56 protein-coding genes (1 of these 56 only partly in view) are annotated in these 56,279 nt (G+C 69.8%); 25 read left to right on the top strand and 31 right to left on the bottom strand.

Going from position 1 to position 56,279, the window contains the following annotated elements:
- Positions 1 to 118: 118 nt before the first annotated feature.
- Positions 119 to 1,849 carry an L-aspartate oxidase gene (locus ABFX45_RS18795; RefSeq protein ID WP_346131434.1) on the bottom strand — a complete coding sequence of 577 codons (1,731 nt, stop codon included), beginning with the start codon at positions 1,847 to 1,849 and terminating at the stop codon, positions 119 to 121.
- 136 nt (positions 1,850 to 1,985) lie between these two features.
- On the opposite strand from ABFX45_RS18795, the gene ABFX45_RS18790 reads away from it, so the two are divergent.
- On the top strand, positions 1,986 to 2,576 hold the full coding sequence (locus ABFX45_RS18790; protein ID WP_346131432.1) for a phosphoribosylanthranilate isomerase: 591 nt from the start codon (positions 1,986 to 1,988) through the stop codon (positions 2,574 to 2,576).
- A 158-nt stretch (positions 2,577 to 2,734) separates the two neighbouring features.
- Here the strand turns inward: ABFX45_RS18790 and ABFX45_RS18785 are convergent, their stop codons facing one another.
- Positions 2,735 to 3,097, bottom strand: coding sequence for a DUF4406 domain-containing protein (locus ABFX45_RS18785; protein WP_346131430.1), 363 nt, complete (start codon positions 3,095 to 3,097; stop codon positions 2,735 to 2,737).
- A 49-nt stretch (positions 3,098 to 3,146) separates the two neighbouring features.
- Here ABFX45_RS18785 and ABFX45_RS18780 point away from each other — a divergent pair, with 49 nt between their 5' ends.
- Positions 3,147 to 3,887 (top strand): DeoR/GlpR family DNA-binding transcription regulator, encoded by a 741-nt coding sequence (locus tag ABFX45_RS18780; protein WP_346131428.1) that lies wholly within the window; start codon positions 3,147 to 3,149, stop codon positions 3,885 to 3,887.
- Here ABFX45_RS18780 and ABFX45_RS18775 read toward each other — a convergent pair.
- Positions 3,874 to 5,019: a HEAT repeat domain-containing protein gene (locus tag ABFX45_RS18775; protein WP_346131426.1), complete on the bottom strand. Its 1,146-nt coding sequence runs from the start codon at positions 5,017 to 5,019 to the stop codon at positions 3,874 to 3,876. The two genes, ABFX45_RS18780 and ABFX45_RS18775, sit on opposite strands and share 14 nt — an antisense overlap.
- A gap of 98 nt (positions 5,020 to 5,117) precedes the next feature.
- Here ABFX45_RS18775 and ABFX45_RS18770 point away from each other — a divergent pair, with 98 nt between their 5' ends.
- Complete coding sequence (locus ABFX45_RS18770) at positions 5,118 to 6,425, top strand: cytochrome P450 (protein ID WP_346131424.1); 1,308 nt, start codon at positions 5,118 to 5,120, stop codon at positions 6,423 to 6,425.
- Here ABFX45_RS18770 and ABFX45_RS18765 read toward each other — a convergent pair.
- From ABFX45_RS18765 to ABFX45_RS18745, 5 genes are all read right to left on the bottom strand, one after another.
- Positions 6,422 to 6,952 (bottom strand): MauE/DoxX family redox-associated membrane protein, encoded by a 531-nt coding sequence (locus ABFX45_RS18765; RefSeq protein ID WP_346131422.1) that lies wholly within the window; start codon positions 6,950 to 6,952, stop codon positions 6,422 to 6,424. The two genes, ABFX45_RS18770 and ABFX45_RS18765, sit on opposite strands and share 4 nt — an antisense overlap.
- Before the next feature lie 93 nt (positions 6,953 to 7,045).
- Positions 7,046 to 7,465 (bottom strand): S26 family signal peptidase, encoded by a 420-nt coding sequence (locus ABFX45_RS18760; protein WP_109638519.1) that lies wholly within the window; start codon positions 7,463 to 7,465, stop codon positions 7,046 to 7,048.
- 82 nt (positions 7,466 to 7,547) lie between these two features.
- The gene (locus ABFX45_RS18755; protein WP_346131419.1) at positions 7,548 to 9,380 is read right to left on the bottom strand and encodes an ABC transporter ATP-binding protein; all 1,833 of its coding nucleotides are present in this window, start codon (positions 9,378 to 9,380) and stop codon (positions 7,548 to 7,550) included.
- Complete coding sequence (locus tag ABFX45_RS18750) at positions 9,377 to 9,883, bottom strand: thioredoxin domain-containing protein (RefSeq protein ID WP_109638517.1); 507 nt, start codon at positions 9,881 to 9,883, stop codon at positions 9,377 to 9,379. Before ABFX45_RS18750 ends, ABFX45_RS18755 begins: the two co-directional genes overlap by 4 nt.
- A gap of 72 nt (positions 9,884 to 9,955) precedes the next feature.
- Positions 9,956 to 10,162, bottom strand: a complete 207-nt coding sequence (locus tag ABFX45_RS18745; protein WP_109638516.1) for a hypothetical protein — start codon at positions 10,160 to 10,162, stop codon at positions 9,956 to 9,958.
- A gap of 149 nt (positions 10,163 to 10,311) precedes the next feature.
- Here ABFX45_RS18745 and ABFX45_RS18740 point away from each other — a divergent pair, with 149 nt between their 5' ends.
- Positions 10,312 to 12,066 carry an AfsR/SARP family transcriptional regulator gene (locus ABFX45_RS18740; protein WP_346131416.1) on the top strand — a complete coding sequence of 585 codons (1,755 nt, stop codon included), beginning with the start codon at positions 10,312 to 10,314 and terminating at the stop codon, positions 12,064 to 12,066.
- Here the strand turns inward: ABFX45_RS18740 and ABFX45_RS18735 are convergent.
- On the bottom strand, positions 12,035 to 13,234 hold the full coding sequence (locus ABFX45_RS18735; protein WP_346131414.1) for an amidohydrolase family protein: 1,200 nt from the start codon (positions 13,232 to 13,234) through the stop codon (positions 12,035 to 12,037). The two genes, ABFX45_RS18740 and ABFX45_RS18735, sit on opposite strands and share 32 nt — an antisense overlap.
- A 61-nt stretch (positions 13,235 to 13,295) precedes the next feature.
- Here ABFX45_RS18735 and ABFX45_RS18730 point away from each other — a divergent pair, with 61 nt between their 5' ends.
- The 7 genes from ABFX45_RS18730 (at position 13,296) to ABFX45_RS18700 (ending at position 19,270) form a co-directional block, all read left to right on the top strand.
- On the top strand, positions 13,296 to 13,784 hold the full coding sequence (locus ABFX45_RS18730) for a MarR family winged helix-turn-helix transcriptional regulator (RefSeq protein ID WP_211337465.1): 489 nt from the start codon (positions 13,296 to 13,298) through the stop codon (positions 13,782 to 13,784).
- 64 nt (positions 13,785 to 13,848) lie between these two features.
- A complete protein-coding gene (locus ABFX45_RS18725) occupies positions 13,849 to 14,043 on the top strand; it encodes a hypothetical protein (RefSeq protein WP_346131412.1) in 195 nt (64 codons plus the stop codon).
- Between the two features lie 156 nt (positions 14,044 to 14,199).
- Positions 14,200 to 15,915, top strand: coding sequence for a S8 family peptidase (locus ABFX45_RS18720; RefSeq protein WP_346131410.1), 1,716 nt, complete (start codon positions 14,200 to 14,202; stop codon positions 15,913 to 15,915).
- Positions 15,916 to 16,029: 114 nt separating this feature from the next.
- Positions 16,030 to 16,932 (top strand): LysR family transcriptional regulator, encoded by a 903-nt coding sequence (locus ABFX45_RS18715; RefSeq protein WP_211337463.1) that lies wholly within the window; start codon positions 16,030 to 16,032, stop codon positions 16,930 to 16,932.
- 74 nt (positions 16,933 to 17,006) lie between these two features.
- Complete coding sequence (locus ABFX45_RS18710) at positions 17,007 to 18,002, top strand: YeiH family protein (protein WP_211337462.1); 996 nt, start codon at positions 17,007 to 17,009, stop codon at positions 18,000 to 18,002.
- A gap of 21 nt (positions 18,003 to 18,023) precedes the next feature.
- On the top strand, positions 18,024 to 18,572 hold the full coding sequence (locus ABFX45_RS18705; protein ID WP_112228108.1) for a cysteine dioxygenase family protein: 549 nt from the start codon (positions 18,024 to 18,026) through the stop codon (positions 18,570 to 18,572).
- A gap of 56 nt (positions 18,573 to 18,628) precedes the next feature.
- Complete coding sequence (locus ABFX45_RS18700) at positions 18,629 to 19,270, top strand: hypothetical protein (protein ID WP_346131406.1); 642 nt, start codon at positions 18,629 to 18,631, stop codon at positions 19,268 to 19,270.
- Here ABFX45_RS18700 and ABFX45_RS18695 read toward each other — a convergent pair.
- Both ABFX45_RS18695 and ABFX45_RS18690 read right to left on the bottom strand, forming a co-directional pair.
- Positions 19,257 to 19,388: a hypothetical protein gene (locus tag ABFX45_RS18695; protein ID WP_346131404.1), complete on the bottom strand. Its 132-nt coding sequence runs from the start codon at positions 19,386 to 19,388 to the stop codon at positions 19,257 to 19,259. The genes ABFX45_RS18700 and ABFX45_RS18695 overlap by 14 nt on opposite strands.
- A 57-nt stretch (positions 19,389 to 19,445) precedes the next feature.
- Positions 19,446 to 20,060: a TetR/AcrR family transcriptional regulator gene (locus ABFX45_RS18690; RefSeq protein ID WP_346131402.1), complete on the bottom strand. Its 615-nt coding sequence runs from the start codon at positions 20,058 to 20,060 to the stop codon at positions 19,446 to 19,448.
- Between the two features lie 72 nt (positions 20,061 to 20,132).
- Between ABFX45_RS18690 and cysD the strand changes: the two genes are divergently transcribed.
- Genes cysD through ABFX45_RS18660 form a run of 6 tightly spaced genes read left to right on the top strand, consistent with a single transcriptional unit; the run spans position 20,133 to position 26,315 of the window.
- Positions 20,133 to 21,020 carry a sulfate adenylyltransferase subunit CysD gene (cysD, locus tag ABFX45_RS18685; RefSeq protein ID WP_346131400.1) on the top strand — a complete coding sequence of 296 codons (888 nt, stop codon included), beginning with the start codon at positions 20,133 to 20,135 and terminating at the stop codon, positions 21,018 to 21,020.
- Positions 21,020 to 22,801 (top strand): adenylyl-sulfate kinase, encoded by a 1,782-nt coding sequence (gene cysC, locus ABFX45_RS18680; protein ID WP_346131398.1) that lies wholly within the window; start codon positions 21,020 to 21,022, stop codon positions 22,799 to 22,801. Before cysD ends, cysC begins: the two co-directional genes overlap by 1 nt.
- Before the next feature lie 58 nt (positions 22,802 to 22,859).
- Entirely contained in the window at positions 22,860 to 23,918 is a 1,059-nt protein-coding gene (locus tag ABFX45_RS18675; protein WP_346131397.1) for a DUF1214 domain-containing protein, read from the top strand.
- Positions 23,915 to 25,066, top strand: coding sequence for a sulfotransferase family protein (locus tag ABFX45_RS18670; protein WP_109638504.1), 1,152 nt, complete (start codon positions 23,915 to 23,917; stop codon positions 25,064 to 25,066). The genes ABFX45_RS18675 and ABFX45_RS18670 overlap by 4 nt, the downstream gene beginning before the upstream one ends.
- Positions 25,066 to 25,845 (top strand): SDR family oxidoreductase, encoded by a 780-nt coding sequence (locus ABFX45_RS18665; RefSeq protein ID WP_109638697.1) that lies wholly within the window; start codon positions 25,066 to 25,068, stop codon positions 25,843 to 25,845. The genes ABFX45_RS18670 and ABFX45_RS18665 overlap by 1 nt, the downstream gene beginning before the upstream one ends.
- Positions 25,842 to 26,315: an SRPBCC domain-containing protein gene (locus tag ABFX45_RS18660; protein WP_109638503.1), complete on the top strand. Its 474-nt coding sequence runs from the start codon at positions 25,842 to 25,844 to the stop codon at positions 26,313 to 26,315. Before ABFX45_RS18665 ends, ABFX45_RS18660 begins: the two co-directional genes overlap by 4 nt.
- On the opposite strand, the gene ABFX45_RS18655 is transcribed toward ABFX45_RS18660, so the two are convergent.
- Together ABFX45_RS18655 and ABFX45_RS18650 are read right to left on the bottom strand one after the other, a co-directional pair.
- Complete coding sequence (locus ABFX45_RS18655) at positions 26,282 to 26,812, bottom strand: hypothetical protein (RefSeq protein WP_146231650.1); 531 nt, start codon at positions 26,810 to 26,812, stop codon at positions 26,282 to 26,284. The two genes, ABFX45_RS18660 and ABFX45_RS18655, sit on opposite strands and share 34 nt — an antisense overlap.
- A 5-nt stretch (positions 26,813 to 26,817) precedes the next feature.
- Positions 26,818 to 27,786, bottom strand: a complete 969-nt coding sequence (locus ABFX45_RS18650; protein ID WP_346131393.1) for a patatin-like phospholipase family protein — start codon at positions 27,784 to 27,786, stop codon at positions 26,818 to 26,820.
- A gap of 244 nt (positions 27,787 to 28,030) precedes the next feature.
- Here ABFX45_RS18650 and ABFX45_RS18645 point away from each other — a divergent pair, with 244 nt between their 5' ends.
- Positions 28,031 to 31,003, top strand: coding sequence for an AfsR/SARP family transcriptional regulator (locus ABFX45_RS18645; RefSeq protein WP_346131391.1), 2,973 nt, complete (start codon positions 28,031 to 28,033; stop codon positions 31,001 to 31,003).
- On the opposite strand, the gene ABFX45_RS18640 is transcribed toward ABFX45_RS18645, so the two are convergent.
- Positions 30,985 to 31,884 carry an RNA polymerase sigma factor gene (locus ABFX45_RS18640; protein ID WP_109638695.1) on the bottom strand — a complete coding sequence of 300 codons (900 nt, stop codon included), beginning with the start codon at positions 31,882 to 31,884 and terminating at the stop codon, positions 30,985 to 30,987. The two genes, ABFX45_RS18645 and ABFX45_RS18640, sit on opposite strands and share 19 nt — an antisense overlap.
- 66 nt (positions 31,885 to 31,950) lie before the next feature.
- Between ABFX45_RS18640 and ABFX45_RS18635 the strand changes: the two genes are divergently transcribed.
- The 3 genes from ABFX45_RS18635 (at position 31,951) to ABFX45_RS18625 (ending at position 34,103) form a co-directional block, all read left to right on the top strand.
- Entirely contained in the window at positions 31,951 to 33,027 is a 1,077-nt protein-coding gene (locus tag ABFX45_RS18635; protein WP_170155065.1) for a S8 family peptidase, read from the top strand.
- Between the two features lie 208 nt (positions 33,028 to 33,235).
- Entirely contained in the window at positions 33,236 to 33,730 is a 495-nt protein-coding gene (locus tag ABFX45_RS18630) for an RICIN domain-containing protein (RefSeq protein ID WP_109638499.1), read from the top strand.
- A 28-nt stretch (positions 33,731 to 33,758) separates the two neighbouring features.
- Positions 33,759 to 34,103, top strand: a complete 345-nt coding sequence (locus ABFX45_RS18625; protein ID WP_346131387.1) for a hypothetical protein — start codon at positions 33,759 to 33,761, stop codon at positions 34,101 to 34,103.
- A 1-nt stretch (position 34,104) separates the two neighbouring features.
- On the opposite strand, the gene ABFX45_RS18620 is transcribed toward ABFX45_RS18625, so the two are convergent.
- Positions 34,105 to 34,776, bottom strand: a complete 672-nt coding sequence (locus ABFX45_RS18620) for a hypothetical protein (RefSeq protein WP_346131385.1) — start codon at positions 34,774 to 34,776, stop codon at positions 34,105 to 34,107.
- A gap of 110 nt (positions 34,777 to 34,886) precedes the next feature.
- Between ABFX45_RS18620 and ABFX45_RS18615 the strand changes: the two genes are divergently transcribed.
- The gene (locus ABFX45_RS18615) at positions 34,887 to 35,204 is read left to right on the top strand and encodes a hypothetical protein (protein ID WP_346131383.1); all 318 of its coding nucleotides are present in this window, start codon (positions 34,887 to 34,889) and stop codon (positions 35,202 to 35,204) included.
- On the opposite strand, the gene ABFX45_RS18610 is transcribed toward ABFX45_RS18615, so the two are convergent.
- Positions 35,205 to 35,816, bottom strand: coding sequence for a TetR family transcriptional regulator (locus tag ABFX45_RS18610; protein ID WP_109638495.1), 612 nt, complete (start codon positions 35,814 to 35,816; stop codon positions 35,205 to 35,207).
- A 116-nt stretch (positions 35,817 to 35,932) separates the two neighbouring features.
- On the opposite strand from ABFX45_RS18610, the gene ABFX45_RS18605 reads away from it, so the two are divergent.
- Entirely contained in the window at positions 35,933 to 37,141 is a 1,209-nt protein-coding gene (locus tag ABFX45_RS18605) for a cytochrome P450 (RefSeq protein ID WP_109638494.1), read from the top strand.
- A gap of 2 nt (positions 37,142 to 37,143) precedes the next feature.
- Positions 37,144 to 37,338 (top strand): ferredoxin, encoded by a 195-nt coding sequence (locus tag ABFX45_RS18600; RefSeq protein ID WP_109638493.1) that lies wholly within the window; start codon positions 37,144 to 37,146, stop codon positions 37,336 to 37,338.
- A gap of 22 nt (positions 37,339 to 37,360) precedes the next feature.
- Here ABFX45_RS18600 and ABFX45_RS18595 read toward each other — a convergent pair whose 3' ends face one another.
- The 4 genes from ABFX45_RS18595 to ABFX45_RS18580 form a co-directional block, all read right to left on the bottom strand.
- Positions 37,361 to 37,831: a cupin domain-containing protein gene (locus ABFX45_RS18595; protein ID WP_109638492.1), complete on the bottom strand. Its 471-nt coding sequence runs from the start codon at positions 37,829 to 37,831 to the stop codon at positions 37,361 to 37,363.
- A gap of 66 nt (positions 37,832 to 37,897) precedes the next feature.
- On the bottom strand, positions 37,898 to 38,326 hold the full coding sequence (locus ABFX45_RS18590) for a hypothetical protein (RefSeq protein WP_346131379.1): 429 nt from the start codon (positions 38,324 to 38,326) through the stop codon (positions 37,898 to 37,900).
- Positions 38,327 to 38,417: 91 nt separating this feature from the next.
- Positions 38,418 to 38,705: an antibiotic biosynthesis monooxygenase gene (locus ABFX45_RS18585; protein WP_109638489.1), complete on the bottom strand. Its 288-nt coding sequence runs from the start codon at positions 38,703 to 38,705 to the stop codon at positions 38,418 to 38,420.
- Positions 38,706 to 38,742: 37 nt separating this feature from the next.
- On the bottom strand, positions 38,743 to 39,348 hold the full coding sequence (locus tag ABFX45_RS18580) for an EF-hand domain-containing protein (RefSeq protein WP_346131377.1): 606 nt from the start codon (positions 39,346 to 39,348) through the stop codon (positions 38,743 to 38,745).
- A gap of 97 nt (positions 39,349 to 39,445) precedes the next feature.
- Between ABFX45_RS18580 and map the strand changes: the two genes are divergently transcribed.
- Positions 39,446 to 40,267 (top strand): type I methionyl aminopeptidase, encoded by an 822-nt coding sequence (gene map, locus ABFX45_RS18575; RefSeq protein WP_109638487.1) that lies wholly within the window; start codon positions 39,446 to 39,448, stop codon positions 40,265 to 40,267.
- On the opposite strand, the gene ABFX45_RS18570 is transcribed toward map, so the two are convergent.
- The 11 genes from ABFX45_RS18570 to ABFX45_RS18520 form a co-directional block, all read right to left on the bottom strand.
- Positions 40,249 to 40,656: a VOC family protein gene (locus ABFX45_RS18570; protein ID WP_109638486.1), complete on the bottom strand. Its 408-nt coding sequence runs from the start codon at positions 40,654 to 40,656 to the stop codon at positions 40,249 to 40,251. The genes map and ABFX45_RS18570 overlap by 19 nt on opposite strands.
- Positions 40,653 to 40,895, bottom strand: coding sequence for an acyl carrier protein (locus ABFX45_RS18565; protein WP_170155064.1), 243 nt, complete (start codon positions 40,893 to 40,895; stop codon positions 40,653 to 40,655). Before ABFX45_RS18565 ends, ABFX45_RS18570 begins: the two co-directional genes overlap by 4 nt.
- Complete coding sequence (locus ABFX45_RS18560; protein WP_346131374.1) at positions 40,888 to 42,735, bottom strand: HAD-IIIC family phosphatase; 1,848 nt, start codon at positions 42,733 to 42,735, stop codon at positions 40,888 to 40,890. Before ABFX45_RS18560 ends, ABFX45_RS18565 begins: the two co-directional genes overlap by 8 nt.
- A gap of 9 nt (positions 42,736 to 42,744) precedes the next feature.
- Positions 42,745 to 43,755 (bottom strand): 3-oxoacyl-ACP synthase III family protein, encoded by a 1,011-nt coding sequence (locus ABFX45_RS18555; protein ID WP_109638484.1) that lies wholly within the window; start codon positions 43,753 to 43,755, stop codon positions 42,745 to 42,747.
- Positions 43,752 to 45,146: a hypothetical protein gene (locus ABFX45_RS18550; protein ID WP_109638483.1), complete on the bottom strand. Its 1,395-nt coding sequence runs from the start codon at positions 45,144 to 45,146 to the stop codon at positions 43,752 to 43,754. The genes ABFX45_RS18555 and ABFX45_RS18550 overlap by 4 nt, the downstream gene beginning before the upstream one ends.
- Positions 45,146 to 45,373 carry an acyl carrier protein gene (locus ABFX45_RS18545; RefSeq protein WP_109638482.1) on the bottom strand — a complete coding sequence of 76 codons (228 nt, stop codon included), beginning with the start codon at positions 45,371 to 45,373 and terminating at the stop codon, positions 45,146 to 45,148. Before ABFX45_RS18545 ends, ABFX45_RS18550 begins: the two co-directional genes overlap by 1 nt.
- Entirely contained in the window at positions 45,370 to 45,555 is a 186-nt protein-coding gene (locus ABFX45_RS18540) for an MbtH family protein (protein ID WP_112228090.1), read from the bottom strand. Before ABFX45_RS18540 ends, ABFX45_RS18545 begins: the two co-directional genes overlap by 4 nt.
- A 12-nt stretch (positions 45,556 to 45,567) precedes the next feature.
- Positions 45,568 to 46,920, bottom strand: a complete 1,353-nt coding sequence (locus ABFX45_RS18535) for an MFS transporter (RefSeq protein ID WP_109638480.1) — start codon at positions 46,918 to 46,920, stop codon at positions 45,568 to 45,570.
- Entirely contained in the window at positions 46,920 to 52,661 is a 5,742-nt protein-coding gene (locus tag ABFX45_RS18530) for a condensation domain-containing protein (RefSeq protein ID WP_346131370.1), read from the bottom strand. Before ABFX45_RS18530 ends, ABFX45_RS18535 begins: the two co-directional genes overlap by 1 nt.
- The gene (locus ABFX45_RS18525; RefSeq protein ID WP_233439806.1) at positions 52,658 to 55,630 is read right to left on the bottom strand and encodes a type I polyketide synthase; all 2,973 of its coding nucleotides are present in this window, start codon (positions 55,628 to 55,630) and stop codon (positions 52,658 to 52,660) included. The genes ABFX45_RS18530 and ABFX45_RS18525 overlap by 4 nt, the downstream gene beginning before the upstream one ends.
- Before the next feature lie 64 nt (positions 55,631 to 55,694).
- A protein-coding gene (locus tag ABFX45_RS18520) for a non-ribosomal peptide synthetase (protein WP_346131368.1) crosses the window boundary here: on the bottom strand, positions 55,695 to 56,279 show its end. 2,634 nt of this gene lie beyond the right edge of the window; 585 of the gene's 3,219 nt are visible here — the last part of the coding sequence; the start codon falls outside the window, past its right edge; its stop codon occupies positions 55,695 to 55,697.

The following is a 56,279-nucleotide window of genomic DNA, read 5'->3' as shown; positions in this document are numbered from 1 at the left end:
CCCACCAGCGACCCGACCAACCCGCGGCCACCTCCACGCACCTCACTCAACCAACTCGCCAACCGTGACGATGCCCCCCACCAGCGACCCGACCAACCCGCGGCCACCTCCACGCACCTCACTCAACCAGCTTGCCGACCGTGTCCACGTCCCTCATGAGCGCCGCGATCTCGGCAGGCACCGGAGGGATCTCCTCCCGGTCGACCCAGCCGGGACCCGACCAGACGAGGTTCACCTGCTGCGCGGGATCGAGGTCCGGGTGGTCGGACCGGTTGTGGCAGCCGCGGGTCTCGCGGCGTTCCAGCGCGCACTCCAGGGTCGCGCGCGCCGCCATCGCCGAGGCCTTCAGGTCGAAGGCGTGGGCGAGGTCCTGGTAGCCGGCGAGGTCCGGGTGCACGCCGATGTCGCGGATGCGGTCTTCGAGCTCGTCCAGCTCCGCGAGTCCCTTGCGCAGACCGGCTTCGTCGCGCACGACGCCCGCGTGCTCGGTCATCGTGTTGCGCAAGGACCGTTGCAGGGCACGGACGTTCTCGTGGCCGTCCGCGGACAGCAACGTGTCCACCTCGGCCCGCGCCTCGGCCAGCACGATGCGCGAACGGCGTTGTGCCCCGAGGGAAGCGGAGTACTCGGCGGCCGCCTCGCCCACGATCCGGCCGTACACCAGCAACTCGATGAGCGAGTTGCCGCCGAGCCGGTTCGCGCCGTGCAGGCCGCTGGACGCCTCGCCGATCGCGTACAGGCCCTCCACGCCCGTCGAGTGGTCGTCCGGCGACACCCACACGCCGCCCATCGAGTAGTGCGCGGTCGGGGCGATTTCCATCGGCTCGCGGGTGATGTCCTTCATCTGCAGTTCGAGCAGCGTCTGGTAGACCCGCGGCAGCCGGCGCATGATCTGCTCGCGCGGCAGGTGCGAGACGTCCAGCCACACGCCACCGTTCGGAGTGCCACGTCCCTCCTTGATCTCGGTGTACGCCGCGAGCGCCACTCTGTCGCGTGTGGACAGTTCCATGCGTTGCGGGTCGTAGCGGCTCATGAACCGCTCGCCCAGCGCGTTGGTCAGCACGCCACCTTCACCGCGGGCCGCCTCCGACACCAGGGTGCCGGCCGCGTTCTCCGGTTCGAGCAGGCCGGACGGGTGGAACTGCACCAGCTCGGGATCACGGATACGTCCGCCGGCCAGCACTGCCAGGCGGAACGAGTCGCCGGTGTTCTCGTCGCGGCGCGAGGAGGTGCGCCGCCAGATCCGCGTGTGGCCACCGGCGGCGAGGATCACCGCGTCGGCGTGGAACACGTGGCGCGTGCCGGTGTTCAGGTCGAACCCGTACGCGCCGAAGACCACGTTGTCCCGCACCAGGATCTGCGTGATGTAGCAGGAGTCGTGGATGGGGATGTTCAGCTGTGCGGCCCGGTTCACGAGGGTGCGCTGGATCTCCAGACCGGTGTAGTCGCCGGCGAACGAGGTGCGGCGGAAGGTGTGCGCGCCGAAGAACCGCTGGGAGATCCGGCCGTCGGCCTCGCGCGCGAACGGCATGCCCCAGCGTTCCAGGTCCTCGATGCCCCGCGGGGCCTGTTCCGCGACGATCCGCACGATGTCCGGGTTCGCGAGGAGATAGCTTTCCTTGATGGTGTCGGCGGCGTGCTGCTGCCACGTGTCGGTGGGGTCCATCGTCGCCAGCGCCGCGTTGATGCCACCCGCCGCGAGCGCGGTGTGCGCGTCGGCCTTGGGGCGCTTGCCGACGACGAGCACGTCGACACCGCGCTCGGCCAGCTCGATCGCGGCGCGCAGTCCCGCGCCGCCGGTGCCGATCACCAGCACTGACGTGGCTGTCTGATGTTCAGGGTGCGTCATCGCGGCCTCCATTGCCCGTGTCTCTACAAGTAGGACCAGGCGGCGCGACGATGTGTGACTGTTAGCTGCGCGACAGGTGAACACGGCCACACGGCATTCGCGCTCTGATGGAGTCATTAGGATTCATGGTGTGTTCGTGAAGCTCTGTGGTCTGCGCACCGAGTCCGACGTCGCCGTGGCCGTCGAGGCCGGGGCCGACGCCGTCGGTTTCGTCCTGACCACCAGCCCTCGTCAGATCGACGCCGGCCTGGCGCGCGGGCTCGTCGCGGCGGTGCCGGCGCACGTCCTCACCGTCGCCGTGGTGCGCGGGATCACGGCCGCGGAAGCCGGCGAGCTGGCGCTGCGTACCGGCGTTCAGGCGCTGCAGCTGCACGGCGACTACCCGAAGGAAGCGTTCGACGAGCTGGCCCCGCAGCCGTTCCAGCTGATCAGGGCGACCGCGCTCGGGCCGGGCACCGACGTGCGCACCGGCGCGTTCGGCGAGGAGCTGCTGCTGATCGACTCCCTCGTCGCGGGCTCCGGTGAGCAGTGGGACATCACGAAGCTCCGGGACAACCGGCCCACCGGCAGGTGGGTGCTGGCGGGCGGGCTGGCACCGGAGACGGTCGCCGGGGCGATCGGCGTGGCTGCGCCGTGGGGCGTCGACGTGTCCAGCGGCATCGAATCGAGCCGTGGCGTCAAGGACCACGGCCGGATGCGTGAGTTCGTCGCCGCAGCCCGCGGCTGAGAAACGTCAGCCGGCGACTCGTTCCCCGGCGCGGAAGACCGCGCACGTCCAGCAGCGCGGCGAGGTTCTCCGCGGGTTCCCCGCCACTGCGAGCAGATCGGCGTCGTGGGCGGCCTCGGAGTCCGCGTCCCAGAACCGGATCGTGCGCTCCCCGCGAGCTAGGCCGCGCGGTAGCCCGGGATGTCCTCCACCTTCTCGTAGACCGGCAGACCGCGCTCCCTGGCGATCCGCACGTCCTGGTCCGCGCCGGTCGACTCACCGGGCAGCCGCAGCACCGCGTCGCAGTGCTCCAGCAGCCGTTCCGCGGTCGGGTACATGATCTCCGCCGCGATCGGGTCCATCGGCGAGCTCCCGCCCGCACCGCGCAGCACCGGCAACGCCACCCATTCGCCGATCATCGGCACGTGCCCGCTGCGGAAGACCGGCCACGCGGCCTCCTCCAGCCGGGCGAGGTTGCGCGCCATCAGTTCGGGGTCGTCCCCGGTGCCCGAGCGGTAGGGCCCTGCGATCAGAATCAGCATGCGATCAACCATAGTGTGCAACACTCGGCAAAAACAAGGAGAAACGTGCATGCTCGCCGCCCAACGCCGTGACCTGCTGCTCGAACGCCTGCGCACCGAAGGCCGGATCGTCGCCAAGGACCTCGCCGCCGAGGTCGGCATCTCCGAGGACACGATCCGCCGCGACCTGCGCGATCTCGCGGCAGCGGGCCTCTGCCAACGCGTGTACGGCGGCGCGCTGCCCGTCTCCCCCGCGATCGCCGACTACGCGACGCGCCAAGAGGTGTCGGTCGACGGCAAGCAACGAGTCGCACGAGCAGCGGCGGCGTTGATCGAGCCCGGCGCCACCGTGATCCTCGACGGCGGCACGACCACCCTCGCCGTGGTGCGCGCGCTACCGCTCGACCTGCAGGCCACGGTCGTCACGCACAGCCCGACGATCGCGAGCGCGCTGGAAGAACACCGCGACGTGGACGTCTACGTGATCGGTGGCCGGTTGTTCAAACACTCGATGGTCGCCTGCGGTGCCGCCGCCGTGGAGGCCGCGCGGGGTGTGCACGCCGACCTGTTCCTGCTCGGCGTCACGGGCGTGCACCCGGAGGCGGGGCTGACCACCGGCGACGCGGACGAGGCCGCGATGAAGCGCGCGCTCGCCCACCAGGCGGCCGACACGTACGTGCTGGCCAGTTCGGAGAAGATCGGCACCGCGTCCCGGTTCGGCGTGCTGCCGTTCAGCGAGGTCGCCGGAGTGGTCACGGACGCGGTCAACGCGGTCGTGCGGGCGCTGGAAGTGCCGGTCATCCGCGCGTGATTTCCAGAAAACCCTTGGGAGAGCCATAGGTGCGGCCGCACTGGGTCAGGGCGAGGACACCGTGCCCCTCCACGTCGCCGTCGAAGTACGTGGGGTCGACCGACAACTCCTCGGCCACCTCGGTCGCCCAGATGTCGTCGAGGTCGTCGTTCTCGTCGCTCCAGTCGTGCGGCAGTCCCCTGCCCTCCTCGACATCGAGCTCGCCGATCTGCTCCTCCGGCTTGAACGCGTCGTAGTAGCGGACGACCTCGCCGCTTTCCGCGATGCACCACGCCGTCCAGCCGTCCCCACAGCTCATGCCGTAGTGGTGCGCCTCGCCGAACACCGCGCTCAGCACCGCGCAGATCTCGTGCACCGGCCTTTCCGCGTGCGCGAACGGTTCGCCGAACACCAGCGTCCAGCCGTCCCACGCGCCCGTGACGTAGACCCGCGCGCACTCCACGTGCTCGTCGGCCTTGGACCACGCGTGGTGGTCGTTGTTCCACGCCGCCCCGCCCAGCACCTTCGTCACCGGTGTCGGGTCCTGCAGTCCGCAGACCTCGAGCACGGCGGCCTGGTTGTCGGTTTTGATCGCGTACCAGCCACCGCAGAGATGCATCTCCTCGGAGCCGTACATCTCTTCTTCGATCTTGACGCGGATGTACCGCTCGATCATCCGGCGGTCCGCCGCCGACATCGCGTCCGGGCCGGCGACCTCGACGATTCCGGCGAGCGCTCCCCGGCGCGTCGCACCCTTGGCAGTGCGGCGCGTCTCGTGCAGCAGCGGCAACACGTCCGGGCCCATGGTTCCGAACGCCCACAACGCTTCCTGCCGCACGTAGTGGTCCTCGTCGGCCAGCAACGGCAGCAGTTCACGCGCGTACCGCAGTGCCTTCTCGCCGCGGAACATGCTCGCGGCCACCCGGCGCACCGCCGCGTGCGGGTGGCGGGCCGCGGCCAGGTAGACCTCGTCGGCGGCGTCGAGCAGGGAGAACACCCGGCACGCCGACTGCACGGCCTGGCCGTCACCGGACGTGGCGATCAGTTCCGCTATTTCGTCGAACGACGTGATGCCGTGCTCTGTCACGAAGTCCTCGGTCTCGCGCCGGTGGTCCTCGTGCGTCATGCGGTCGAGCAACGCCCGGATCTCCATGGCGCGACAGGGTACTCGTTGGTCCGAAGTGGACTTCCGATTCCGCCGGACGGACCACCCTTGACTCGTCGCCCCGCAGCAGGAACGCTGCGGAACTGATGAGTACCTCAACTCTCGCGGAGGAGCACGTCAAACCGGTGGTGCGCTGGGGCATCGGCCACGCGCTGCCACGGGCGGTACTGCGCCTGGCAGCCCGCCGCGGCGACCTGCAGGGCCGCATCACCGTCGAGGCGTCCACGGGCGCCGACCTCACCGGACTGTTCGACGAGATCCGCGCGCGCGGCCCGCTCGCCGCCACCAAGGTCGGCCACACCACGACCCGGCACGCGATCGTCAGGGACGTCCTCGCCGACGACGCCTTCGTGACGACCCGCCCCCGCTTCGGCGCGGGCATCCTCGGCAAGCTCGCCGCCTGGTCCGCCTCCGAGGTCACCCATCCCGTGCAGCCGCCGTCGCGGCTGGTCGTCGAACCACCGGCGCACACCCGCTACCGCAAGCTCGTGACCCGCGTCTTCACCGCCCGCGCCGTGGAACAGCTTCGCGAGCGCACCCAGGCGATCGCCGACGAGCTGCTGGACGGCCTAGATCCGGCGAACCCGGTCGACCTCATCGAAACGTACTGCGGCCTGCTGCCGGTCACCGTCATCAGCGAGATCCTCGGTGTGCCACCACAGGAGCGCGCGACGGTCCTCACCCTCGGCGCGGCGGCCGCCCCGAGCCTCGACCTGGGCCTGTCGTGGCGCGTCTTCCGCAACGTCGAGTCCACGCTGAACACGTTCGACGCCTGGCTCACGCGCCACCTCGACGCCCTGCGCGCCAACCCCGGCGACAACCTCCTCAGCCGCCTCATCGCCGCGCGCGAGGACGGCGCCGGTCTCACCGAGCGCGAGCTCAAAGCCACGGCGGGCCTCGTCCTGGCCGCAGGTTTCGAAACCACGGTCAACCTCCTGGGCAACGGCATCGCGTTGCTGACGCAGCACCCGGACCAGCTCGCCACCCTCCGCGCCCGGCCAGAGCTGTGGAGCAACGCCGTCGACGAGATCCTCCGCTTCGACCCGCCGGTCCTGCTGACCGGCCGCATGTGCTCGCGCGACACGACGATCGCCGGCAACCCCGTGCGGCGCGGCCAGCTCGTCACCACCGTGCTCGCCGGGGCCAACCGCGACCCGGAGGTCTTCGAGCAACCGTCGGCGTTCGACATCACCCGCCCGAACGCCCGCGACCGCGTGTCGTTCGGCGCCGGTCGCCACTACTGCCTCGGGGCCCAGCTCGCGCGGATGGAGGGCGAGATCGGGCTGCGCACCGTGTTCGAGCGGTTCCCCGGCCTGCGGCTGCTGACCGGTGCGCGCCGCCGTCCGACCCGCATCCTGCGCGGCTTCGAACGCCTGCCGGCGAGCCTCGGCTAGACCGGACCGGCGACGAGGTCGGCCAGGTCGTCGAACCGCACCACCAGCACCGCGCCCACCGCGCCGACGGCCGCGGCCAGCCACAGCGCGGCGGGGTCGACCGTCGAGTCCACAAAGGACAATGACACCAGGCCGGCCGCGGCCACCGCCAGGAGGAAGGCGTTGCGCACGATGTGCCGGTGCGCGAGCGTGGTGCGAGCGCGCCCGAAACACCGGCACACCGCGCCGGACCGCCGTGACACCGCGCGCCACACCACGGCGGTCAGCACACCGAACACGCCCACCGCCAGCGCCAGACCGGCGACGGCGGGCCAGTACCCGGTGAAGACGGACGCGAGCAGCAGCGCGGCGGTCGCGAACTCCGCCACGACCGTCAGCACCGCGAAGAGACGCGTCCACCGCGCGGGAATCCCGAACGCCGGCACCGACGCGACGAACTCGGCGTAGTCGGACCTGCTGCGCACCTTGCTCACCGCGGAGACCAGCAGGACGATTCCGCAGAGGACCACAGCACCCGTGCTCAGCAAGATTTCACCTCTGACATCACTTCGCCCCTGTCCGATCGGCCTCAACACGACACCGCGCAGAACGAGCCCACACAAGGTCCATCACACCCGCGCTCACCCCTGCCCGATCGGCCTGAGCACCACACCGATCAACGCGTCCGCCGGGAGATAGCCCAGTCGCCGGGAGTCGTTGCTGCGCGCGAGGTTGTCACCGAGCACCAGCAGGCGATCCGCCGGGACCCGCGGCCCCGGCACCGGGATCTCCGGCGGCACGGGATCACCCGGCACCGCCGCCGCGCGTTTCACCATGCGGCCTCCCGTCGGGTCGTCCGGTGTGGCGCTGTCGACCTGCACGACCACGACCTGGCCGGCGCGGACGCGGTCGAGCCCGGCCCGGCGGACCAGCAACCGATCGCCCGAGCGGTAGGTCGGTTCCATGCTCACGCCGCGCACCGTGACCACGAGCAAGCGGCTGCGCAACACGAGCAGCCAGGCCACAAGGGCGAGAACAGCGAAAGACGCCACCCAGATCATCCGGTCACCACCCAGTCACATTTTGGAGCCTGCAAGCGGAAGGACCGCCAACAGCCGCCGAACGACACGGAGCCCACCCAGATCATCCGGTCACCACCTCGTCGTATCCCGAAGCCTGCAAGCGGAAGAGCCGCGCGTAGTCGCCGCCCAGCGCCAGCAGTTCGTCGTGCGTGCCGAGCTCCGAGATCTGCCCGCCGGTGAGGACCGCGATCACGCCGGCGTCGCGGATCGTGCCGAGCCGGTGCGAGATCAGCACGCTCGTCGCACCCTCGCGGTGCCGGCGCAGGCTGCTGTGCACCTCGTGCTCGGCCTGCGCGTCCAGGCCGGAGCTGGGTTCGTCCAGGATCATCAGGTCCCTGCGGTCGCGCAGGAACGCCCGTGCGAGCGCGAGCCGTTGCCACTGGCCGCCGGAGAGCAGCACGCCGGTCTCCGGGTCCTCACGGTCGGCCTCGTCGAAGAACATGCGCGACAGCAACGTGTCGTAGCCGCGGGGCAATGCCGTCACCGCGTCGTGCGCGCCCGCCCGCCGTGCCGCCGCGACGATGCGTCCCCGGTCGTCCATTGAGCACACATCGCCCACGCCGATGTTCTCGGCGGCGCTGAGGTCGTAGCGCATGTAATCCTGGAAGACCGCGCCGATGTGCGCGCGCAGGTCCTCCGGTGAGAAGGAGCGCAGGTCGACGCCGTCCCACAGGATCGCACCGCGGCAGGGGTCGTAGAACCGGCACAGCAGCTTGACGATCGTCGACTTCCCCGCGCCGTTCAGGCCGACCAGCGCGAACGCGCTGCCGTGCGGGATCGTCAGGTTCACCCCGCACAGCACCCACGGCTGGTCGTCGGCGTAGCGGAACCACACGTTGCGCAGCTCGATGCCGTGCCGCAGCGGCGGAACCGGTTGCGGCACAGCGGCCACGGGCAGGTCCGCCGGCTCTGACTCGATCTCCCGGTAGTGGTGGAACAGCAGCACCGAGTGGTGTGCGGAGGCGAGGTTGTGCACCAGGCTCTGCGACGCGCTCTGCACCCCGGCGACGGCGGCCACGAACATCGCGACGTCACCGATCGACAGCGATCCCGCGGCGGCGAGCCACACCGACCAGACCAGCCCGGCGGCCGACACCAGCGCGGTCAGGCCGGCGAGCAGCCCGCGAACCCGCGCGTCACGCCGGTCCTGTCCTTCCACGACGGCGTGCGCCGCGGTCAGCTCCACGAGCATGCGGCGCCGGAAGAGGTCGCCGAGCCCGAGCAGCCGCAGTTCCTTCGCCGCGTCGAGGCTCGACAACAGCTCCGCGTAGAACACCTCACGCCGCTCGGCTGGGGTGATCGACCACAGCACCTCGGCCCTGGCCCGGCTGAGCCGCAGGTGGGCGATCAGCGCGGGCACGGCGGCGAGCAGCACGATCACGGCCATGCCGGCGTTCAGCACAACCAGCGTGCCGAGGAACCCGCCCGCCGTCACGGCAGCCTGCACCGCGCCCAGACCGTCGTCGACGAGCTGACCGGGACCGCTGCGGCCGGTCTGCTGCGCCAGCTGGAGCTTGTCGCGGAAACGGGGATCCTCCATGCGCGCCAGGCCGGTGAGCCTGCCCATCGCCTGGTACAGGCGGTCCATCGTCAGCACCGCGACGGCGCGGTCCAGCCGTTGCTTGAGGTACTCCGTCGCGACCGGCAGCAGGCCGCTGACCAGGCCGGTCACCGCCAGCGCGACGGCCCACGGCACCAGCGTCGCCCAGCCGCCGTCCGCGGCGAGGCCGTCCAGCAGGATCTTGGTGCACCACGCCGCCGCGAGCGGCACGACGCCGCCGAGCAGGCAGAGCACCACGTACACCGGTGTGCCCGCCGGCGATGCCGTCCTCGTCAGGCCGAAAGCGCTGACCAGGAGCGACAGCACCCGGCGGGCGCCGAGCTCGGTGTTCACCGGGTCGCGTGAACCGGCAGCGCTGACATCTCCCAGCCGCTCGCCACGACGGTCGCGTCGCTGTCGATCAGGCACACCGCCGGGTAGCCGGTCGTGCCGAACGCGTTGTGCAGCGGGCCGCCCATCTCCTCGACGACGACCTCGGCCACCTCGCCGAGGCGCACCACCATGTCGGCCACCTCCTCGGCACCTCCCGCGGCGACCGCGAGCACCTTGCCGCGGTGGCCGGTGGCGTACTCGATGAACTGGGGCATGCGTTCCTTGCACGGCTCGCAGTTCGGGGAGAAGAAGCCGACCAGCGCACCGGAGACGTCCACATCGGACAGTTCGATGCGGGAGCCGGCGGGCAGCATGATGTCCGGTTCGGCCGCCGCCTGCTTCTCCCGCAGGTCGCGCAGCGCCTCGTTCTGCTCGCGCAACCGCCGGATGATGCCGAAGCTCAGCAACAGGTCCAGCACGCACAGGATTCCGACGACCACGACCGCGGCGGTCAGCACTGACATGAGAAGTCTCCGAAGTTAGAGGGGAACGGGAAGCCGTGAGTGGCGAGACGCGTCACCACTCACGGCATCTGGTCACGCGCCGCAGATCCGGAAGACCGTGCACGGGCCACAGGTGACCCTGCACGCGCCGTTGTACGAGCAGCGCTGGCGGAAGTCACTGCGTTCACGGCAGTAGCAGTGCTTGTAGAACGGGTCGGGCGGGCAGGCCGCGCCCACGTCCACCTTTGCCACGAACATGCCGAGCAGCTTGTCGCTGAGCGACTCCAACGTCTTGCGCATGTGTCGCGCTCCCTCACTTCCTCCGCGCCGGGTGGCGTCGGTGGCGTCAACGTAGGAAAAGCGGGTACACGGCGGCGCCCAGCGCGGATACACGTCCGCGTGTATGTCGTGTCGGCGTTGTGTCAGCGGCCGCGGTCAGGATCACCGGCGTGTCAGTCGAGTTCAGGATTCTGGGGAGAATCGAGGTGCGCGCCCGCGGCACGAACGTCGCGCTCGGCTCGCTCAAGCAACGCCTCCTGCTCGCCACGCTGCTGCTCAACCCAGGTCGGCCGGTGCCGATCCGCAGGCTGGTCCGCGCGCTGTGGGCGGACGAGCCGCCGATGTCCGCGGTGGCCAACCTCCGCACGTACGCCAATCGGCTGCGCCAGGTGCTTCCCGATGGCGCACAGCGCATCGCCGGACGGCAGGCGGGGTACGAGCTCACGCTGCGGCCGGGCGAGCTGGACCTGCACCTGTTCACCGAACGGGCCGACGCGGGCAGGACCGCGTTGTCCCGCGGTGATCACGCGGCGGCCGCGCGTCATCTCGGTGAAGCGCTTTCCGCGTGCCGGGGGGCGGTGCTGGAGGACCTGGCGGACAACGAGGCGCTCGCCGCGTTGGTCGCACCGGTCGAGGAGCTGCGGCTGGCGGTGACCGAGGACCACTTCGACGCGCGGCTGGGCCTCGGCGAGCACCGCGAGCTGATCACGCCGCTGCGCGAGTTCGCGGCGGAGCACCCGTTGCGGGAACGGCCGCGGGCGCACCTGGTGACCGCGCTGTACCGGGCGGGCGACCTGGCGGGAGCTCTCGCCGTCTTCACCGACTACCGCAGGGTGATCGCCGACCGCCTCGGCCTGGAGCCCTCACCGGAGCTCGTCAAGCTGCACCAGGCGGTGCTCGACCGCGATCCGGGACTGACCGCGGTTAGCACCGTGCGTGCCTCTTCCTTCCGCGCGCCGAAAGAGCTTCCGGCGCCCTGCCGGTCGTTCAGCGGCCGCGAGCGGGAGGTGGCGCGGCTGCAGGCCTTGCTCTGTGGCACCACGCCCACCGCGGCCGTGGTGCACGGTCAGTGCGGCGTCGGCAAGAGCGCGCTGGCACTGGAGGTCGCGCACCGCATAGCGCCGATGTTCCCCGACGGCCAGCTCTACATCGACCTCGGGCAGGCGACGCGCGTCCCCCATCGGCTGCTGCGGCACCTCGGGGTCTCCGACGTACCGCACGCGGTGGACGAGGCCGCCGCCCTGCTGCGGTCCCGGCTGGCCGACCAGGCGGTGCTCGTGGTGCTCGACGGCGCGACCGGCCCCGCACCGCTGCGTGAGCTGATGCCCGCGACCGGCCCGTGCGCGGTGCTGATCACCAGCCGGTCGCCGCTCCTGCTGGACGGCGCGGAACACGTCCGGCTCACCCCTCTGTCCGATGTGGACGGACTGGAACTGCTCACGCGACTGGTGCCGAGGGCATCGGCAGAACCCGGTGCCGCCGCCCGGATCGTCCAGTGCTGTCACGGAATCCCGCTGGCGCTGCAGATCGCGGGCGCCATCCTCGCGCACCGCCCCGCCCGTCCGCTGGCCTGGCTGGCCCGCCGGCTGGCCCCCGACTGGCGGAGGCTCGCCGAGCTCAGCTTCGGCGGCGAGTCGGTCCGCGCCGCCTGCGCCGCGGCGTTCAGCGCCGTCGACGACCCGCTGGCGGCCAACGCGTTCCGGCTCCTCGGCCGGTACGAGCTGTGCGACGCCGCCACCGCCGCCGGCGAGCTGGGCGCGGACCCGCTGGAGACCGAGGCCGCGCTGGACCACCTGGTCGACCTCGGTCTCGCCGAGTGGAGCGACGGCGACACCTACCGGTTGCCCGGACTGATGCGCCTCTTCGCCGCGGAGCTGGGCCCGTCGAGACGCACTACCGCTTCAGGCGTGCCACGACATCCCTGACGGCACCGGCCACGTCCTGCGTCTCCGCCTCCACACCACCGACGAACACCTTCTCGAGGTTGCCGGGGTGTGCGGCGGTGACGAGGGCGGCGACCGGGTCGTGGGTACCGAGGAGGTTGAGGTCGTCAGCCCGCAGCACCACCAGATCCGCGTGCTTGCCCACGCCGAGCGACCCGACCCGATCGGCCATGCCGATCGCCGCCGCACCTTCGATGGTCGCCATCCGCAACACGTCCGCGGGCGTGACGTGCACTCCCTCGCTCAGATGCGCGGAGAGCAACGCGGCGCGCATGAGGGAGAACATGTCCCCCGCGACGGCCGTCACCGTGTCGACACCGAGGCCGGTCGGCACGCCGAACGCGCGAGTGCGGCGCACCATCGGCACGCCGTGCCCCATCACCGCTTCGACGGCGGGCGCGATCGACACGCCCGCACCGGCCTCGGCGACCAGCTTCAGCTCGTCGTCGCCGAGCTCGTTGCCGTGCACGAACGTGGTGTTCGCGTCGAGCAGGCCCCTGTCGCGCAGTGCCGAGATCGGGTTCTCCTTCCCGGCGACGTGCGTGACCACGCGCATTCCCAGCGACCGGGCGAGCAGCCAGTCCCGCTCCACGACGCCGATGTCCGAAAAGGACGGTCCGAGCGGCGCCAGTGCGATGTCGACCAGTCCTCCGCCCAGCGCGGCGCCACGCCGCACGTCCTCTTCCGCGCAGGCAGGGCCGAAGACGGGCTGACCGTAGCCGTACATCGCGCGGACGCCGGACTCCCGCAGCCCTCGCACGGCGGCCTCGGCGTGGCCGAAGGTCGGCGCGAACGAGAAGTCCTGCACCGTCGTGATCCCGGACGCCAGGCACTCGAGCGCACCCGCGAGCGTCCCGATCCTCAGCTCGTCCGGTGAGAGGACCGCCTGGACCGGCATCAGCATCCGCTCCAGGTACTCGCCGAGCGTCATGTCAGCGCAGAACGACCGCATCAGCACCTGCCACAGGTGCCGATGCGTGTCGACGAAACCGGGCAGCACGATCCGGTCCGTGCAGTCGATCACCGTCGCCGCTGGCAACCCCTTGCCGACCGCGGCGATCCGGCCGTCCGACACCAGCACGTCGGTGCCGGGCATGACCACGACCGGATCGGTGTCGATCACCAGCGCGTTGCGCAGCACGAATTCCATGAATCCCCCTCACTCGAAAGCTTTCCTAAAAGCTATCACGGTGTGCAATAGGCTTTGACCTGTGACGGATCGTGTGGATGAGCTGATGGACCGGTGGCGGGCGGAGCTCCCGGAGGCCCTCGTGGCGAGCTCGGAGCTCGGCAAGCGCGTGATGGTGCTGTCGGGACTGCTCGGAGAGGCCACCCGCGCCACCGTGACCGGGTTCGACCTGACCGGCGCCGACTTCGACGTGCTGGCAGCCCTGCGCCGCAGTGGGAAGCCCTACCGGCTCAAGGCGAACGAGCTCAGCCGCTCACTGCTGCTCTCGACCGGCGGCACGAGCAACGTGGTGAACCGCCTCGTGAGCCGCGGCCTGGTGGAGCGGGAGCCGGACCAGACCGACGGCCGCAGCACCTTCGTGCGCCTCACCCCGCGCGGCCGGTCGGTAGCCGAGGAGGTCGTGATCGCGAACAGCAAGGCGCACGACGAGGTGCTGTCCGCGGTCCCCGCCGAGCTGCTCGAGAACGCCACGGCCGCGTTGCGCGAGCTGTTCCGGCACCTGCCGCGCTGATCAGGCCACCAGTGGCCGGTCGGTGGCCTGTTCCATGAGCGGACCGAACGCCATGATCAAACCCATGATCCGTCTCTCAGCCGCGATGATCACCGTCGTAGCGTTGTCCAGCCCCGCCGCGAGCGCCGCCGAAGCCACGCCCCCTCAGTTCGCCGACGGCTTCGGCCTTGTGGTGACGAGCTGCACCGGCAAGCACGCCGAGGAGCCGTGCGTGCAGGCCGGCCTGAACCACTTCGTCGGGTTGATCACGGGGCGTTGATGGGCCCTGACGTGCGACGTTCGGCGTGAACCGAACGGAGCATTTCTGGAACCGCGCGTCCCGAATCCGTCCTGACCTCCTCTAACGCGTTTAACGGGCCCCTGCACCCGCGCGAACGTGCGCGGGCATCGCCCGCTAGGGAGTGTTGGAGGAACAGTGTTCTTGCGTTCACGATCACGCCTGCGCACCGCGGTCATCGCCGCGGCCGTGGGCGCCGGTGTCCTGGTGGCGGCCACCCCCGCCGCCGCGGCGCCGCTCGCGGGCACGCGCTCGTACCTGGTCATCACGGCGCCGGGCGCCACGAGCGGTGCCACGTCGGCGATCACGAGCAACAGCGGCACGGTCTGGGCCACGTACGACGCGATCGGCGTCATCGTCGCGCACTCGGGTGCGGCTGACTTCGCGAGCCGGATGCGTGCCGTCACCGGTGTGCAGAAGGTGGGCGCCACCCGCACGTCGGACATCCCGGCCGAGGCGGCCAGCCTGCCGTTCCCGGTCGAGCCGACGCGGGTCGGCCCGGCCACGTCCGAGCCCCTGCGCTCGGACATGACGCAGATCGGCGCCGACAAGGCGTGGGCGGTCAACCAGGGGTCGGCGACCGTGACGGTCGGCGTGCTCGACACCGGGGTCGACGACCTGCACGACGACCTCAAGGCGAACTTCGACGCGGCCAACTCCGCGTCCTGCGCCTACGGCAAGCTCGACACCCGCGCGGGTTCGTGGCGGGACACCGACACCCACGGCACGCACGTCGCGGGCACGATCGCGGCGGCCAAGAACGGGCGCGGCGTGGTCGGCGTGGCGCCGGGCGTGAAGATCGCCTCGGTGCGCATCGCGGAGAAGCCGTCCGGGTACTTCTTCCCCGAGAACACCATCTGCGCCATGGTCTTCTCCGGTGACCGCGGCTTCGAGGTGACCAACAACAGCTACTACACCGACCCGTGGCTGTTCAACTGCCCGGACAACGCCGACCAGGACGCCATCCTGGAGGGCGTGAAGCGCGCCGTGGCCTACGCCGAGGGCAAGGGCGTGCTGAACGTGGCCGCGGCGGGCAACGAGAACTACAACCTCGCGAACAAGACCCGCGACAGCAAGAGCCCCAACGACTCCACTGTGGTCACGCGCAACGTCACCAACGCGTGCCTGAGCGTGCCGACCGAGGTGTCCGGTGTCGTCAGCGTCTCGTCGATCGGCTCGACCAACAACAAGTCCTTGTTCTCCAACTACGGCACCGACAAGGTCCACGTCGCGGCGCCGGGTGAGAGGGTCTACTCGACCGTCCCCGGCGGCGGGTACGGCTCGAAGGACGGCACGTCGATGGCCGCCCCGCACGTCGCGGGTGTCGCCGCACTGCTGAAGTCGGTCAACCCCACGGCCACCCCGGCGCAGCTGCGTCAGCTGCTCGCCACCCAGGCCGACGACCTGAGCTGCACCGACACCCGGTGCTCCGGCACCACGGCGAAGAACAACTTCTTCGGCGAGGGCCGCGTCGACGCGTTCGCCGCGGTCGACACCGGCACGCCTCCCGGCAACTCGTTCGAGAACACCGCCGACGTCGCCATCCCGGACGCCGGCACGGCCGTGAGCAGCTCGATCACGGTCTCGGGTGTGGCGGGCAACGCCCCGGCCACGCTCAAGGTCGACGTCAACATCGTGCACACGTACCGCGGTGACCTGGTCATCGACCTGATCGCCCCGGACGGCACGGCGTACCGGCTGCAGAACTCGAGCAACGACAGCGCCGACAACGTCGTGCAGACGTTCACGGTCAACGCGTCGAGCGAGGTCGCGAACGGCACCTGGAAGTTGCAGGTGCAGGACGTCGCCCGCGTCGACACCGGCTACATCAACTCCTGGAAGCTGACCTTCTGATGGCGTCGCCCGAACCTGATCGGGCGAGTTCGCGGTCAGCTCGGCCGACCTTCTGAGAACACCCACCTGATCGGCCGTCCATCGCGGGCGGCCGATCAGGCATATGGTGCGGAAGTGCTCGATACCCGCCAGCTGGAGGTGTTCGCGACCGTCGCCAGGACGGGCTCGTTCAGCGCGGCCGCACGGGAGCTGCACTGCACCCAGCCGGCGATCAGCCAGCAGATGCGGGCACTGGAACGGCACGTGGGCGGGCCGCTGTTCGTCCGCACCGGACGCGGGCTGACTCTCACCGAGGCCGGCCGCATCCTCGCCGAGCGCGGCACCGCACTGCTGGACCAGCTGGCCGCGACGCACCAGCAGATCAGCGCGATCGCGATGCACGACATCGGCACCATCCGCATCTGCGCGTTCCCCAGCGCCAACGTCTCGCTCGTGCCGGTCGCGGCGGCCATTCTCGCGAAGGAACGTCCCCAGCTGCGGCTCGAACTGGTCGAGGAGGAGCCGCCGGAGTCGTTCGCCCTGCTCCGCAGCGGCACGGCCGACGTGGTGATCAGCTTCAGCTACCGCGGTGAGCCGCAGGACGAGGCCGCCGTCGCCGGGATGCTGCGCGTGCCGCTCATGCGGGAGCCGCTCGCGTTGCTGCTGCCGGCCGGGCATCGGCTCGCCGGTCGCGAACGGGTGTCGCTCGCCGAGACCGAGGGCGAACGCTGGATCGCCGGGTGCCCGCGCTGCCAGCGCGCCCTCCACGACGCCTGCGCCGAAGCCGGCTTCGCCCCCGACATCACCTGTTCCACCGACGACAACCTGGCCATCCAGAGTCTCGTCACCGCAGGGCTGGGCGTCGCGCTCGTGCCCCGGCTGCTGCTGTCGTTCCTGCAGCACCCCGGCCTGACCACGGTCGAGGTGGAGTCCAGCGCGGAACGGGAGACCGCCCTCTACACGTGGCCCGACCTGATCCGCCTGCCGCTGATGCGCGCCACGGTGGACGCCATGGTCACGGCGGCGGCCACCGCCTGACATAAGCGCGACTTATACCCACCCAAGGAATGGGCCTCTTCTCCCCATAGATCACCGGGGTCATGGTTGCTGTCATGGGCAGCATCCGGACAACGCCGCGCGCGACCGACTCACCGGTACCCGGCCTGGCCGTGGTCGCCGGTGGTGTCACCGTCGCGATGTTCGCCGCCTGGATGCTGCCCTCTGTCAGTGCGCTTACCGTGGCGGTGCTGCTCGGCGCTGTCGTGGCCAACGTCGTGCGTCTCCCCGCGTCGCTCAGCCCGGGGTTCAAGCTCGCCGGACGGCGGCTGCTGCGCCTCGGCATCGTGCTGCTCGGGCTGAAGCTCGTGGTCAGGGACGTGCTGGCACTCGGTTACGAGGTGCTGGCGCTGGCGGTCGTCGCCGTGGTGGTGACGTTCGCCGTGACGCGCTGGCTCGGCAGGGTGCTCGGCGTGGGCGAGGGGCTGTCGTTGCTGATCGCCACCGGGTTCTCGATCTGCGGCGCGTCGGCCGTCGCCGCCATGAACGGCGTGCGGGAGCAGGACGAGGAGGACGTCGCCAGGGCGCTCGGCCTCGTCACCCTCTTCGGCACCGTGGCGATGTTCAGCCTGCCCGCGCTGCACCCGCTCACCGGCCTGTCCCCCGCCGGCTACGGGGTGTGGGCCGGCGGAAGCGTCCACGAGGTCGCCCAGGTGGTCGCCGCCGCGGGACCGGTCACCGGCGCCCTCGCCATCGCGGTCGCGGTGAAGCTGACCAGGGTCGTGCTGCTGGCCCCGATGCTCGCCGCGGTGAGCATCAGCGAACGCCGCAGGTTCCCGGACGCCGGCAAGCGCCCGCCGATCGTGCCGTTGTTCGTCGTGGGATTCCTGGTCGCGGCCGCCGTGCGCGCCACTGACGTCCTGCCGGACGCGGTGCTGTCGCTCGCGACGTTCGTGGACAACCTGCTGCTGGCCGCCGGCATGTTCGCCCTGGGCACGGCCGTGCGCCTGCGCTCTCTCGTCCGCTCCGGCCTGCCCGCGCTGACGCTGGGCCTGCTGTCCACGGTCCTGATCGCCGCGGTGGCGCTGGCCGGCGCTCTGTTGATCACGTGACCCAGCGAAGGAGTCACCGCCATGCCTCGTCTGCTCTCCCCCACCGCCGCACTCCTGGTCGGCGACATCCGCGAAGCCGTGACCGCCGGAGGTGACGACGCCACCGTCGCCGCACGCGTCGCCAGGGCCCTGACCGGCCATCTCGCCGACCGCGGCCTGCTGGACCGCGACCACCGGGAACCCGACCCGAACCACTACCGCCAGCACGTCCTGCACGTCGAGCCGGACGGCAGCTTCTCGGTGGTCGCCCTGGTCTGGCTGCCGGGTCAGGAAACGTGCATCCACGACCACGTGTCGTGGTGTGTGGTCGGCACGTACGTCGGTGAAGAAGAAGAGACCACCTACCGGCTCGCGGGCAACGGGCTGATCCCGTTGCGGGTGAACCGGACCCCCGAAGGCGTGGCGTCGTACCTGGTGCCGCCGGGCGACATCCACAAGGTCCGCAACAACTCGTCGTCGGTGGCGATCTCGATCCACGTCTACGGAGCCGACATCGGCGTGCTCGGCACCAGCATCCGGCGCAGGTACGACCTTCCGGTCGTGCCCCGGCCACGTGACGAGAGCCATTAAGACGAACATCGGCCCGGCGGCTAACCAAGGTCCACGCTCAGAGCGATAGCACGGTCGTGGAACCCGATCTGTGGTCGACGGCCTCCGCGGCTCTCGGCGCGCACGAACACGACCAGGTGCTGGCGCGGCTGGCGGGCACGGTGGTGCAGCCAGGCCAGACCGAGCGACTCGCCCGCGGCGAGCGCGACGTCGTGTACCTGCTGCCCGACCGGCTCGTGCTCGTGCGGCCCGACCCCTTCTGGACGGGTTCCTACGAGCGGAAACAGGTCGTCCGCATCATGTTCGTCGCAGGTCACGTCCAGTTCGACCTGGCGGGCGGCGACAGCGTCGAGTTCTGGATCGACACCGCCCTCGCCGAGCCGGAACCGTTCGTCGAGCAGGCTCAGACCTGGCTCGCGCCGCGGAAGAGCTCGTCCGGTGGTGCCGTGATCGCGTTCGGCCTGGCGATCGTCGTCGCGCTGCTCTTCGTGACCGGACCGCTGGACCTGATGCCGCGGGACGACCGGCTCACCGTCCGTTCCACCTGCAGCGACTTCCTGCGCGTCGGCCTCGACGAACAGGTCGAGCTGCTGAGACGGCTCTTCGGTCAGGTCGGCAGACCCGACGAAGCGGACAAGCCGGCCACGCTCGACGCCTCCCGCCGGCACTGCGGCGAGCACAGCGGCGCCACGCTGGACTCACTCGTCACCGGGCGATGACGCCCCGTTCGATCGCACCGGTCGCGAACTCGACGAGGTGCGCCGGCTTCACCCGGTTGCTGCGTGCGCCCTGCAGCAGCAGGTCGACAGACCCGACCAAGCCGACCAAGCCGACCACACGACGGCTCCCGCCAGTACTACGGCGAGCACGGCGGCGCCACACTGGACTCACTCGTCACCGGGCGATGACGCCCCGTTCGATCGCACCGGTCGCGAACTCGACGAGGTGCGCCGGCTTCACCCGGTTGCTGCGTGCGCCCTGCAGCAGCAGGTCGTCCGCCAGCCCGATCAGCGAGTCCCACACCCAGTGCGGCAGCGCCGGGTCATCGATCAGCGTCTGGCCGCTCGCCGCCGCGGTCTCGCTCAGCGCCCTGGCGAGCGCCTTGATCGTCTTGCGGTAGTCCTGCGCGGACCCGGTGATCTCCTTGCCCCTGCGGCCGCCGGAGAGCACCTTCGCCTCCCACTGCGCCGCCGACCGCCCGAACCGGCGCCACAGCTCGGTGACCTGGGGCTCGATCTCGCGCAGCACACCCGCGATGCCGAGGCTCCTGTCGAGGTTCGCGAGCGTGTGCTGCAGCTCGTCCAGCCGCCGTTCCATCAGCGCCGCGAACACGTCCTCCTTGCCGGAGAAGTACTGGTACACGGTGCCGGAACTGACTCCCGCGCCCACCGCGATCGCTCGCATGGTCAGACCCGCGTAGCCGCTCTGTTCGAGGATCAGCTCGGCCGACGACAGGATGTCCCGCCGCCTGCCTTCCGCGTCACCCCAGGCCGTTTGCTCGGTGCTCACAGCGGGATCCTATGTTGAACAACGTTCAAAAGCATATTGAACGTTGTTCAGGTTCATTGCTACCGTCGGTGCGTGGACCACCTCGACCGGCTCGAAGCCGACAGCGTCGACATCTTCCGCGAGGCGGTCGCGGAGAGCGAGCGACCGGTGTTGCTGTACTCGATCGGCAAGGACAGCTCGGTGCTGCTCCACTTGGCACGCAAGGCGTTCTACCCGTCGAAGCCGCCGTTTCCGTTGCTGCACGTGGACACGACGTGGAAGTTCCGGGAGATGATCGAGTTCCGCGACCGGACGGCCGCTGAGCTCGGGCTGGAGCTGATCGTGCACCGCAACCCGGAGTGCGTGGCGCTCGGCATCAACCCGTTCGACCACGGTTCCGCCCGGCACACCGACCTCTGGAAGACCCAGGGACTGCGCCAGGCGCTCGACGAGCACCGGTTCGACGTCGCGTTCGGCGGCGCGCGGCGGGACGAGGAAGCCTCCCGTGCCAAGGAAAGGGTGTTCTCGTTCCGGACCGCGCAGCACCAGTGGGATCCGAAGAACCAGCGGCCGGAGCTGTGGCGGCTCTACAACACGCGGGTCGCACCCGGCGAGAGCATCAGGGTGTTCCCGCTGTCCAACTGGACCGAGCTGGACGTGTGGCGGTATGTCGAGCGCGAGCGGATTCCCGTGGTGCCGCTGTACTTCGCCGCCCAGCGGCCGGTCGTCGACCTTGACGGCATGCTGATCATGGCCGACGACGACCGGATGCCGCTGTCCGAACCGCCGCGCCAGGAACTCGTCCGTTTCCGCACGTTGGGTTGCTATCCGCTGACCGGTGCGGTGCGCAGCGAGGCGCGGACGGTCGCGGAGATCGTCGAGGAGATGCGGGCCGCGACCACGTCCGAACGGCAGGGGCGGCTGATCGACCACGACCAGAGCGGGTCGATGGAGCGCAAGAAGCGGGAAGGCTACTTCTGATGGAACTTCTGCGGTTCATCACCTGCGGCAGCGTCGACGACGGCAAGAGCACGCTGATCGGCAGGCTGCTGTACGAGTCGAAGCTGCTGTACGCGGACCACCTCGCCGCGCTCGAAGCCGATTCCCGGCGGGTCGGGACGCGTGGCGGTGAGCTGGACTTCGCGCTGCTCGTGGACGGGCTTGCCGCCGAACGCGAGCAGGGCATCACGATCGACGTCGCGTACCGGTTCTTCGCCACGGAGGCGCGGAGGTTCATCGTCGCGGACACACCAGGGCATGAGCAGTACACGCGCAACATGGTCACCGGCGCGTCCACCGCCGATGCCGCGGTGATCCTGCTCGACGCGAGCAAAGGTGTGCTCAGCCAGACGCGCCGGCACGCCCGCATCGCGTCGTTGCTGGGCATTCGGCATGTCGCACTGGCCGTGAACAAGCTCGATCTCCTGAGCTACTCGCGGGAGGCGTTCGAGAAGGTGCGCTTCGAGTTCACGGAGTTCGCCGCCGACCTGGGTTTCGCGGAGATCACCTGTGTGCCGATGTCCGCGACCGAGGGCGTCAACGTGGTCGGGCACAGCGAGCTGACGCCCTGGTACGACGGGAAAACCCTGCTGCAGTGGCTGGAGTCGGTGGTCGTCACCCCCGAGGAGAACGGGCCGTCCCGGTTCCTCGTGCAGTGGGTGAACCGGCCGGACGCGACGTTCCGCGGCTTCTCCGGGCGGGTGCTGCGAGGGACTTTGCGCCAAGGCGATGAAGTCCGGGTGTTGCCCGGTGACCGTGCATCCACTGTGGAGCGGATCGTCACGATGGACGGCGACTTGACTGAGGCCCTCGCGGGATCGTCGGTCACGGTCGTGCTCGCCGATGACGTGGACGCGAGCCGCGGTGACGTGCTGGCCTCGGCAGCGGATCCGCCGAGGGTGGCCGACACGTTCCAGGCGCATCTGGTGTGGCTGAACGAGGCCGGCCTGTTGCCCGGCAGGCACTACCTCGCCAAGATCGGCGCGCGCACCCTCGGATTCACCGCCACGAAAGCTTTGCAGCTCAACGAGATCGGCGTCGACAGCGTGCACTTCGACGCGCCGGTGCCGTTCGAGAGCTACCGCACCAACCGCGACCTGGGCTCGTTCGTGGTGCTCGACCGGCTGACGAACGCCACGGTCGGCGCGGGGATGATCGATTTCGCGCTGCGGTCGCCGAACCTGCGCTGGCAGACGCTGACCGTGGACAAGCAGGCGCGGATCGAACGCAACGGGCACCGGCCGTGCGTGGTGTGGCTGACCGGCTTGTCCGGCGCGGGCAAGTCCACGATCGCCGACCTGGTCGAGAAGGCCCTGCACGCCGACGGCAGGCACACGTTCCTGCTGGACGGCGACAACGTCCGGCACGGGCTGAACTCCGACCTCGGCTTCAGCGACGCCGACCGCGTCGAGAACATCCGGCGCATCGCCGAGGTCGCCGCGCTGATGGTCGACGCCGGGCTGATCGTGCTCGTCTCGTTCATCTCGCCGTTCCGGGCCGAGCGGGCGCTGGCACGGAGCCTGGTCGCCGAGAACGAGTTCTGCGAGGTCTTCGTGGACACGCCCTTGGAGGTCGCCGAGCAGCGTGACCCGAAAGGCCTCTACGCACGGGCCCGGAGGGGCGAGCTGACGAACTTCACCGGCATCGACTCGCCCTACGAACCACCGGAGAACCCCGAGGTGAGGCTCGACACCACGGAGCTGAGCCCCGAGCAGGCCGCCGAGGTCGTGGTGGCCAGACTGCGCGCGCTCGGCATCTGTTGAACGTTGTCCAGAATCGGGTATGTTCAGCTAGAACACGTTCTAAATTCGGGAGGGTTCCGTGCCGGATCAGGCGTGGTCGCAGTTCTGCCGGGCGCTGGAGAAGGCCGGTGAGGTGATCTGCGCGGACGGGGCACCGGACACCCCGCTCGACCGCGCGGAGGGCTACCGGTACCTCGCCAGGCTGACCCGCGAGATGCTGTACTCCTGCCTGGACAACGCCGATCCCGACTTCCCCCGGTTCCACCAGCTCGACCTGGTGAAGATCGGCGCGGACAACCCGGACAACGTCTACCTGTCCGCGAACATCCGCGGTGACCGCACCTACCGGATCACCGGGACGCGCGGCAGCATCGCGTACTTCAGCATCGGCTCCAAGGCCAACCGGTACGCCAAGGACGGCACGATGGCGTCCACCGGTGAGCTGTCCGACGCCGACCTGGTGATCGAGCCGGACGGCACGGTGGAGATCATCGCGAGCGCGGTCCGCCAGGGCACCAACTGGCTTCCGCTGGCCCCGGACTCGACCGGCCTGGTGGTGCGCCAGACCTATCTCGACCGCACGACCGAACAGCCGGGCGAATGGCACGTCGAACAGATCGGCGGACCGGCCGAACCCGCGGAGCTCACCCCCGAGTTCCTGGCGAAGGCGCTGCAACGGGCGGCGCTGTCCGTGCACGGCACCGCGGCGACGTTCGCGCACTGGACGCGGACGTTCATGGCGCGCCCCAACGAGCTCCCCGACTTCGGCCAGGAGATGTTCCAGCGCGCCGGCGGCGATCCGGAGATCTTCTACCTGCACGGGTACTGGACGCTGCGCCCCGGCGAGGCGTGGGTGATCGAGACCGGCGTACCCGAGTGCCCGTACTGGAACTTCCAGCTCGGCAACTGGTGGATGGAGTCGCTCGACCACCACCGCAGGATCACCGTGAACAAGCACACCGCCGTCCTGGACACGGACGGCCGGCTGACGATCGTGGTGGCGGAACGGGATCCGGGCGTCGCGAACTGGATCGACACGTGCGGGCACAGCTCCGGCACGGCGTTGCTGCGCTGGCTCGGCGCCTCCGAACACCCGATCCCCAAGTGCCGCGTGGTTTCCCTGGAGGAGATCCGATGACGGTCACGACCGCGCTGAACGTCCCGGAGCTGATGGACAAGGCCCGCGCGAAGACAGGGCTCTCGGACTTCGGTGACGACTGGTTCCGCGAACCGCTGGACGTGCTCGTGACGAGCCTCAACACCGAGGCCGCGCTGTCACCGCCGGGCTTCGAGCTGACCAGGCACCGGCTGACCGCGTTGCTCTGCGACCGGCTGCGGCTGCGCGCGTGGCAACGCGAACACCCGGCGGTGCTGGACGAGGAAGTGCGCGTGGCCGCGGAGATCTGCGGTCTGCCGCGCACCGGATCGACCCTGCTGCACCGGTTGCTGGCCGCGTCGCCCCAGGTCACCTCGACGCTGTCGTGGGAGGTCGCCTACCCGATCCCGTTCCCGGGCGAGGGACCGGACGCGGCGGTGCGCAAACGCCGTGCCCAGGAACGCATGCAGATGTTCGCGCAGCTCTCCCCCGACTTCGGCGACCTGCACACGGTCGTGTGGGACGGGCCGGAGGAGGACGTGATCCTGCTCGACCGGACGTTCGTATCGATGAGCTACGACTCGTTCTACTGGGTGCCTTCGTACGGCGACTGGCTGCGCTCCGCCGATCAGTCGAAGGCCTACGCCGAGCTGCGCGAGTGGCTGCAGGTGTTGCAGTGGCAGAACCCCGCTCGCGCCGGACGCCCGTGGGTGCTCAAGTCACCCCACCACCTGACCGCGGTCGACACCGTGTTCGACACGTTCGCCGGCTGCAAGATCGTGATGACGCACCGCTCGCCCGCCAACGCCGTGCCGTCGTACGCCTCGATGGTGCGCGCGATGTCGTCGCAGTACAGCGAAAGCGTCGACCCGGTCCGCATCGGACAGTACTGGTCGCGCCGGTTCGCCAGGACGTTGCGGGACTTCGCCTCCGCCAGGGAGGCGCGCCCCGACCGGTTCGTGGACGTGCGGTTCGCCGACACCGTCAGCAAACCCGTGGAGGTCGCCCGCAACGTGCTCGACGCGCTGGGCCTGCCCGCCGGCCCTGCCGACGACGCGGCGTTCGAGGCCTACCTGGCGCAGAACCGCACCGAACGGCACGGCTCACATTCCTACGCGCCAACGGACTTCGGGCTGTCCGAGGACCAGCTCCACCGCGACTTCGCCTTCTACTCGGAGGTCTACCTGTGATGCTGCAAGACGAGGTCGTGGTGATCACCGGCGTCGGCCCCGGTCTGGGTTCGAAGCTCGCCACCCGCGCCGCCGCCGAGGGCGCGAAGGTCGTGATGGCCGCCCGCTCAGCCGACGTGATGAAGCAGGTGGAGAAGGACGTCACGGCGGCCGGTGGCGAGGCCGTCGGTGTGCAGTGCGACGTCCGCAGGCCCGAGGAGGTCGCGCACCTGGTCTCGACTGCGGTCGACCGGTTCGGGAAGATCACCGGGCTGGTGAACTCGGCGTTCGGGCATCCCGGTTTCTCCGACCTGCTGGAGACCCCCGAGAAGGCGATCCGCCGGTCGATGGACATCATCCTGTACGGCGCGTTGAACGTGACCCGCGAGGTCGTGCCGCACATGAAGGCGGCCGGGCGCGGTTCGATCGTCAACATCGGCACCATGACCACGCGCAAACCGATGCGCGGCGAGGCCGGTTACGCGGTGGCGAAGTCGGCCATGGCGACCGCGACCCAGTTCCTCGCACTGGAACTCGGCCAGCACGGCATCCGCGCGAACCAGGCGATCATGGGGTGGCTGGACGGTCCGGGGGTGCGGTTCTACCTCAAGTTCACCGCGGAGTCGCGCGGGGTGAGCGAGCAGGACGTGTACGACGAGATCGCCTCGCGGAACCCTCTCGGCCGCATCCCGACCGACGAAGCCTGCACGGGCGCGGTGCTGTTCCTGTTGTCCCGGTGCGCTTCCGAGGTCACCGGTGCGGTCCTGGACGTCAACGGCGGGGAGTACATGCCGGCATGAGCTACCTCATCGAGTCGGTCACCGTGGAGATCGAGGCACCCGCCGAGCTCGTCTGGGGCGTGCTGCTGGACTACCCGAACTATCCACAGTGGAATCCGTACACCCTGGCCGTGGACACGACCCTGGCCGTCGGCTCGCCGATCGACCTCACGCTGCCCAAGCCCGACGGGAGTGAGGGCACGTGGGTCAGCCGCGAGTACATCCGCGTCGTCGAGCCGCCGCGGTTGCTGCGCTACGACACCGGTGACACGTTCCCCGGCCTGCTCGGCACGCGCGACCAGGTGATCACCCCGCTCGGCGCCGGCCGGTGCAGCTACCGCACGTTCGAGACGTTCACCGGCAAGTACGCCGAGGCGGTGTTCGCGGCACAGGGCGAGTACGTCAAGAAGGGATTCGACTCGGTCGCGCACGCCCTGCGCGACCGGGTGCACGTCGTTCAGCTGGAACCTGACGGGTTTCCCGGCGGCTGAACCGAACCGGTCGCGACGACAGGCCAGTCCGCACTCGGATCCTTGTGCTCACCGGTGTGGCGGGACCGTTTGGTCATGACCCGTTCGACGGCCTTGCCCCCGAAGTAGAACCCGAGCATCACCAGCATGAACGTGTTGAAGCTGTCGTAGACGTGACGCCCGAACCCGTTCTGGTCGTTCATCATCGTGACGAACTCGGTGTTGAAGGTGGCCGAGACGAAACCGAGGTACAGCACGGTGAACGCGCCCATCACCGCGGTTCTGATGTCCCGGTGGTCGGTGAACAGGACGATGAAGGTGCACAGGCTGGTGGCGGGCAGCGCGACCGCCAGCCCGGCGACGCCGATGCTCGTGCCGAAGAACCAGAACGACGAGGCGACACCCGCCACGAGCAGCCCGATGTTGACCGCGACGAGCAGGACCGCCGCGTGGGTCCGGAAGCCGCCCTGTTCGTTCCTCGAGGAGAACACGTCCCCGGCGCCCGCCGATCCGTTCACCTCGATCACCCCGCGAGCCGGTGGCCGGAGGACGTGCTGTCCAGGAACTCGTGGGCTGCCCGCCGCCCGTTCTCGAGCAGCGTCTCCTGGTCGGCGCGGGAGATGCCGAAGTCGGTGGCCGAGATGTTCATCGTGTCCACGAACATCGTCCGGCGGCCGACGCCCTCGCTGTCGAGCCGGTGCCGGTTCCAGTCACCGGTCAGCGTCCGCAGGCAGCCGGCCGCGATGCCCGCCACCGTGCGAACGGGACGGTCATGGCCGGCCACCGGGCGGCCGGAGAGCTTGACGCCCCAGGTGGGCCACCGGGCGGATCGGCCGTCGGTGCGGTCGAACACCGTGATCGGGAAGTTGGCGAGCAGGCCGCCGTCGACCCACGTGCAGGTTCCTCGCCCCGTCGTGACGTGGACCGGCCGGAAGTAGAACGGGATCGCCATCGAAGCGCGGACGGCGTCCACGACGCTCTGGTCGTCCGCGTTCAGGCCGTACAGCGCGTAGTCCCAGGGCAGGCGCACCAGGGCGCGGCGTGAGAGGTCGCTCGCGTGCACCACGAGCGAGTACTTCTGGTGGTCCTCCAGTGAACCGCCTCCGTCGGGGCAGCGGAGATCGGCGAACGTGCGCACGCCGACGCCCGCGAGCAACGGCGTCAACCACTCCACGAGGTGGTCACCGTCGTGGGATCCGCCGTGCACGAAGGCGGACAGGGCGTCGCCCACCACGCCGGTCGCCCGCTGCGGCCAAGGTTCGTCCGCGAACCGGCGGTAGTCCACCTCCCGCATGACGTCGGCGAGCTCCCACAGGTTCTTTCCCTCTTTTTGGTACGCGGCCACCAAAGCCGCCACTATCGCGCCCGCACTCGTCCCGGCGATTCGCTGGAACCGATATCCCGCGTCGGCCAGCACCAGCACCGCGCCGAGCAGCGCGATGCCCTTCACTCCCCCGCCTTCCAGCACGAGGTCCACCGATTTCTCGCTCAACTCGACACCTTTCCCCGCTGCGAATGGCACTCAACCCGCAGAGAGGTCTGCGAAGAGGCACCTGATACGCCCGCGCCGCGGCGGCCTCGGCCAGCACCCGCGTGGTAACCCTTCGTGACCGATCCGGGGGGACGGCGATAGGCCGAACGGTTTCCGCGCTGAAAATCTTGATTACCGCCGAAATACCCGCCCCTGATGCCGCGATATCTTGAGTGGCACCTGTTGGGGTGGGCGAGGTAGCGCAATGACCATGCCGGATGCACCGATGGCGTTCCGCCTGCTCGGCGACGTCTCAGTGAGCGTCCACGGCCGGCGGCTGGAAATCGGTCCCCCGCAACAAAGAACTGTCCTCGCCTGTCTCGCGCTCGAAGCCGGCAGGCCCGTCTCCCTGCAGACACTCGGTGATCGGTTGTGGGGTCTGGAACAGCCCGCTGGGGCCCGTGCCTCGCTGCACGCCCACCTGACCCGGATCCGTCAGATCCTCGCCGCTGGAGCCACCGCCGCGGGCGTGGACGTGAAGCTGGAGCGGCGGACGGGCGGGTACGTGCTCGAGGTCGACCGCGACTGGGTCGATCTGCACCGCTTCCGCAGACTGGCCCGCGCTCCCTGTGACACGGACCACGAACGGGTGACATCGCTGCGGTCCGCACTCGACCTCTGGCAGGGCAGGCCTCTCGCCGGGACGTCGGGCAGCTGGGCGGCGCGGATCAGCGAAACCCTCGTGAAAGAACACCTCGACGCCGTCACGCTGTGGGCGGACGCGCTGACCCGCCTCGGCCGTGCGGCCGAGGTCGTCGGGCCGGTGCGCGAGGTCGTGACGGAGCACCCGCTGGCGGAGCCGCTGGTCGCCGCCTTGATGCGGGCGCTGGCGCTGTGCGGTCGCGACGCCGAGGCGCTCGAGCTCTTCACGTCGGCGCGGTTGCGGCTGGCCGACGAGCTCGGCATCGATCCGGGACCGGAACTGCGCGCGGTGCACGAGGCGTTGCTGCGAGGCGAGATCAGGAACACGGCGCCGGCCCGGGAGCACCTGACGGCGGAGGTTCCCGCACAGCCCGCCCGCCGGGTACCCGCGCAGCTGCCCGCCGACGTGTACGCCTTCACCGGACGCGAGCACGAGCTGTCCACCCTGGACGAGCTGCTGGACGAGGCCGGTGGCACGTCGACCGCCGTCGTCGTCTCGGCCGTCTCCGGCACCGCGGGCGTCGGCAAGACCTCCCTGGTCCTGCGGTGGGCGCACCGGGTGCGGGACAGGTTCCCCGACGGTCAGCTCTACGTCGACCTTCGGGGCTACGACGCGGAACGGCCGCTGTCCGCCGCGGACGCGCTGACCCGCTTCCTCTCCGCGCTCGGCCTCAACGGCAGGGACATCCCGCTGGACGTCGACGACCGCGCCGCCAGGTACCGCACCGAGCTCAGCGGGCAGCGGATGCTCATCCTGCTGGACAACGCGGCCACCGTGGGCCAGGTCCGTCAGCTGCTGCCCGGCACCCCCGGCTGCCTGGTCGTGGTGACGAGCAGGGACTCGCTCGCCGGCCTGGTCGCCCGGCACGGCGCGCGGCGGCTGGACCTGGACCTGCTGCCGCTGCGGGACGCCGTGCAACTGCTCGGCAGGCTGATCGGGCATCGGGTGAGCGCGGAGCCGGAAGCCGCGGAGGCACTGGCCGAGGAGTGCGCCCGGCTCCCGCTCGCGCTGCGCGTCGCGGCGGAGCTCGCGGCCGCGCGGCCGGCCATCCCGTTGTCCGTCCTGGTCGAGGAGCTGGAGGACCAGCAGAAGCGGCTGGACCTCCTGGACGCGGACCTCGATCCGCGCACCGCTGTGCGCGCGGTGTTCTCCTGGTCGTACCGGAACCTCGCCGAGGACGCGGCCGCGACGTTCCGCCTCCTCGGTCTCCATCCGGGACAGGACTTCGACGCGCACGCGGTCGCCGCGCTCGGCGGCACCAGCCTGCAGGAGGCGCGGCAGCTCCTCGACCGCCTCGCCCGTGTCCACCTCGTCCAGGCGCAGCGCCACAACCGCTACGGCATGCACGATCTCCTGCGCGCCTACGCGAGCGACCTGGCCGTCGCCATGAACCCGCCGGCCGACCGGCACGCGGCGATCACCCGGTTGTTCGACTTCTACCTGTCGACCGCGGCGGCGGCGATGGACACCCTCCATCCCGCCGAGCGGCATCGGCGACCGCACGTCGAGGTGCCGTGCAGCCCTCCTCCCGTGTTCGCCACGACCAAGTCCGCACAGGACTGGCTGAACGACGAACGGGCCAACCTCGTCGCGGTGTGCGTGCACGCCGAGGCCCACGAGTGGCCCGCGCACGCGGTCAACATGGCGAACACCCTCTTCCGCTACTTCGACGCCAGCGGCCTCAACGCCGACGCCTACAAGATCCACCGCCTGGGCCGGCAAGCCGCCGTGCGGATCGGCGACCACGGCGGCGAGGCACGGGCACTGGTCAACATCGGTCTCGTGTACTGGCACCAGGGCCTGCTCGATCAGGCGGAGGAACACCTGCGCCTCGCGCTCGGCCGCTACGCCGACGTGCACGACGACATCGGACGGGCGTGCGCGCACAAGAACCTCGGTGTCGTGCTCTGGCGCAGAGGTGATCTCCAGGAAGCGACCGAGCACCTCATGGAGGCGCTCGTCATCTACCGGCGCCTCGTCGACCCGCTGGGGCAGGCGGAGGCGCTCGGCAACCTCGGCCTGGTGCACCAGAGCCTCGACCAGCTCGACCTGGCACTGGCGCACCACCAGCAGGCGCTCACCCTGTTCGAGCGGATCGGGTACCGGGTCGGCGAGGCCTACGCGTTGAACGACCTCGGCATCGTGCACCTGCGCTCGGGTCAGCCTGCCGAGGCCGCCGAGAAGCTCCGCCGTGCCCTCGACCACTTCCGGCGCATCGGTGAGCGGGCCGGCGAGACCGAGGCGCTCAACGGTCTCGGACAGGCCTTGTGTGCCGCTGGTCTGCTCGACGACGCGGAGGCGCGGCACACGGACGCGCTCGCCGTGGCGAGCACGATCGGCGACCGGTACGAGCAGGCCCGTGCACATGCCGGCCTCGCCGCGGTCCGGGAGGCGGTCGGCGACCTCGACCGGGCCCGCGGCCACCGGGAGACGGCGCTGGCCGGCTACACCAGCCTCGGTGTGCCCGACGCGGACGCCGTGCGCGCCCTGCTGACGCCCGTGGGCGAGCCCGGCGATCAGAAGGTCGGCTGGTAGGCGCTCCACACCGGCGCCTGACGCAGCCGCAGCAGGATTCGCTGCCTGGTCGGTCCGATGGAGCCGGTCGCGATGCCGAGCATCTCGCTGATCGTCGCGTAGGGCGTCGGCGGATCGGAGAACAGCAGCGCGAGCAACCGGCGATCCTGGTCGGTCAGGCCGGCGGTGGCCTCGCGCAACAGGATCCGCTGTTCCTCGGCGAGGATCTCCTCGTCGGCGGACGCCTCGGCCGGGTGCGCGACGATCTCGTCGTCGAGCGACGTGTCATGTCTCATCTCCTTCAGGAGCAACAGACACTGCCGCCGGGTGGTCGTCCGCAGCCACGCGGACAGCGCCGCCGGCTCACGGATGCGCGAGATGCCGAGCAGCAGCCGCATCCACACCCGGCTGCACACGTCGTCGGAGTCCGCCGTCCCCAGGCCGTACTCACGGCAAACAGCACGCACGAGCGGGGTGTACGACCGCACAATGTGGCTCCAGGCGATTTCGTCGCCCTGCACCGCATCCCTGACAAGATTGCTGATGGACATCGCTTCGCGCATGACTTTCACCCTCAGACGGAATATCGGCCTCTCGTTGGTCACCAGTCCGTCAAGGGTTGTGCGCGCGTCATGCAATTCTCTTGTCGCGGCCTTGTCGCCGCATTGTTCTGCGCTGTGTGACAGCGGCGTCACTGCCGGTTCGCTGGACCGGTACACCACCTGTTCGTGCGTATCACGCTGTCCAGAAAGGAGGTCATAGTCGATGCGACCGCCAGGCCGCACGGATGTGGAGGTGTGCAAACCATGACGAACGCCGGCACGATGTCGGACGATTTCCCTCGTGAGAGCGACAGGGAGATTGTCGTCGATCTCCCCTACGTGGATCTCGTAACCGAACATCTTTCAAATTTCGACTCCGGCGCAAGACCTCACCCGGACAAGCACAGCGCCGTTCTCGGGCTCGGTGTGATCAGCCTGCCGGGTCTCGAGAACGCCGCCTCCACGCTCCGCGCACTTCGCGAGGAACGCCAGGCGCGCGGGGAGCACAGCAGGTTCGATCGAGGCACACCACCCGAGACCGACCTGGACGAGATCCTCCACGAGCTCCGCAGGACCTTCCGCGGCAAGCACAACGGATGGGCGCCCGAGATGGGCAAGAACCGCACCGTCAAGGCTGTGCACGGCACCCCGCACATCGGTGGCGACACCTACCCGCTGAAGGTGGAGAACGCCTTCGAACTGCCAGAGAGCTCGAGCCATCCGAAGGTCCAGGTCGGCCTGATCGACACGAAGGTCTATCCGCACCCGCAGTTCGCGGGGCGGCTGATCGCGGCCGGGAGCGCGCTCCTACCGGCGAGCGAGGACAAGGACGACGTGTACAACCACCTCGACATCCACGGCACGTTCTCGGTGGGACTGATCCTCCGCGAGGCGCCGGAGGCGTCGGTGATCGTGGAGGCGGTGCTGAACCACGACGGCGCGAGGGCCACCGTCTGGGACGTCGCCATGGCCATGACGCGCTTCGCCGACCGCGACGTGAGCGTGCTCGTGATGCCGCTGGTGTGTCACACGGACGACGGCGAGCCGCCGCTCGTGCTGAAGCGAGCGATCGACCTGTTGCGCAACAAGGTCGTCGTGGTCGCCGCCGCGGGCAACCACGGGCGGCAAGACCCCGTCAAGGGCGTCGAGCAGAACAACCGGCCCGGCTTCCCCGCCGCCTGCGATGGAGTCATCGCCGTGGGGTCGGTGGGCAGGAACGGGGCCCCGTCCGACTTCAACCCGCGGGACGCCGAGTGGATCGACGTGTTCGAGCTCGGAGAGCAGGTGCTGAGCACCTCCGTGTGCGGAACCGTCAAGTACACGGTGCCGATGGGCTGCATCCAACCGCCGAGCAACCCCGTCGTGTTCGAAGGAACCGCCCAGTGGACGGGTACCTCGTTCGCGGCGACGACCGTCGCCGGCAAGATCGCGGCAACGATGATCGCCACGGAGCAGTCCGCGTTCGACGCGGTCGGGGAACTGACGGGCGGACGCGGAGTCTGATTCGGCCGGTCCCGGCGACGAGTCGCCGGGACCGGCTGATTTCAGGCGGTCGAACACGAGCGAGCCGGGCTCCAGCCGGTGATCACCGAGATGAAGGGGAAATGAAGTCCAGGCGAACTTGATCAGCTGGTGTTGGAGCACCCCTGACGACGTTTGTAACGTCGCAATCACGGGTCGCTCGACCCGACCGATCACACTGGGGTGCGATTTGCGTTACAGCAGAACGGTTTTCGCCGCACTGACGGCTGTCGGTCTCACCGCGTCGATGGCTCCGCAGGCCAGCGCGGCGACCTACTACAACATCGTGAACTTCAAGAGCGAGAAGTGCATGTCCGTCGAGGGCGGCGGCAGCACCACCAACGGCGCCAACGTCATCCAGTGGAGCTGCAACGACGGCGGCGAGCAGCTCTGGTACTGGTCCGGCAGCCAGCTGAAGAACCGCAAGAGCGGCAAGTGCCTCTCGGTCTCGGGCGGCGGCAGCACGGCCAACGGCGCCGAGCTGATCCAGTGGACCTGCAACGGCGAGCCCGAGCAGTCCTGGGACCACCGCTCGAGCGGCTATCTGTACAACGGCAAGAGCGGCAAGGTCGCGTCGGTCTCCGGCGGCGGCAGCACCGCGAACGGCGCCAAGATCGTGCAGTGGTCGGCCAACGGCGGCGGCGAGCAGGGCTGGTACTTCGACGCCCGCATCATCGACGCCTGATCTCTCTCACCGGAACTGGGGCCACATCATGCTTCTCAACGCTGCCAAGAAAATCGGCGTCGTCTTCGCAACCGTCGCCGGTGCGATCGTCTTCGCCGCCTCCCCCGCGTCTGCCGCCCAGCAGTGCGCCGACCTGCGCGGCCCGGAAGGCGGCACGCTGCCGCTGTGCAAGTCGTGGGTCTGGGACGGCAACGACTACGACGGCAGGTGGTGGACCGACGGTCCGTCGTCGCTGCCCTCGCACACCTATCTGCAGCGCTCCGAGGACGGCTCGGTGAGGAACTCGAGCTTCTCGGGCAGCTACTCGGACGTCTCGAAGATCGCCTTCCGCCTCTGCGACAGCCTGAGCGGGCGTTGCTCCAGCTGGTGGTGATCTAGCGGCGCTCTCTCGCCGGCCAGGCGAGAGAGCGCCCGCCCACCGTCCACCATCCGAACAACACCACCGCCGCCACGCCCCCGTGCAGCACGGTGATCAGCGTGGCCTCTTTAAGCACGCCCATGAACACCCATCCGAACGACAGCAGCAGGAAACACGGCACCACACCGAGCTTTCCGGCACGCCACCCCCCGATCGCGAGCAGCACCGCGCCCACGATCGACCCCGCCGACGCCGCCACCGGAACCCGCCACAGCCCGTAGGAAAGGTCCACATAGGACTCCATCGCGAACGCTGCGGCCCGGTCCAGTCCCATCCGGTCGACCAGCACGAAGGCCGTCAGGTCGATGCCGGAGAAGTACAGCCGCGCGAACAGCGACGCCACCAGCACCGCTCCACCGGCGAAGGCGAGGCGGCCGCCGATCTCCCGCGCGAACACGATCACGGTGGCGCACAACAGGATCGACGCAAGGGCGAACAACGCGTACCCGGCCGTGACCAGCTCCGGCTGTCGCGCGTACGCGGCCAGTTGCCCTGGCGCGGCGAACGGTTCGGCGTCGAAGCGCGCCCGTTCCGCCACGGTGAACCCTGCCGTCTCCACCCCGAGATGCCGCACGAGCAGTGCGGCGAACCAGACCAGCGGACCGATCGCCAGTGCCAGAACCCTCATGCCCCGCAACGCTAGGAAGCCGGAGCGTTGCTCACATCGGACCACGGTCCGATGTGAGGGTGCGTAGTTGTACTGATGCCGCCGGCGCGGCGTGCGCGCAAGCTCGAAGCATGACCGAACTCGACCGCGGCCGGGTCGCCGCGCTGGCCGGCTTCGCCGTCCCCGTGATCCTGCTCGCGTTGACCGTCGTCGCCTTCCTGCACGACTTCCTGGAGCCGATCGGCTGGCAGGGCGGCGAGTACGCGTACACGTTCGTCTGGATCGCCCTCGGCTCGGCGCTGGCAGGCGTGGCGGTCAGGACCGCCGCTCCGAACCCGTGGCGGTCGATCGGCTCGGGACTGGCCTGGGCGGGCGCGACCGGACTGGTGGTCGTGGTGGTGCTGGTGACGGTGTTCCTCTGGGCGCTCACCGGCTGGAACCCCGCCTGATCACCCGGCGGCGGCCTGGGAGAGGCAGCGCAGCACGAGGCTGAGCGTCGTGGCCAGCTGTTCGCGATGCCCGTCGAGTCCTGCCTGCGTGACGCCCTCGACCGAGGCCTGGGCGACGTCGTCGGTCGCCACCTTCAGCACGGCGCTCATGGCGGCGGCCTGGACCTTCACCTCGATCGCCGTGGGCGGCAGGTCCAGCCGCTTCGCGAGCACGTCCGCCAGCGCGTCCTCCGCCCGTTCGCGGAGCATGAGGTAGGCGGCGCGCAACGCGGGTTCGCCGTGGGTCAGCCGCACCACCTCGAGCACGGCCTCGACGTCCTCGTCGCTCGCCGAGTCCAGCACCGGTGTGTAGGCCTCGCGCAGGTGGTCGATCAGCTCCAGCTCCGGCGGCCAAGCCCGCAGCACCACGCAGAACGCGTCGACCATCTTGGTGAGCAACGGCTCGACGCAGCTCTCCTTGTGCGGGAAGTAGCGCCAGAACGTGCGCTCGGAGACGCCGGCGGCCTGGGCGATCTGCTCCCCGGACGTCGCGGCGACGCCCTGCTCCGCGAACAACCGCACCGCGTGGCGCGAGATGTCGAGGCGCTGCCGCTGACGTTGCTCGTCGCTCACCGGCGGCCGTCCTCGGCGAGGCTTTTCGGTGGCAGCGTCCGTCATCGGGCGATTTAAGCACGCCACCCGTCGAAACTTTTATGGCAGTTAGTGTCAGAAAGCGCTACGGTCGGTGCATGAGCATTGACGCTGAGCGCCTGCAGCTGCCGCTGGCGAGGCCGAACGTCCTCGACCTCGCCCCTCTCTACGAAGTGCTGCGCCGAGAAGCTCCGATCGCGCCCGTCACGACACCGGCGGGTGACCCCGCCTGGCTCGTGACCCGGTACGAGGAGGTCCGTCTCCTGCTGGGCGACAAGCGCTTCGGCCGTTCCCACCCGGAACCGGAACGTGCGTCGCGCATCTCCACCGCCGCCGTGCAGGACGGGCCGACCGGCGAGTACGAAACGGAGGAGGCCGACCACGCGCGCATGCGCCGCCTGCTGACCCCGGCGTTCTCCGCCAAGCGCATGCGGATGCTGTCCGATCACATGGACCGGCTGGTCGACGGCTACCTGGACCAGCTGACCGCCGAGCACGATGCCGCCGGCGTGGTCGACCTGCACTCCGGGCTCGCGTTCCCGTTGCCCGTGGCCATGATCTGCCAGCTCCTCGGCGTGCCGGAGGCCGACCACGAGCTCTTCGCCTCGCTGTCCGAGCGCATGGCCGGTACCGCGATCGGCGAGGAGGCCCACCAGGCTCGTGAGGAGTTCTTCCGCTACATGGTGGGACTCGTCGAGACCAAGCGCCCGCAGCTCGGCGAGGACGTGATCTCCGACCTGATCCGTGCCCAGAGCGAGGACCCGTCGTACGACTACGCGGAAATGGTCCGGCTCTGCGTCGGGTTGTTGTTCGCGGGCCACGAGACGACCGTCAACCGCATCGGCCTGGGCGTGCTGTTCCTGATGACCGACCGCGAACGCTGGGACGAGCTGGTCGCCGACCCGGAGGGCCACGTCGACGCCGTGGTCGAGGAGATCATGCGCCTGGGCGCGCCCGGCGACCTCGGCCTGCTGCGGTACGCGCGCGAGGACGTCGACATCGCCGGCGTGACGATCCGCCGCGGCGACGCGCTGGTCCTGTCGATCAACGCGGCCAACCGCGACGCCTCGGTCTACTCCGACGCCGAGACCTTCAACCCGGACCGTCCGGAAAGGACACACCTCGGGTTCGGCCACGGCGCCCACTTCTGCATCGGCGCGTCGCTCGCCCGCACCGAACTGCGCGTCGTGTTCTCCGCGCTGGCCCGCCGCCTGCCAGCGCTGCGCTTGGCCAAGGACATCGACCAGCTGCAGGTTCGCGCCACGCTCACCGGTGGTGTCGCCGAGCTGCCCGTCACCTGGAGGTAGACGTGAAGGTCGTGGTTGACCAGGAGAAGTGCGTCGGGTCCGGCCAGTGCGTGCTGGCCGCGGACGACGTGTTCGACCAGCGGGACTCCGACGGGCTGGTGGACCTGCTGGACGCAAGCCCACCCCAGGCCCGCTCGGCTGACGTGCGGCACGCGGCGGCGGTGTGCCCGGCAGGGGCGATCCTGGTGGAGGACTGACTGCGGGGCGCGCCGCGTGCGGTCAGTCGACGAAGTACGAGTCGTGCTTGAGGCGGAACGCGGTGAGATCCTCCTTCGCGACGCTGCTCAGCTTCTCGAAGTACTCCTCACGCGGCGCGCCCGGCGTGAACAGCAACAACATCTCGGCCGGTGCGTCGGAGTCGTTGCGGAAGGCGTGCAGACCGCCCTGCGGCACGTGCAGGAAGTCGCCTTGCTCCGCGTCGATCCACTTGTCGCCGTTGTAGAGGCGCACGGTGCCGTTGAGGATGAAGAACGACTCCGAGATCGTGCGGTGGAAGTGCGTGCTCGGCCCGCCCGCCTTCGGCCTCATGACGACCCGGTAGAGCCCGAACTCGCCGCGCGTGGTCTCGGTGGTCGCCAGGTAGTGGATGCCGTGCTCGGGCCGGCCGGTGTCGACGGGGGTGCTCGCCGGGCGGAAGTTCGCATTGACCTCGCCGGTCTCGCCGAAGTACACCTTCTCGGGGTAGGACACGCTGCTGATCCTCTCGTCGGGTTCCTGCCTACTTGACCAAATCGCGGGCGCGGATGTGACAGGAAGTCAGTTCTTCAGGAGAGGTTCGGTCAGCTTCGACCCGTCCGCCTTGCCGACGAAGCAGTAGATGAGCCGGTCGGAGTGGCGGTAACCGTTGTTGGTCTTCACCTTCCACGCCTCGGCGGTGGGGATGATCACCCAGTACCGCAGCGTCTTCTCCTTGTCCTGGCCGGTCACCTTGTCCGACAGGAACGTGCGCGTGCACCCGGTGCCGCCGATCTTCGTCAGCTCCTCGGCGCCGGGATAGGGCACGTCCTTCTCGATGTCGCTGTTCGCGAGGACCGAGTCCAGGTACTCCGTGTCGTGCGCGCCGTAGCAGCCGACCCGGTTCTTGGGCTCGATCTTCGGCGCCCCCTTCGCCGGCACCCAGTTCAGGCACGAGTTGCGGAACGCCATGTTGAGCACGTCTTCCTTGATGTCGCCGTCCGGTCCCAAAAGGGTTACGGCTCACCGCTGGAAGCGTCGAGCTTCCGCTGCGTCTAGTCCGGGCATGGGGCCTGGTCACGCCAGGCCCCGGCTCGGCGAATCACGGCAGTACGCCTTCCTCGGCACTCACGAGCGAGTCGATGGCGTCGAAGAAGGCCTTGATGCCGGGCAGGTTCGCGCCCTTCGCACTGGAAGCGGCGTAGTCCGCCGACGAACGCCACTCGACGATGTCGAGCCATTCGTCGTTGGGCAGCCGCACGAGCCGTGCGCCGAGGAATCCCTCGCGGTCGGCCTCGAAGTCGGCGATCATGCCCGGCCGGGCGGCCAGCAACTGGTCGACCTTCCCGGGCAGCACCCGGAAGCGGGTCAGCTCCACCGTAGTAGTCACCGGTTCATGGTAGTCATAATTAGTGACTAAATCTAGTTCACGTGAGCTGCAACGACGTGGGGTACAGCCAGCTACCGGGGGTGCCCTCTGCGGGGTTCGTGTAGAAGTCCCGCACGGCCGCAACGTATTCCAGCACGCTGATGGCCCCGTCGCCGTCGGTGTCGAGGTGCACGAAGGCCAGCCCGCACTCCTCCTCGCTCAACCCACGAGCCTTCAGCAACACCTGGAACTCACCCGCGTCCACCCGCCCGTCGCCGTTGGTGTCCGCGATGTCCAGCAACGACTGCACGACCTCCAGGAAGTCCGCGCCGAACGACCCGGCCTCGACGAACGCCGAGATCATCGCCTCCCGGTACTCCGCGGGCCCGATCCGCCCGTCGCGGTCGGCGTCGCAGTGCTCGACCAGCACCTCCCAGAACCTGTCGTACGCGTCGACCAGCTCCCTGCCGCGCTCGGAGGACGCCGGTTCACCGAACGCCTGCAGCAGCCGGTTGGCCAGCGCGTAGATGTCGGCCAGCTCGATGACGCCGTTGCGGTTGACGTCGTAGTGGGCGAAGGTCGAGTCGATCCTGTGCTGCAGCACCTGCTTCATGCCCGGCACTGTGGAGACGTGGCGCGGGTGAGCGCAAACCACGTCGCCCACCCAGGTGATGTTGTTCAGCCGCTAGGGCCGTGACGTTGCCCGGCCTCCAAGCGTGATCCGGTATAGTTATACCGGCACCAGCCTACGGAGGATCACGTTGATCGAACTCAAGTCGCCGCGCGAGATCGAGCGCATGCACGTCACCGGCCAGTTCGTCGGAAAGCTGCTCGAGGAGCTCTCCACAGTGGCCGCGGTCGGCGTGAACCTGCTCGACCTCGAGCACCACGCGCGCGGGATGATCCAGGAGCGCGGCGCCGAGTCCTGCTACTGGGACTACTCGCCGTCGTTCGGGCGCGGCCCGTTCCGCAACGTCATCTGCCTGTCGGTCAACGACGCGGTGTTGCACGGGCTGCCGAAGAGCTACGTGCTGCAGGACGGCGACCTGCTCACGATGGACATCGCCGTGAGCATCGACGGGTGGGTGGCGGACTCGGCCATGTCCATCGTCGTCGGCACGCCGCGCGAGGCGGATCTGCACCTCATCCGCGCCACCGAGGTGGCGTTGGAGGCCGCGATCGAGGCCGCGCGGCCCGGCAACCGCATGGGCGACATCGAGGCGTCCATCGGGGAGGTCGCCGCGGAGTTCGGGTACACGCCCAACCTCGAGTTCGGCGGGCACGGGATCGGGCGGACCATGCACGAGGCGCCGCACGTGTCGAACAACGGCAGGCGCGGGCACGGCATGAAGCTGCGGCCCGGCCTGACCATCGCGATCGAACCGTGGCTGGCCGCCACGACCGACCAGATCGTCTTCGACGAGGACGGCTGGACGCTCCGGTCCGCCGACGGGTCGCGCACCGCGCACTCGGAGCACACCGTCGCGATCACCGAGGACGGGCCGCTCGTGCTGACCCGCCGGCCGAACGAGCGGAGGCCTCACGAGGAGGCCTCCGAACAGCCTCAGGCCCGGTTGCCGTAGTCGACGAGCTCGACCAGCAGGCCGGTGGCCGGGCCGAGGTGGGCGAACGCCACCCGCAGGCCCGGCCGGCCGCCCTGGCACGGCTTCTCGTCGACGAGGATCGCGCCGCGGTCCTGCAGTGCCGCCAGGTCCGCGTCGATGTCGTCCACCTCGAACGCCACGTGGTTCAGGCCGGGGCCGAGCCGTGCCAGGTGGCCGTGCACCGCGGCATCGGCACGGACCGGGGCCACCAGCTCGATCGACGTCGTGTCGCCCGGGCACTGCCAGAACGAGGTTGCCACGCCGTAGGCCGAGACGTCGTCGGAGTAGGTGCACTTCATGTCCATGACGGCCAGCGAAGCGTTGAGGTCGGCCGTCACCACGCCCACGTGGTCGATGCGCAGGATCACGGCTTCACCTGAGCCGAGGACACCGCGGCGACGAGACCGCCGACGTCCTTGAGGGCGAAGTACTCCTGCAGGTCGAGGCGCACCGAGAAGCGCTGCTCGATGCCGGTGAGCAGGCGCAGGGCCTCGTAGCTCGTCCAGTTGGCGAGCGAGTCGAACCGCGAGTCGGCCGAGATCTCCTCGACCGGCAGGTCCGTCACCTGGCCGACCAGGCCGGCCACTTCCACGAAAACCTCAGACATCAGCGTGCTCCATGTCGACGACGAGAGTGGTCCAATCAGGACTGATCTGCGGCCGCGGCACGACCAGCAGTGTGTAACGGCCATCGGTCAGCGAAAAGCCGGCCTCCGGGTAGAACGCGGCCGCGGCCTTGTTGCGGTCCGTGGCGACGAAGTCGGCCTCCAGGCGCGATGCCCCGGCAGACGCGGCGCGGTCGACGATGTGCTGGACGACGGTGTGCTCGACGCCGCGGGTGAAGACGCGGCAGCTCATCACGAAGTTCTCGATGAGCCAGTGATCGTCCCGACGAGAAACCCAGACACCGCCGACGATTCCCTCGGCACCGAACCGGTCCGCCACCTCGAAGACCAGCACCAGGCAGTCGTCGGAAGCAGCCATTTCGCGCGTCCGGGCCTCGGGGTGCGAGCGGCCGATCATGTTGAACTGGTTGGTGCGCTGGCCGAGCTGGACCAGGCGCGGCAGGCTGAACTCGTCGGCCTCCCGCACCGTCACGGTGATCTCCAGGCTGCGCAGGTAGTCGTCCGCCGTGCCGAACGACTCGGCGAACGACGTGCGTTCGGCGCGGGCCTTGTACAGCTCGGTGCGGGAGCGGTCGGTGGCCGTCGTCGTCAGCACGTCGAACGAACCAGCCCGCTGCACGGCGGCGACGTGATCGGCCGGGTCGCCGTTCAGGTGCACGACGGTCACCTCGGGGATCGAGCCGCGGACGAGCTCGGTCTCGAACGTGCTGTCGTCGGCGAAGACGAAGCTGTCCAGGCCGAGGTTCAACTGAGCCGCGAGCGCCCGGATGTTCTGGTCCTTCGGCTGCCAGTTGACCGCGCGGGCCGCGATGTCGGCGGGCCGGATCACCAGGTCCGGGTGCTCGTTCAGGACCTGGTCGACGATCGCGGCCTCGTTCTTGCTGCACAACGCCAGTACGACGCCCTGCCGGCGCAACGAGACCGCGCGGCGCTGCATCTCGCGGAACGCGTTGCCGGGGTACATCGGGCCGATCTGGATGCTGCTCGGGCCGTCGTCACCGACCACGCCACCCCACAGCGTGTTGTCCAGGTCGAGCACGAGAACCTTCTTGGCCATGCCCATGAACGCGCGGCAGAAGTTCGCGGCCTCCGCGGCGTAGACGTGCTCGACCTCGGGCGTCCAGGCCGCACTGGCGAAGCGGTACAGCCGCTCGTCGCGCAGCCGGGCAGGAGCGTCCACCAGGTAGGCCTCCAGGTCCAGCGCGTGGACCTGGTCACGGCGCAGCGCCATGCCGAGCAGGTCGCTGTTCAGGTCACGCCACGCGCGACCCAGCGCGGCACGGCCGTCGAACGCCACGACTCCGCGCATCTCGATGGGCGACAACGGAACGGTGTGCACCAGAACCGCGCTGCCGGACCGCTCGGTGAACCCGCCGACGAGGTTGTCGAACATCGACCAGCGCGAGCGCACCGCCCCGCTGAAGCCCTCCGGGTCGGCGGGGTCCCAGTCACGCGGCACGAACCAGTCGTCGTGCAGCAGGCACAGGGTCACCTGCGGGTCGAACTCCGCGAGCGGTGACGACGGACTGCTCAGGTCGACGGCCAGCTGGTCGAAGCCGGACACGTGGATCTCGGGCGCGATTCCCTTGCCCAGCAGGGCGACCCGCAGCAGCGGCGCCACACCGGACGCGGTGAACGTGCCGGTGATGGCCACCCGCAACGGCTTCAGCTTCCCCAGCAGCGAAGCGGGTACCTTCGCGAGCAGCCGGCCGGCTTCGAGCAACGCCGGAAGGTCCGTCAAGGAAGCCAGATCGGCGAGCAGCGCCGGGTCGGCGGCGGCATCGGGCTTGGTGAGTTGGCGGATTCTCGCCAGGACGTCCATTGATCCCCCTCAGATTTCCAGCAGCGTGCAGAGCCAGTGCATGCCGCTGGCCGTGCTGGTCAGTGCCACGACATCGCCCTTGGCGAGTTCGTCCGAAACAAGCTCCAGCGACATCAGCTGGTCCGCGCAGCCGACGTGCCCGTGTGCGGCGGCGACGGAGGCGTTCGTCCACTCCAGACCCATGTCGAGGTCCTTCGCCAGCAACGTGAGAGCCGGCGCGCTGTCGTGCAGGTGCAGCAGCCTGCGGACGTCGGAAGGCGTGATGCCGGCGCGTTTGCAGGCCCGGCGCACGACCTCGTGGTTGTTGGTGCGGATCGTCGATACGAACTCGAACATCTTGCGGATGTCGCCCGCGAAGAACTCCTCCAGCCGCTTCTGCGGGCTCTTCACGCCCACCGGTTCCCCATCGGCGAACGGACGTGCCGCGGCACCGACGTCCATCATCATGAAGTCGGCGTACCGGCCGTCGCTGATGATCTCGGTGTTGATCCACCGCCGGTGCGGGTGGTCGCGCTGGACCACTGCCGCGGCGGCCCCGTCGGAGAAGATGCTGGTGTTGATCTCCATCCGGTTCCAGTACGTCTCGCAGACGCGGTTGGCGCCGATGATCAGCGCCGTCCGGTAGTCGGGGTGCGTGGCGAACTTGCCTGCGACGATGTCGAACGCCGCCACTCCCCCGCCGCACGCCTGGGTCAGCAGGACGGCCTCGGATCCGTGCGCGCCGATCTTCGCCTGGGTGGCGCCGGCCGCGTCCCAGTACAGGTGCTCGGACAGGTCGGACAGCGCCAGCACGACGAGATCGACCTCGTCCGGCCGCACGCCGGCGTTCGCCAGTGCTTTCGCGCCCGCCTCTGCGGCCAGGTCGGTGAGCCCGACACCGTCCGCAGCGCGGTGGAACGTCCGGTAGCCCCAGCCGAGCACGCGGTCGACGTCGCTGGTGTAGTCAGCGGCGGCCGAGGCCACGTCGACCGGCTCGCCGAGCACGTGGCCGAGCGCCACGACTCCGAAGTGGACAGTCACGAGATCTCCTCAACAACTACCCCGGCGTCCTTCAGGAACGCGGCGGTGATCTGGTTGTGCGGTGTCTTGCGGTAGCGGAAGACGGCTGCGCCGGGCAGCTGCCGCAGGACGAGGTCCTGAACGCCCTTGCCGAGCACGACGCAGGACAACGAGAACACGTCCACCACGCCCTCCCCGCTGATGGCGACGGCGCCGCTGATGCCGTAGTCGCCGAACCGGTCGCGCACGCGCACCGCGAACACCTCGCGGCCCGGTTCGGTCAGGTCGAGCTGCTCGGTGCCGAGCGTGAAGTCCTTGGCCCTGGACACGACCTCGACGACCTTGGCCGCCGAGTCCGGCCCGACGGGCTGGAGGTCGACCTCGACGTTCAGCCCTGCCACGAAGTCGGCCAGCGACACGGTGCGCTCCACCTGCTGCCGATCCCGGCGCGGAGCCGTCTCGAACGCCGGGAGCCGGTCGAGCAGGCCTGAACGACGAAGGTCGACCGGCCACGAGAGCAGCACCGCGGACTCGGTGGGTACGCCCATATCCCCGGCGAGCGCCGCCAGCTGCTCCTGCACCGGACGGCAGTCCGTCACCGACGCGTCCACGAGCTCGGTCGTGAACACCGGCAGCTCCGCGGAGAGCTTCTCCCACAACGCGTCCACGTTCTCCGGACCGGCGCGCAACGCCAGCCGTGCGCCCGACGCGTGGATCTGCTTGAGCTGCCCGTCGAACTCGCCCGGGTTCTTCATCCCCTGCAACGAGTCGCCGTCGAGCACCACCACTCGCGGGGTCGCGCCGTACACCGCGCGCAACACACCGGCCAGCTGTGCGGCCAGCTCGTGGAACACCGCCTCGGTGTAGGGGATCTTCGCGAACTTGAACATGGCGGCGTGGTGCGCCTTGGAGGTGCCGACCGCGCGAACAGCCTGCTCGGCGTCCACCACCCACGCGTCCGGCCGGTCCGCCAGCAGCGCACGAACCTCTTCGCGCACCGCATGAGCCGTGGCAGCCGTACCCGCGGCCCTACCGTCGTCAAGGTGCCCGTACGCGCGCTCCTCAGGCACCGCAGGCAACACGATCACCAGGAACGATCCGCGCCGCCGCGCCGCCGAGAGAGCGGCGTCGACCGCGGTCATCAGGTCGTCGCCCAGCTCCTCGAACCGCGGCGCCACAACGAGAACGTCCGTCTTCGGTGAGCTGTCGTCCAGGCACTGCTGCACGATCTGGTTGTACGGCCCGGTGTGGCACGACGCGGGCAGGCCGGCGTCGTGCAGTGCCACTCCGAGATAGGGCAGCACCGGGTCGATCGTGTAGCTCGCCAGGAGGCCGATCGAGATCACCGGGCGCTCGCCGGTTCTGGCGATCTCCTGCCAGCGGGTGCGCACCGCCGCGAGGTCGTCGCTCATCAGACCTCGACCCCCTTGGCGCGCAACACGTCGCGGACGTCCCGGACGGTCCGCGCGTCGGCGATCTCCTCGTAGTCGAAGGACAGCCCGTAGGCCTCCTCCAGCGTCACGATCAGCTGGATGTGCCGCATGCTGGTCCAGCTCGCCAGCGAGTCCCTCCCGGCTTCGTCGGTGACGTGCGCCGGGTCGACGTCCAGCGCGCTGGCGACCACGTCCGCGAACGTCATGACCGCCCCCGCAGGCTGAGCGGGCGCATGTCCGTCCACACGCGGCCGATGTGCTCCAGGCACTCCTCCTTGGCCCCGCTGACCCCGGCGTCGCGCCAGCCGGGCGCGTTGTCCTTGTGGGCGGGCCAGAGCGCGTACTGCTCCTCGTCGTTGACCACGACCCGGTAGAGCGCGGTGTTCATCTCTCCCCCTTCTCAGTCGGCCAGCGCGGGCTGGGCGACGCGTTCAACGGGCTTGTTCTCGGGCTCGGGCTCGTGGTCGGGCACGAGGGTCTCGACCTCACGGACGTTGCGGCTGAGGAAACCCGCCACGCCGACACCGGCACCGAGCACACCGACGATCACGAACAGCAGGCCGATGCCGGCGCCCGGTCCGGTGCCGACCATCCAGCCGAACGTGTGCGCCAGCGCGGTGTCCCCGCGCATCGCCGGCTCCAGCACCTTGTCCACCAGCGGACCCGCGGCCGCGAAACCGATCGGCACCGAGAGGTTCTCGAAGAAGTTGCGGGCGGAGAACACACGGCCCTGCACGGCGGGATCGACCTTCTCCTGCCAGATCGTCTGGGCGAGGCCGTCGATGAACGGGATCGTCAGCTCGACGAAGAACATCGCCGCGGCCCACGCGATCAGGCCGTCACCGACGCCGTAGACGATCCGGCCGATGATGCTGAACACCAGGATCGCGCCGAGCACCACGAGCATCTTGCGCCGCGGCGGCTTCATGACACCCAGCAGGACACCGCCCAGCACACCGCCGACAGCGCCGATGCTCTGCACCAGGCCCAGCGTGCCCTCGTCGCCCATCGTGCGGGCCAGCACCAGCGGGACGATCAGCGCCCACGCCAGCGCGGCCAGGAGGCTGATGGAGAACAGCACGATCTGCACGGCCAGCAGCGGCGGGCGTTCGACGATGTAGCGGAACCCGAACACGCAGTCCTGCCAGAAGGTGCTCTTCTCGCGGTTCTGCCCCGGCACCGGCGGGATGTGCACCACGAGCACCGAGACGATCGCGACCACGTAGGTGAGCCCGTCGACCAGCAGGATCAGCTTGATGCCGGTCAGCCCCAGCAGGGTCGCGGCGAACGCGGGCGCGAAGATCACCGGGAAGCTCTTGACCGACCACATCATCGCGTTGGCCCGCAGGAACTTCCCCTTCTCCATCATCAGCGCGATGGTCGCCCCGAATGCCGGCCCCTGGATCGCGAGCAGCGCGCCGGTCAGCACGTTGACGAGGTAGAGGTGCCACAGCTGCGTCGAGTCCGTGAGGAACAACGCCAGCAGGATGAACGTGACGAAGATCGACCCGATCTCGCTGATGATGATCGACGTCTTGCGGCTCAGCCGGTCGATCAGGCTGCCGGCGATCGGGCTGAACAACACCGTCGAGCCGAAGCCGCAGAACATCATCAGCGCCATCGCGGTGGCCGAACCGGTGTGCTGCCACACCCAGATGCTGAGCGCGAAGTTCGTCATGCGGGTGCCGAGTGCGGACAGCAGCTGCCCCACCCACATGATCGTGAACGCGCCGAATCCCGAAGGCTTGGGCATTACTTCGTCCTCTTCTGTGAGACGAGCTGCCGGAGCAGCTCTTCGATGTCACCGAGCATTCGGCGCGCGGTTTCCGGCAGGTACATCTCGGTGCCGTAGTTCATCTCGATGCGGATCTGGCCGTTCACCAGCGATCCGACGACGTCGATCCGGCCCGGCCACACCGTCCCCTTGTCCTGCAGGACACCCAGCTCCCGGTCGCAGAGCTCGAACAGCTCGTCGGCGCTGGAGAGGTCGGTGAAGCCGAACGAGCCGGCGTAGTTGACGGTCAGCTGCGGGTTCGGGGTCTCCAGCCGCCGCCTGATCGCGGGATCCGGGTTGCTGTACCGGAGCAGGCCGTAGCCGATGCCGTTGACCGGCACCTGCTTGAGCTGGCCGGCCAGCGACTTGATCGCGTTGACGTCGCTGTCGTCCGGGAGCGTCAACCGGATCGGGTACATGACCTGGAACCAGCCGACCGTGCGGGACAGGTCGAGGTCGTCGAACAGCGCCTCCCTGCCGTGCCCGGTGGTCGCGATCGTCCACTCGGGACTGCCGGAGCGGTCGGCGGCCATCCGCACGGACGCCCAGATCAGCAGATCGCTGATGCCGACCTGGTGCGCCTTGGCCAGGTCGCGCAGGCGCGCGGTGGTCTCGGCGTCGATCGTCGTGTGGATGTCCTGCATGACGCCGAACGTGTTCCGGCCCGGCAGATCTGGCGTGAGCTCCTCGGTGCCGGCCGCCTGCCTCTCCCAGTACCCCAGCTCCCGCAACGGCTCAGGGCCGCGGGCGTACTCTTCGAGCCGGAGCGCCCAGTCCTTGAACGACGTGGTCTTCGGCCCGAGGTCGGCCTTCTGCCCTTCGAGCACCTGACGCAGCGCGTTCTGGAAGTCCTCCAGGATCAGGCTGCGCGAGACGCCGTCGGTCACCAGGTGGTGGCAGATGACCATCACGCGGTCGGGTTCATCGTCGCCGAGTCCGAAGTGGACGACCTTGGCCAGCGGGCCCCGCGCGAGGTCGAGCGTCGGGTGGACCTCGTTGAGCAGGTCCTCGATCGCCTGCTCGCGCCGATCCGCCGGAACGTCCGACACGTCGAACGACACGAACGGCATCGCGCCCTCGACCGGGCCGTGCGAGGCGTGCCAGTCGATTCCCTCGCGGCGGAACCGCAGGCGCATCCCGTCGTGGTGCGCGACCAGCGCGTTGACGGCCTGTTCGAGCTGTTGCGGGGTGGCCTGGCGGCGCAGCCGCAGGTAGTACGGGTGGTTGAAGTGGCTCGGGGTCTTCATCGACGTGGCCAGCGCCTCGAAGAACCAGCGCTGGGCGCCGGTGGCCGGGAAGTCACCCTCCACGGGTCCCTGGTCGGCCATCTGCTGCGGTGCGTTTCCGGCACACAGCTCGGCGATGGTTCGCTTCGCGGTCAGCTGGGCGGGTGTGAACTTGATGCCCGCCTGGTTCGCCAGCCACACGACCTGGATCGCGGTCATGGAGTCGCCACCGAGCTCGAAGAAGTCGTCGTGCACACCGACCTCTGGCAGCTTCAGCACCTCGCGCCAGACGGCCGCAAGCGCTTGCTGCTCCTCGGTCATGGGCACGCGCAGCAGTTCCGCGATGGTCCGCTTGGCCGTGAGCTGGGCGGGTGTGAACTTGATGCCCGCCTGGTTCGCCAGCCACACGACCTGAATGGCGGTCATGGAGTCGCCACCGAGCTCGAAGAAGTCGTCGTGCACACCGACCTCTGGCAGCTTGAGGACTTCCTGCCAGACGGCCGCGAGCGCGCGTTCCTCGTCGGTGCGCGGAGCCTCCGTCGTGCGCTGCTCCTCCGCCGGCAGTTCTCCCGCGTGCACCAGCCGGGCGAGTGCGGTGCCCAGCACGACGTCCGGGTCGCCCTCGGCGGTCAGCAGGTCGATGACGCGCACGGCAGGGAAACGCCGGGCCAGACGATCGGCCGCGTGACCGAACACGCCGGGCCACGGCTTCTCCTCGCGCTCGGACGTGGCCAGCACCGCCAGCGAGCCACCGGTCCGTTCCGTCCACCGTCCGACCGCGGCGCACAGCCGGGCGAAGGCGTTCTCGAACGGTCCGACGCCACCTTCGAACAGGTCCTCCCACCGGAGCACCAGTGCGGTCGTCTCCCCTTCCACCCCGTCGAGCCCGGCTTCCGGGTCCAGCAACGGACGCAGGACCTGACCGGCCGGCGTCGTGCGCACGGTGAGCGGCTGGTCCAGCTTGTCCGCCCACGACGACAACACCGCCAGCGCACCGTCGACCGGCCGCGACGACACGATGCTGAGCGGCTTTCCCTCCACAGTGGACCGGTCGACGACGATCGGCTCGTCCGGCTCGGCGACGAGGTCTCGCAGCTGCGTGACGTACTCCGTGAGCAGTTCGTCCGCGCGGTCGGTGGTGAGCAGGTCGGCGCTGTACTCCAGGGTCGCGGCCAACTCGCCGTGTTCCGTGGTCAGCGTGAGGAACAGGTCGAAGTCGAGGCTGGTGACCGGCACCTCCAGCGGCTCCAGCTCCAGGCCCGGCCAGGTCATCGCCTCGTCGGGCAGGTCCGCGTAGTTGAACGCGCACTGGTAGACGGGGTGGCGCCCCTTCTGACGTGGCAGCACGTGCGCCACGCTGGAGAACGGCACGTCGGCGTGCTGGTAGCCGTCGACCATCGCGCGGTGGACGCGCTGCAGGATCTGCCGGAACGTCAGCCGGCCGCCGAGGTCGGCGCGGATCGGCAGCAGGTCGGTGAAGCAGCCGATGAGGTGCTCGACCTCTGGCCGCGGCCTGCCCTGCTGGGGCACGCTCAGCACGACGTCCGGCTGCCCGCTGCGCCGGTACAGCACCACCGCGTAGGCCGCGAGCAGCGTGGCGAACGGGGTGCTGCCCTCGGCGCGGGCCAGCTCCTTCAACGCCGCTGAGACGCTCTGAGGCACCACGGACGAAGCGCGGGCTGTCTCGTTGCGTTCCGGGCGTTCCGCGGGAGTCTCCAGCTGCGCGGGCGCGTCGGCGAGGCGGTTGCGCCAGTACGTCAGGTGCGGTTCGAGGGCTTCCTCGGTGAGCAGTTCCTGTTGCCAGGCCGCGTAGTCCGCGTACTGGACCTCGAGTTCCGGCAGGTCGCGGCCGGCGTACCCGGCGGACAGCTCCGCGAGCAGCACGCCCCACGACGTGTTGTCGCAGATGATGTGGTGCATGCCGAGCAGCAGGTGGTGCTCGTTCTCGCCCGTGCGCACGAGCCTGGCGCGCAGCAGCGGGCCGTTTTCCAGGTCGTACACGTGGTTCGTGTGCTCCAGCAGGAACTCGTCCGGCGAGCCGTTGGCCTCGGGGAGCCAGCAGTCCATGCCGTCGCGGACGACCATGGCCGGCTTGCCGTCGCGCTCGGTGAAGGTCGTGCGCAGGATCTCGTGCCTGCTGACCACGTCCGCGAGCGCTCGCTTCAACGCCTCGACGTCCAGCTCGCCGCGCAACCGGACCGCGAACGTGGTGTTCATGCGGGTCGTGGTCGTGTCGAGCTGGGTGGCGGCCCACATGCGCTGCTGGATGGCGGACAGGCCGAGGTCACCGGAGCGGGAGACCGGCAGCAGCGGCTGCCCGGTCTCCTGCGGCTCCTCGACGAGTGCCGCCAGCGCCTCGATCGTCGGGTGGGTGAACAGCGCGTGCAGCGACACGTCGACACCGAACTCGGCGTGCACCTTTGACAGCAGCTGCGTCGCGAGCAGGGAGTGGCCGCCCAGCGCGAAGAAGTCGTGCGTGACGCCGACCTCGTCGAGCTTGAGCACCTCCCGCCACACCTTGGCGAGCCGTCGTTCGGTGTCGTTGCGCGGGGCGACCGGCGGGGTGTCGATCGCGACGCCGTGCACAGCGGGTGCGGCGCGTTCGGCCAGTTTCGCCGGGACGCCGAGCGCGGAGTCCAGCAGGTGCAGGCGATGAGCGTCTGGGTTGAGCTTCTTCGTGAGGAGGATCGCCAGCGCGGCGAACATCTCCGGGGTGTACGGGACGTGGCCGAGCTTGTCGGCCTGGGGATCGAACGTGACGCTGACCGGCAGGGCTTCGGCCCAGTCGGCGAACCAGAAGGCGTGCACACCTTCGGTCCGGTCCGCGAGCACGGCCAGCTTGTCGTCGAGGTGGCCGAACGTCTGCTCGGACGGGCACACGACGAGGTACAGCGGCGCGGCCGACTTCTGCCGGTAGGCGGTGATCGCCATTTCCAGGTCCTGCCAGGCCGCGTCCAGGGCGTCACCGTGCCGCAACCAGTCTTCCCAGCGCAGCAGCACGACGTCGGCGAGCCTGCCGTTGTCGCCGTGCAGCAGGTGCTGCACGATCTGCTGGTAGGGCGCCAGTTCCACGTCGATCGGCAGGCGCAGCACACCGTTCAGGACGTCCAGCGGCTCCCCGATGGGATCCGCGGTGAAGGTGGCCGCGACGGAGATCCGGTTCCTGGGCCGCAGGGGCCGGTCCTCCACGATGCCGGTCAGGATCGCGAGGAACTGCTCGCCGAGCTCGGCGACGGTGTCGGCGAGGTACAGATCGGCGTTGTAGCCGAGAACCCCGCGCAGCTCACCGTCCGCTCTGGACAGGATGACGAACAGGTCGAAGTCGGTGAGGCCGTTGTCGATCTCGAACGGGCTGAACTCGACGCCGTCCACCGTGCGGGTCGCGGGCGCCTCGGTGAGGCTGAGCATGGCCTGGAACAACGGGTTCTGGCTGGGGTCGCGCGGCGGGTCGACCGCCTCGACGACACGTGCGTACGGCGCGTCCTGGTGGGTGTACGCCTCGCTGATCGCCTTGTGCGTACCCCGGATCACGTCGCTCGTGGTGCCGTCCAGATCAACCCGCAGCACCAGCATGTTCGCCAGCGAGCCGATCATCGGCTCCAGCTCGGTCCTGCCGCGGCCGCCGACCGGCATGCCGAGCAGCACCCGGTCCTGGCCCGCCGTCTGGCCGAGCAGTGCGGCGAACCCGCTCAGCACCACCGCGTTCAGCGACACACCCTGCTCGCGGGCCCGCGCGGCCAGCTTCCCGGTGAGGTCCGCGGGGACGACGAAGTGGTGTCGTCCGCCGGTGTGCGTCTGGATCGCCGGTCGTGGCAGGTCGGACGGCACGGTGGAGCGGGCGGGGCTGCCGGCGAGCCTGGCCCGCCAGTACTCGAGGTGCTCGTCCATGACGCCCGCGGTGAGCCTGCGCCGTTCGGCTGCCGCGTGCCGGCCGAACGACGTGGTCAGCTCGGGCAGCGTCTCGCCGCCGTAGTACGCCGCGAGATCCTTGCCGAACACCTCGGCCGACGCCGCGTCGAACACGATGTGGTGGGCGGTCACCAGCAGCAGGTGCTCTTCGTCGCCGAGCACGACGAGCCGGAACGCCACCAGCGGTCCCGTGCTCAGGTCGAACACGTGCCGGGCGTGCTCGAGGGCGACTTCCTGCGCGCGCTCCGGGTTCGCGGTCAGGTCGGTGACCTCGATGGCGATGGACACGTTGTCGCGCACTCGTTGCCGCAGCCCGCCGTCGCGTTCGAAGAACGTGGTGCGCAGCGCGGAGTGCCGGTCAACGACCCGGCCGACGGCCAGTTCGAGTGCCGTGCGGTCGAGCGGCCCGGTCAGCCGCAGCCCGAACGGGATGGCGTAGGCGGGGTTGCCGGGGTCGAGGCGGTCGAGGAACCACAGCTGTTCCTGGGTGAAGGACACGGGCTGCGAGCGGTCGGCGTTGCGGAGCCGCAGTTCGAGCAGCAGCCGCTGTTCCTCGGTGAGTGAGCTGGTCAGGTGGTCGGTCATGACTGGGAGATCTCCTGGGCGTCCCGCTCGCGGTCCAGTTCGGCCCGCAGCTCTTCCGGTGACATGTCGCGGATCTCGGCGAGCAGCCGGGCGAACTCGTCGTCGTCTTCCTGGTGCTCGCCGCGCTGCTGCTCCACCAGCGCGACCAGGCGGGCAGGAGTCGGCGCCTCGAAGATCGCGCCCGCGGGGAGGCTCACGCCGAGCTCGGCCGTGATGCGCGCGAGGATCTGGGTCGCGAGCAGCGAGTGGCCGCCGAGTTCGAAGTAGTCGTCGTGCGGGCTGATCCGGGGGATGCCGAGCAGCTCCTGCCAGATGCCGGTGATCACGGCCAGATCGCCGGTGACCGCGGGTTCCGCCGCGCTGACGCGTTCCTCGTTCACCACGACTTGTGGCGCTGCTGTGCCGGGGAGGTCCACCCAGTGCCGCTCCCGCGCGAACGGATACCCCGGTAGCGGAACCCGCCGCCTCCGCTCGTCCGCCGTCACAGCCGCGAGGTCCACCGGCACCCCGGCGATCCACAGCCTGCCGAGCGTGGACAGGGTGGTCTCCAGGTCGTGCTTGTCCTCCCGCGGGTGCCGCAGCGACCCGAACGCCGCGTGGCCACCACCTGCGAGGTCGTGCTGCCTCGCCAGCGTCGTGAGCACGTTGCCGGGCCCGACCTCCAGCAGGTTGACCGGCCCCTCGGCGAGCAACGTGCGCAGACCTTCGCTGAACCGGACCGCTTCGCGGGCGTGCCGCACCCAGTAACCGGGATCGGTCGCCTCGCCACTGGTGATCCAGGTGCCGGTCACGTTGGAGACGAAGGGAATCCGCGGCTCCCGCAGCTCGACCTCGCTCACCTTCGCGGCGAACTCGGCCAGCATCGGGTCGATCATCGCCGAGTGGAACGCGTGCGACGTGTGCAGCCGCCGGCTGGTGACGCTCAGCTGCGCCTCGAACCGTTCCACCGCGTCGAACGTCCCGGCGACCGTGCTCAGGGCCGGAGCGTTGCTGGCGGCGAGGTGCACGTCGGCCGGCAGCGCCAGTTCGTCCGCGCCCAGCGACACCGAGAGCATCGCGCCGCCCGGCAACCGGTCCATCAGCTCGCCGCGCGCCGCGATCAGCTTCACCGCGTCCGGCAGCGAGAAGACCCCTGCCAGGCAGGCGGCCACGTACTCGCCGACGCTGTGCCCGAGCATCGCGGCAGGCCGCACACCCCAGTGCTCCCAGAGCTTCGCGAGCGAGTACTCGACCGCGAACAGCGCGGGCTGGGTGTACCTCGTCCGCGTGAGGCGTTCCGCGTCGGCCAGCACCTCGCGCAGGTCGAACGGCAGCAGCGCGGCGCACTCGTCCAGCGCGGCGCGGAACACCGGCTCCTCGCGGTCGAGTTGCCCGGCCATGCCCGCGTACTGCGAACCCTGGCCGGGGAACAGGAACATCACGTCCCGGCGGTCGCCGGAACCGGTCCAAGCGGAGGCCAGCACGGAGGCGGCCTCGGCAGGGTCAGCGGCCACCACGGCCAGGCGGTGCGGGAGGTTGGTGCGGCGGCCGGTGCGCAGGGTGTGGGCGACGTCGGCGAGTGACACGTTGTCAGCTGTGAGGTGCTCGGCCAGCCGCTTCCTGCTCTCTCCCAACGCCTCCTCGGACCCCGCCGACAACACCAGCAGCTGCCGTGATCTGCCCGGCCCCATCGGCTCCGGCGACGGCGGCTCCTCCAGCACGGCGTGCGCGTTGGTCCCGCCCATGCCGAAGCCGCTGATCCCTGCCCGCCGGGGTCGCGGTCCCGGCCACTCCTGTGCCTCGCGGTTGACGAAGAACGGGCTGTTCTCCAGGCCGGTCTCGGGGTTGGGCGCGGTGAAGTACGGGCTCGGCGGCACCACCCCGTCCCTGACCGCGAGCGAGGCCTTGACGAACCCGGCGACGCCCGCCGCCGCGTCCAGGTGCCCGACCAACGCCTTGACCGAACCCAGAGCACAGGCCGATGGCGGGTTGACGAACGCCTTGGTCAGCGCCGCCACCTCGATCGGGTCGCCGAGCGCCGTGCCGGTGCCGTGCGCCTCGACGTAGCCGATGGTCGACGAGTCCACTTCGGACAGCTCGTGAGCCGCCCTGATCACCCGTGCCTGGCCGTTGACGCTCGGCGCGGTGAAGCCGACCTTGTCCGCGCCGTCGTTGTTGACGGCGGTGCCCTTCACTACGGCGTGGATGGTGTCGCCGTCGGCGAGGGCGTCTTCCAGGCGGCGCAGCACCACGGCGGCGACGCCGTTGCCCGCGACCACGCCGTGCGCGTCGGCGTCGAACGGCATGCAGCGGCCGTCGGCGGCGAGGATGCCGCCCTCGGTGTGCTGATAGCCCTCGTGCACGGGCGGACGGATGGACACGCCGCCAGCCAGGGCGATGTCGCAGTCGCGGCCCAGCAGGGCCTGGCAGGCCACGTGGATCGTCACCAGCGACGACGAGCACGCCGTCTGCACGGTGATCGCGGGACCGGTCAGGTCGAGGTGGTAGGCGACCCGGCTGGCGAGCGTGTCCTTGTCGTTGGCCAGCAGCAGGTCGAGCGGCTGCAGACCGCCGGGCACGGCCGGGTTGTTCAGCAGGTGGCGCAGCAGGTACGTGTCGATGCTGGCCGAGGCGTAGACACCGACGACGTCCTGGCTGCCCAGGTGGCCGGCGTGTTCCAGCGCGTGCCAGGCGGTCTCCAGGAAGACGCGCTGCTGCGGGTCCAGCACGGCCGCGTCGCGAGGGCTGTAGCCGAACAGCTTCGCGTCGAAGAGCTCGATGCCTTCCAGCGCACCGCCCATCGGCACGAAACCAGGCTCGGCACGCCGCTCGGCGGTGACGCCCGCGGCGTCGAGCTCCTCGTCGGTGAAGCGGCGGACACCGGTCTCTCCGGCGAGCACGTTGTCCCAGAACTCATCCACAGTGGACGCACCGGGGAAACGCCCCGCCATACCCACTACAGCGATCTCGAATCCGGTGTACTCGGTCACGACTTCCTCCCCCGCGTCAGCAGCCTCTGCCTGCCAACGGCAACCCGCGTCTCAACCTGGCGGCTCACGACTTCCTCCCCCGCGCCAGCAAGGCCTTCCTGCCGCCGGCGACGCTCCGCGCCTCCACCTCGCCACCCCCGTCGAAATGGGCCGCGAGCGCCCGCACGGTCGGGTACGTGAACAACGTGACCGTCGGAACCTCGCGCGCGAACACCTCCGCCAACCTGCTCCGCGCCTTCACCAGCAGCACCGAATTGCCGCCGAGGTCGAAGAAGTTGTCGTCGGCGCCGATCCGGTCCATCCGGAGCACCTCGCTCCAGACGTCGGAGATCGCGCGCTCGGTCCGCGTACCGGCCGGCACCACGACCCGTTCGGCACGCACCGACTCCGGCTTCGGCAACGCCCGGTGGTCGAGCTTTCCGTTGGGGTTGCGCGGAATCGTCGGCACCTCGACGAACGCCGAGGGCACCATGTACTCCGGCAGCCCGCGTCGCAGGTGGGTGCGCAGCTCCGCGGCGTCGATCCGGCAGCCAGGCGCGGCCACCGCGTAGGCGACCAGGCGGACATCCCCCGGCACGTCCTCTCGCGCGATGACGACCGCGGCCCGCACCGACGGGTGCTGGCTCACCGCCGTCTGGATCTCGCCCAG

It is taken from the genome of Lentzea roselyniae (genome assembly GCF_039537795.1).
Lineage (GTDB): Bacteria > Actinomycetota > Actinomycetes > Mycobacteriales > Pseudonocardiaceae > Lentzea > Lentzea atacamensis.
Note: the sequence above shows the minus strand (reverse complement) of the source record. Positions and strands in the feature narration are given on the sequence as shown.

What these genes read in the sequence shown, in the direction of transcription:
- ABFX45_RS18795 (WP_346131434.1), bottom strand. Translation starts at nt 1,849, where the DNA reads ATGACGCACCCTGAACATCAGACAGCCACGTCAGTGCTGGTGATCGGC.
- ABFX45_RS18785 (WP_346131430.1), bottom strand. Translation starts at nt 3,097, where the DNA reads ATGCTGATTCTGATCGCAGGGCCCTACCGCTCGGGCACCGGGGACGAC.
- ABFX45_RS18780 (WP_346131428.1), top strand. Translation starts at nt 3,147, where the DNA reads ATGCTCGCCGCCCAACGCCGTGACCTGCTGCTCGAACGCCTGCGCACC.
- ABFX45_RS18775 (WP_346131426.1), bottom strand. Translation starts at nt 5,019, where the DNA reads ATGGAGATCCGGGCGTTGCTCGACCGCATGACGCACGAGGACCACCGG.
- ABFX45_RS18770 (WP_346131424.1), top strand. Translation starts at nt 5,118, where the DNA reads ATGAGTACCTCAACTCTCGCGGAGGAGCACGTCAAACCGGTGGTGCGC.
- ABFX45_RS18760 (WP_109638519.1), bottom strand. Translation starts at nt 7,465, where the DNA reads ATGATCTGGGTGGCGTCTTTCGCTGTTCTCGCCCTTGTGGCCTGGCTG.
- ABFX45_RS18750 (WP_109638517.1), bottom strand. Translation starts at nt 9,883, where the DNA reads ATGTCAGTGCTGACCGCCGCGGTCGTGGTCGTCGGAATCCTGTGCGTG.
- ABFX45_RS18745 (WP_109638516.1), bottom strand. Translation starts at nt 10,162, where the DNA reads ATGCGCAAGACGTTGGAGTCGCTCAGCGACAAGCTGCTCGGCATGTTC.
- ABFX45_RS18735 (WP_346131414.1), bottom strand. Translation starts at nt 13,234, where the DNA reads ATGGAATTCGTGCTGCGCAACGCGCTGGTGATCGACACCGATCCGGTC.
- ABFX45_RS18725 (WP_346131412.1), top strand. Translation starts at nt 13,849, where the DNA reads ATGATCCGTCTCTCAGCCGCGATGATCACCGTCGTAGCGTTGTCCAGC.
- ABFX45_RS18710 (WP_211337462.1), top strand. Translation starts at nt 17,007, where the DNA reads ATGGGCAGCATCCGGACAACGCCGCGCGCGACCGACTCACCGGTACCC.
- ABFX45_RS18705 (WP_112228108.1), top strand. Translation starts at nt 18,024, where the DNA reads ATGCCTCGTCTGCTCTCCCCCACCGCCGCACTCCTGGTCGGCGACATC.
- cysC (WP_346131398.1), top strand. Translation starts at nt 21,020, where the DNA reads ATGGAACTTCTGCGGTTCATCACCTGCGGCAGCGTCGACGACGGCAAG.
- ABFX45_RS18670 (WP_109638504.1), top strand. Translation starts at nt 23,915, where the DNA reads ATGACGGTCACGACCGCGCTGAACGTCCCGGAGCTGATGGACAAGGCC.
- ABFX45_RS18665 (WP_109638697.1), top strand. Translation starts at nt 25,066, where the DNA reads ATGCTGCAAGACGAGGTCGTGGTGATCACCGGCGTCGGCCCCGGTCTG.
- ABFX45_RS18660 (WP_109638503.1), top strand. Translation starts at nt 25,842, where the DNA reads ATGAGCTACCTCATCGAGTCGGTCACCGTGGAGATCGAGGCACCCGCC.
- ABFX45_RS18645 (WP_346131391.1), top strand. Translation starts at nt 28,031, where the DNA reads ATGACCATGCCGGATGCACCGATGGCGTTCCGCCTGCTCGGCGACGTC.
- ABFX45_RS18640 (WP_109638695.1), bottom strand. Translation starts at nt 31,884, where the DNA reads ATGTTCGGTTACGAGATCCACGTAGGGGAGATCGACGACAATCTCCCT.
- ABFX45_RS18625 (WP_346131387.1), top strand. Translation starts at nt 33,759, where the DNA reads ATGCTTCTCAACGCTGCCAAGAAAATCGGCGTCGTCTTCGCAACCGTC.
- ABFX45_RS18620 (WP_346131385.1), bottom strand. Translation starts at nt 34,776, where the DNA reads ATGAGGGTTCTGGCACTGGCGATCGGTCCGCTGGTCTGGTTCGCCGCA.
- ABFX45_RS18615 (WP_346131383.1), top strand. Translation starts at nt 34,887, where the DNA reads ATGACCGAACTCGACCGCGGCCGGGTCGCCGCGCTGGCCGGCTTCGCC.
- ABFX45_RS18605 (WP_109638494.1), top strand. Translation starts at nt 35,933, where the DNA reads ATGAGCATTGACGCTGAGCGCCTGCAGCTGCCGCTGGCGAGGCCGAAC.
- ABFX45_RS18565 (WP_170155064.1), bottom strand. Translation starts at nt 40,895, where the DNA reads ATGTCTGAGGTTTTCGTGGAAGTGGCCGGCCTGGTCGGCCAGGTGACG.
- ABFX45_RS18560 (WP_346131374.1), bottom strand. Translation starts at nt 42,735, where the DNA reads ATGGACGTCCTGGCGAGAATCCGCCAACTCACCAAGCCCGATGCCGCC.
- ABFX45_RS18550 (WP_109638483.1), bottom strand. Translation starts at nt 45,146, where the DNA reads ATGAGCGACGACCTCGCGGCGGTGCGCACCCGCTGGCAGGAGATCGCC.
- ABFX45_RS18545 (WP_109638482.1), bottom strand. Translation starts at nt 45,373, where the DNA reads ATGACGTTCGCGGACGTGGTCGCCAGCGCGCTGGACGTCGACCCGGCG.
- ABFX45_RS18540 (WP_112228090.1), bottom strand. Translation starts at nt 45,555, where the DNA reads ATGAACACCGCGCTCTACCGGGTCGTGGTCAACGACGAGGAGCAGTAC.
- ABFX45_RS18535 (WP_109638480.1), bottom strand. Translation starts at nt 46,920, where the DNA reads ATGCCCAAGCCTTCGGGATTCGGCGCGTTCACGATCATGTGGGTGGGG.
- ABFX45_RS18530 (WP_346131370.1), bottom strand. Translation starts at nt 52,661, where the DNA reads ATGACCGACCACCTGACCAGCTCACTCACCGAGGAACAGCGGCTGCTG.